Source organism: Pseudarthrobacter sp. fls2-241-R2A-168 (genome assembly GCF_030209335.1).
Lineage (GTDB): Bacteria > Actinomycetota > Actinomycetes > Actinomycetales > Micrococcaceae > Arthrobacter.
This window is the reverse complement of sequence record NZ_JARVSG010000006.1, coordinates 1-55674: the sequence shown is the minus strand read 5'-3', so window position 1 is coordinate 55674 and position 55674 is coordinate 1. Positions and strand designations below refer to the sequence as shown.

Below are 55674 nucleotides of genomic sequence, written 5' to 3'. Positions count from 1 at the left end.
CTATTCCGCCCGGCCCGGCTCGCCGTCGTCGGACGCCCTGGCCTTGCTGGGCAGCCTCGGCGCCGCAGACACCGGAGACGGGGACGGGCAGTCTCATTTTCCGACGGCGGAGGCCCCGGCCGCCGTGGTGGAAACGGGCGAGTAAAAAGCCGCTGTACATTTGGCCAGCTCCGCACGCTGATTCTGGCCAGGAGCCCATTGGGAAGCTGTTGCCGCTTTCCTAGGCTGGAAGCACGAACTGCTTACCCAAGGATGGTCTCAACGATGAAACGCATCGCACTGCTCAAGGAACGCCAGGCCTCGCCCGCCGGCAATCCCTCTACCGCCACCGGCTCACACTGCCCCGTGTCCGGTCTCTGGAGCCCTGACCACGACCCCCACACGGTGCTGTCCTTCTTCGAAGGCCACGTGTTTCCGGCGTTCGACGGCGTTCCCACCGTGTGGCGCCGGCGTGCAGCGGGCATTGTCTCGGCTAACTAGTCCTGCTTAACCCCAACTGACCCGCAGTTAACGTCCCCATTTCGGGTTTTCGCGACGTTTACTGCGGGTCAGTTGTGTGGAAAATTACTGTTCTTCGAGCCGGAAGCCGAGCTTGATGGTCACCTGCCAGTCGGCGATCTTGCCCTCTTCGAGGTGCCCCCGGATTTCTTTCACTTCGAACCAGTCAAGGTTGCGCAGGGTCTGGGAGGCCTTGGCGATACCGTTGCGGACGGCGTCGTCCACTCCCTGATCCGACGTGCCGACAATTTCGGAAATGCTGTACGTGTGGTTGGACAAGTTCGCTCCTCGTGATTGCCTTGGGGCTCCCGGTTGCGGGCCGTTCTTGAAGACTAGTAGCAGTTCAAGAACGTTGGCCAGCCTTTATCCGGATGTTCCGTTGAGAACCGTCACGTTGGAGAAGGACACGTTACTGCCGGTGGTGCGCAGGACGTTGCCGCCCTGCGGGGTGTCTGACGTGACCGTCACGTCCTTGATGGTGGCGTGGTCAGCAGCCACGAGCAGGGTAACGCCCTCGCTGTTGGTCAGCACCACGTCGGCGGCATTTCCGGTGGCCCCCGTCAGAGTGATGTTGCGCCTGTCTCCCCAGATCACGGCGGGCTCACGGTAGGTACCAGGCCGGATCAGCACCGTAACCGGACCGGGATTGCGGGGCGGGATCGCCCCGACGGCCGCCCGGATGCTTGCGTAATCACCAGTGCCGTCCAGCGCCACCGTGATGACGCGCGCGGCCACAGGTTCGGTCCCGCCCAACGGGCCGCTGAAGCCGCGGACCAAGGCGGGCACCGCCGGTGTTGGCGTGAGCTCGTAGGAATACGCCGCCGATGGATCGAAGGCGGTCCCGCGCTCCTGGCCGGTATTGCCGGTACACGCTTCAAAAATGTTGTCCCGCGCCACCAGTTCACCGCCCGCCCCCTGGTGATGGAGCGGATTCCGCACATCCCGGAAGTAGTTGCCCTCCACCACCAGCAGGGCCGCGTTGCGGCCCAGCATCCCGTAACTGGAAATGTCCTCCAGGTAGTTGTTGTAGACATGGGACGCCGCGGTGTTGTCCAGGCTGGCGTTGCGCTGATGGGTGTTCCGGATCCAGTTGTGGTGCAGGGTGAGCCGGGTGACCACGTTGGAGGTCCACCCTTCGCCCAGTGCTTTGTTGTGGTCCGAGAAGACGTTCCAGGACAGGGTGACGTTGTCGCAGTCCTTCCGGATGTCCACCAGGCCGTCGCCCAGCCGGGTGAAGTGCATGTGGTCCACCCAGACGTGCGTGGAGGTGTCCATCTGGATCCCGTCCCGGTCGTTGTCAGGCCGTTTTCCCTCGAAGTCGCCCGGAATGTAGGAATCCCGCACAGTGAAGTTCCGGAACACCACGTTGGAGACGTTGACCAGCTTGAACCCGGCATTCACCACCGCAGTTCCGATGCCAGCCCCCAGGAAGGACTTGTTGGAGGTGACCGTCAGCTTTTCATACTGCGGGAAGACCAGTTCGCCGTGCAGGATCACCACAAGCAGGTCAGGGCTCTTGGCGAAGGTGCGGAGCTGTTCCGGGGTATATGCGTGGACCAGCGCCCCTCCCGTCCCGCCGGTAGCGCCTTCGCGGCCATGGGCGGCGACGCCGGCATAGCCCGTGGGTGCTCCGGCCCAGGCGTTACCGCCAAGAGCTTGGCCTACCGGAAGCCCGGCTTCGGCAAAGCCGTTGGGGCCGACGGCGGCATCCAGTCCCACGGGCCCCGCGGCCTTGGCAGCCGGGCCGAGCAGGCCGGACGCCACCACAGCGCCACCTGCCAGGCCGGCCGCGAGGAGGCTCCGCCGTCGGACGCTCATTCCTGATGCTTCAGCCATCTCAACCACGTCCTGCCGTGGTCCAGTCCCCGAGGAAGGTTTCCACGGTGAATTTTGCGGCTTCTTCCGGGCTGAGTTGCGGGTGGAATTCATTGACGTAAGCGCCCGGGCCGGTGTTGTTGAATTCGGCAAACCTGCCCTCGGTCCAGGCATGTCCGCTCATGTCGGCCCAGCCGCGGACCGCGATGTGGCTGCCCAGGACGGAGTCCCGGATGACGGCCATCGGGTGGGCGTCCGGATCGCTGCTGGCGAACCACGGGCGCCCGAGGCTGACGGTTCCCGGAGCGGCATCGGAGGTCAGGGTGCTGTTGACGATCAGGATGCCGTACGGGTTGGAGTTCTTGGTGCTCGGCGCAACGATGTAGCCGTTGTTGGTGTCGCTGCCGCGGTTCAGGGAATGAATGGTGCAGCCGTCCAGCACTGCAGTTCCCCGGCCGTAGATGAAGTCCACGTCGCCTTCGATGTAGCAGTTCTTGAGGTAGGTGCGGGCGGTGGCGTCGCGGCCGGTGGTGTCCGCCAGGTAGGTGTCCTGGTTGCCCAGGAAGCGGGTGCCGTCGAAGGATACCCGGTCGGCCACCGTGCGAACGGCGAGGGCCTGGCTTCCTCCGTTCGCGGCCTCGTCATAGGCGTTTTCCACGGTGAAGTTCCGGATGGTGGTTCCCTCGGCGAGGACGTTGAGCGTGGCACTGCCGCCCGCGCCCCAGGTGCCGCCGAAGAACTTGACGCCGTTGGCCGGCAGGTCGTAGCTGATGACGACGTCGGCCGGGTTGGCTGTTGCGCCCTGGATGGTGAGGTTGGGGCGGTCGGCCCAGATGTTCACTGATTCCCGGTAGGTGCCGGGTTTGACGGTGATGGTGCGCGGGAGCGTGCTGCCGCTGGGGATGGAGCCGATCGCGGCCTGCAGGCTGCCAAAGTCGCCGGTTCCATCCAGGGCAACGGTGATGTTGGTGGTGTTGTTTGGGGCATTGTTCTCCCGCGGGCCTGCACCGGCGGCAACGATCTCCGGAACGCGGGCTGCATCGTCCTTTTGGTAGGCGTAGTTCTGCGACGGGTCAAAGGCGGCCCCCACGTTGTCCTTCCTGCCGCGGGTGCCGTTGAAGACGTTGTCCCGGTTGACCACCTCGGTGGCAGGATCCTTGGCCACAACCGGGTCCTGGACAGTGCTGAAGCTGTTCCCTTCCAGGACCACCTTGGCGGCGTTGCGGCCCATCATGCCGTACTGGCCGATGTCCTGCAGGTAGTTGTTGTACACGTGTGCGGCCGCGGTGTTGTCGAGGCTGAAGTTCCGCTGGGTGGTGTTGCGGATCCAGTTGTGATGGATGGTCATGCGGGTTACGGCGTTGGAAGTCCAGCCCACACCCAGGGCCTTGTTGTTGTCCGCGAACACGTTCCAGGAGTAGGTGACCAGGTCCGAGTCCTTGCGGGTGTCGATCAGGCCGTCGCCCATGCGCTGGATCTTCATGTGGTCCACCCAGACGTGGTGCGTGGTGTCCAGCTGGATTCCGTCGCGGTCGTTCTGCGGGGTCTTGCCGTCCCAGTCGCCTGGAATGTAGGAATCGCGGATGGTGAAGTTCCGGAAAATGACGTTGGAGCTATTGATGAGTTTGAAGCCGGCGTTCACCACCTCCGCGCCCGCGCCGGTGCCGATGAAGCTCTTGTTGGCGGCCACCGGGATTTTGATGTAGTCCGTGGCCTTCAGGCTGCCGCTGATGAAGATGACCAGGGGTTCGGGTGCCGCGGCATACTCCTTGAGCTCCTGGATGGTGGACGCGGTGACAATCCGGCCCGCCTGCCCGCCGGTGGTTCCGGCCAGGCCGTAGCCCGGCAATGCCGCGAAGCCGTCCGGCGTCTGCTTCCACATTGCCTCGGCCGTGTTTTCAGCGGCCGGTGCGGGAGTTGCGGGCAAGGCGCCTGATTGTTGCAGGGTGTTGGGCGGGGCAGCGGTGGCGGCTGGAACTGCCGCCAGGCTTCCCAGGAGGGCGGCGGCGGTGGCCGCGCCGAGAAGGCGTCGCAAACTCATACAAAACTCCTTTGTTTTGTGCCCGGGCAGCCTCCAGCCCGGGCACGTGCAATCACGGATGGTTGATGTGCTGATGATGCGTGCGGAGATCGTCAGGACTGAGCTTCAGTCCCTTTGCCGGTTCGGATGGCGCTGCTGCAGGCCTGCAGTACTTCCGGCTGCCCTGCTTCAGGCCTGCATTACTTCAGGCCGGTGGTGGCGATGCCGTTGATGAGGTATTTCTGGCCGGCGATGAAGAATCCGATGATGGGGGCAATGGACACCACCGACATGGCGAACATTGGACCCCACATGCTCTGGCCCTCAGAGTCCATAAAGGCCCGCAGCGCCAAGGGAACGGTGTAGAGGTCCTGGTTCTGGATGTACAGCAGGGGACCAAAGAACTCGTTCCAGGTGGAGATGAACGTGAAGATGGCGGTGGTGGCCATCGCCGGAACGCAGAGCGGCAGGATGACCCGCAGGAAAGTCCGGAACGGACCGCAGCCGTCGATCTGGGCGGCGTCGTCGAGTTCCCTGGGCAGCGCCTTCATGAACTGGACCATCAGGAAAATAAAGAACGCGTTGGTGGCCATGAAGTTGGGAACGATCAGCGGCAGGTAGGTGTCCAGCCAGCCGAGCTGCGAAAAGATGATGTACTGCGGCACCAGCAGCACGTGGCCGGGGAGCATGAGGGTTCCCAACATCAGCGCGAAGAACAGCTTCCGGCCGGTGAACTCCATCCGGGCGAAGGCGTAGGCGGCCAGGGCACAGGAGAAGATGTTGCCCACGATCGAGAACACCACCACGATCAGTGAGTTGATCAGGTACACATGGAAGGGCTGGTCCAGGGCGGTCCAGCCTTGGGCGTAGTTGCTGAAGTCCCAGTTTTCGGGCCACAGCCCCAGTTGCCGGAAGATGTCGTTGCTGGGCTTGAAGGAGCTTGAGATCAGCCACAGCAGCGGGTAGAGCATCACCAGGCCAACCAGGCACAGGATGAGGTGCCGGGAGAATCGGGTGCCCGTGGTGCCGGTTAATGCATCTTCCGCGGGTGCTTCCTTTTTCTGCTTGTTTTTGAGGGGTAGTTCGAGGAGAGCCATAGCGGTGCCTTAATTGTCGTAGAAGACCCAGAACTTGGATGCGATGAAGTTGATGGCAGTGAAAACCGCGATGATCATCAGGAGCAGCCACGCCATGGCGGAGGCATAGCCCATCTCGAACTCCGTGAAGCCCTTTTGGTACAGGTACAGGTTGTAGAACAGGGTGGAATCTGCCGGCCCGCCAGTGCCGCCGCTCATCACATAGCCCTGGGTGAAGGTCTGGAAAGACCCGATCAGCTGCATGATGAGGTTGAAGAAGATGATGGGGCTGATCAGCGGCAGGGTGATGCTGCGGAACTGGCGCCACCGGGAGGCGCCGTCAATGGCCGCCGCCTCGTAGTACATGGTTGGCACCTGCCGGAGCCCTGCCAGGAAGATCACCATGGGCGAGCCGAAGGTCCATACATTCAGGACGATCAGGGTGCCCAGGGCGAATTCCGGGTCGGTGACCCAGGCCGGGCCCTGGATTCCCAGGAGGCCCAGGAAACCGTTGACGATGCCTTCGTTGCCGAAGATGTAGCGCCACAGCATCACGATCGCCACGCTCCCGCCCAGCAGGGACGGCAGGTAGTACACGGAGCGGTAGATCGCCAGGCCCTGGAGGCCGCGGTTAAGTACCAGCGCTATCAGCAGGGCCACCGCCAGCGAGATAGGAACTGATACGAACGTATAGATAAACGTGACTTTCAGGGACTGCAGGAGGCGCGGGTCCTCGAACATGGCCTGGAAGTTGGCCAGGCCCACGAAGTTCGGCTCGGTGAAGAGGTTGTAGTCCGTAAACGCCAGGTAGAGGGAGGCGAAGAACGGGATGATGGTGAACAGCATGCCGATGAACCACGGCAGCAGGAAGAGGTAGCCCGAACGCTGGTTCTTGCGCTTGAGGCGTGCCCGGCCGGGTTTCCCGCCGGGCGCGGCCAAAGTGGCGGCCGCGCCGGGGGCTTGCTTTGTCAGCACTGACATGGCGCCAGGCTCCTATCGTCGGATCTGCCGGTGTTGGGTATGGCGGCTTCGGATTGTGACAAGAGGACGGGGCGCCTACTTGTTGATCGCCGCATTGCTCTTCTCAAGGAAGGTCTTCGCTGCATCAGCCGGGGTGACACGGCCGAATTCCACCTCGGTGGCCAGTTGCTTGAGGGTGTCCGCCACAACGCTGGCACCCTTGGGATACACGTAGGCGGGGGCGAGGTCGTCCTTCTGGATCCCGGCCATCAGGTCAACGAACTTTTTGTCGTCTTCGCTGAGCTTGGAGGTGATGGACTCGGCTACCTCGGGGTTGACCGGAACGCCGCGCTGCGTCAGCGTATGGGCGGCGCCGTCGGCGTCATTGGTCAGGAAATCCAGGAGTTTGGCAGCCTCCTTGGGGTGCTTGGATTTGGCGGCGATGGACCACAGCATGGTGGGGTCGGCAGAGTAGCCGCGGCGCTCGCCGGAGGTCTCACCGGGGATACGCAGCAGCACCACGTCTCCTTCAACAGCGTCGTTGTAGCCCTTGTAGTTGTTGATGGGGATGATTTGTGAGGCCACCGTGCCCTTGGCCAGATAGGACTGGGCGGGGGAGCCGCCAATCTGTTCGAAGAATCCCGCCGGCGGGTAGCCCCCGGCCTTGCGCAGGTCGACGCTGTACTGGAACCAGTCGCGGATGGTCTCCTCGCTAACGCCCAGCTTGTTGTCCTTGGTGTAGAAATCCTCGCCGCGCTGCCTGGCAAGCATGATGGGCCCGGTCTCGGTGGACACGTCGTAACCCGCGCCATAGACCTTGCCGCCGGTCTTCTGCGTCACCTCGGTGGCGAACTTCGCATAGTCTTCCCAGCTCCAGGTCTTGTCATCCGGAATGGTGACGCCGGCCTGGTCTGTGATGGTCTTGTTCACCACCATGCCAATGGTGGTGACGCCGGTGGCAAGGCCATAGAGCTTGCCGTCCACTTCGCCACGGCTCATCACCGTGTCCGGGACGTTGCCGAGATCCAGTTCCTTCAGGCTCTTCAAGTCCGCCAGGGTGCCGCGCTGGGCGTACTCCAGCAGGCTGCGGTTGGCCATGGCGAGCACGTCCGGCGGGTTTCCACCGGCGAACCGGGTGGCCAGCTTGTCCGCGTAAGGGCCGCTGTCCTGGTATTCGGTTTTCACCTTGATGCCGGGGTTTTTCTCCTCGAAGATCCGCAGCGCCTCCTCGGTCACCTTGGCACGGTTAGCATCTCCCCAGAAGACGAAGTTGAGCTCCACATCGCCGCCGGCCGACGGGGTTGCACCTCCTCCGCAGCCGCTCAGGGCCAGTCCGGCGGCCGTGATGGCTGCGCCCAAAACCAGCCTGCGGGAGATGGGTGTGCCAACTGTCTTCATCATTGAATGACGCCTCTCTAAAGGGTTTCCACCAACCGCTGGATGGTGGTTTCGGTGCGGGATGTCCGGAAAGTTTCTGGAATGGCAAGCGTTCCAACGTGACCGCGGGTGCCAACCGTTCCAAGTGGTACCGCCCATAAAGCAAAACTCAGTAAACGATTTCTAGCAAGAGAACGCTGTGACTGTCAACACGTTTTTGGAAACTTGTATGAATGCCAAACTCAGAAAGTTTCTGAATTGCTTGCCGATCTATTTCTGATCTGCGTATGCTGATGCCTACATCCTGGAACTGCCCCTCACCGGAGGTCCGCTTGGCCATTCCCATCGATACCCCTGCAGCGGCACGTGGCGCTGCACCGCAGAAGCATCCTCTTGCCGCCCACAACACTTCACTGCTACAACCCGCGCGCTTTTCGCCTCGGCCTTATCTCCACCCGATGCGGTCAAAGGCGGGTGTGGTTGTCACCGGCGCCGAACCCGCGGACCACCCGCACCATCTCGGGCTGTCCATCGCCTTTTCCGACGTCAACGGAACCAACTTTTGGGGCGGTTCCACCTGCACGGCAACCAACGGCCCACTGCAGCTGCCCAACCACGGAAAGCAGGTGCCGCACGGTTGGCAGTCTCCATCGCAGGAAGGCGGCGAGGAACGCAGTGAGGAGGAATCAGGCCGGGTCTCGTGGCTCACGGAGGGCGGCCGGGATTTAGCCGTCGAACACCGCCGCATCCAGTATTTCAGCAATGCCGGACCCTCGAGCTGGGCCCTTTCATTGTCCTCGATGATTGTCCCGGCGGTGGGCGTACAGCGGCTGGAGGTGTCGTCGTCGGCCGTTAAAGGCAGGAAGGGCGCCGGGTATGGCGGCATTTTCTGGCGCTTTCCGGAGGCAGCCCGCGAGCCGCTGGTCCTGTCCGAGGCGGGCAGCGGCGCAGGCCCCGCCCACGGATCCGGCTCGCGCTGGCTGTCCATCGGTATGGTCATCGACGCCTCACCCGTAACGGTGATCCTCGCCCAGGATGCCAGCCACATCCTGCCGTGGTTCGTCCGGGCGGAGGGCTACCTTGGTGCCGGGCCGGCAGTGGCGTGGGTCAAGCCCGCCACCGTGGACCACCACAACCCGCTGAAGCTGGCGCTGCACGCCGTTATCCATGACGGACACGTCCACACGCCCGCCCACGCCCTGGAACTTCTGGACCAGCACCCCCTCATCAACCCCGGCTCTCCCGACAGGACACCATGACCACCCGGATCCCCGCCCCCGTCTACCGCAATCCCATCCTCAACGCTGACTGGCCGGACCCCGACGCCGTGCAGGTCAACGGCGTCTACTACCTCATTGCCTCCAGCTTCAACCGCGTGCCCGGGCTGCCGGTCCTGCGCTCCCGGAACCTGGTGGACTGGGAGCACATCGGCCACGCGTTGACCCAACTGCCGCAGGCCAGCCACTATTCATTGGTGCGGCACGGCAGCGGCGTGTGGGCTCCGGCGCTGCGCCACCACAACGGGCGCTTCTGGATTTTCTACCCGGACCCGGACCACGGCATCTTTGTCCTGAGCGCGGAAAAGGCGGAGGGCCCGTGGACCGAACCGCACCTGCTCTACGCCGGCCGCGGGCTCATTGATCCCTGCCCGCTCTGGGACGAAGACGGCCAGGCGTACCTTGTCCATGGCTGGGCGCGGAGCCGGATCGGAGTCAAGAACCGGCTCACGGTCCACCGCATGAGCCCGGATGCCAACAGGCTCCTGGATAACGGAACCCACGTGATCAACGGGGCTGACCTGCCTGGTTACACCACGGTGGAGGGGCCGAAGTTCTACAAGCGCGAGGGCTGGTACTGGATTTTTGCCCCCGCCGGCGGCGTGGCGACGGGCTGGCAGTCAGTGTTCCGCTCCCGGTCCCCGTTCGGGCCTTATGAGGAGCGGCGCGTCCTGGAACAGGGGGACACTGTGGTCAACGGGCCGCACCAGGGCGCGTGGGTCACCAGCCCCCGCGGCGAGGACTGGTTCCTGCATTTCCAGGACCGCGGGCCATACGGCCGTGTGGTGCACCTGCAGCCCATGGGGTGGACCGGGGACGGCTGGCCCTGGATGGGGGAGCAGGATCCCGACGGCGGACCGGGCACCCCGGTGCCCGCCCACACCTACCCTTTGGGTACTTTTGCCCAGGACGTGTCGCCGCCCGCCAGCGACGACTTCTCCTCACCGAAGCTGGGGCCGCAATGGCACTGGCAGGCGAACCCGCAAGAGGACTGGGCGCACCAGTGCGGGGGAGGGCACCTGGTTTTGAAGCCGAAGGCCAACGATCCGGTGAACCTGCGCGAGCTGCCCAACATACTGGGGCAAATCCTGCCGGGCACACCGTCCACCTTCACCACCTCCCTGGAGTTGCAGGATGTGCCGCTGGGGACCCGGGCGGGAGTGGTGGTGCTGGGCATGAAGTACGCCTGGCTCGGCATCATCCGGACAGCTGAGGGCTATGTCCTCGGCGATGGCACCGGGGGCGAGGGGCCGCACGAGCAGCGGCTGGGCCGAAGGATTGCGTTGCCGGGCCCCCGGATAGAGCTGCAGATCCGCACCGACGGAACGCCCCGCGCCACTTTCGCCTGGCGTTCCGGACCAGGGAAACCGTGGGAGGTCCAGGGCTGGGACTTCCACGTGGTCAAGGGCCAGTGGATAGGCGCCGAACTGGGCCTTTTCGCCACGTCTCCACTGGGTTCGGAGAAAGGCGGAAATGTTATCGTGGGACCCGTGCGCGTGGACGTTTCGCCCGCCCGCCGCACCACTGCACCGCAACTCGCCGCCGCAACCCCATGACCCCGAGGACTGCCCCCGTGACCGCCACCCCGCGTCCCAAGATCGCTGACGTCGCGGCCGCGGCAGGCGTATCGGTGCCCACCGTTTCCAAGGTGCTCAACGGCCGGACCCATGTTTCCGACGCCACCCGCGCGAGGGTGCAGCAGGCCCTGGAGGACTTGGACTACTCCAAACGCGCCGTTCCAACCACCCAGCCGGGCATCCTGCAACTTGTGGTCAACAACTTCGATTCCCCCTGGGTGCTGGAACTGATGGAAGGGGTGGAAGCGGCGGCTGATCGCCTGGGATATGCGGTGGCCTATGCCCGGGCCGAGCATGTAACGCCGGAGCGGTGGCGCAAGCTGCGGGAGCCGTCAGTGAACCGGCTCGACGGCGTGCTCCTGCTGGCTCCCCGGAAGGGCTCCCGTCTGGTGAGTATGGTGCGGACCCTGAAGATTCCCGCCGTCGCCATCGACCCTGAGGGCGCGGAAGGACTCGCCATCCCCAGCGTCAGCCCGGCGTCGTTCTCAGGCGCCCTGGCTGCAGTCGGCCACTTGCTGGGGCAGGGCCACCGCCGGATCGGCATCATTACCGGCCGCAAGCACAGTCCCGGACATGGCCGCGCGCGCTATGCCGCCTATGCTGCTGCGTTGCACGAGGCCGGGCTGCCAGTACTGCCCGAGCTGGTACAGGACGGAGATTTCAGCACAGAATCGGGGATGCGGCTCGGCGGGGAATTGCTGGACCTGGCTCAACCGCCCACCGCGATTTTCACCGGAAGTGACCTTCAGGCCCTTGGTGTGATGAACGCGGCGGCGCAGCGCTCGCTGCACGTTCCGCAGGACCTCAGCATTGTGGGTTTTGACGATATTTCCCAGGCCGCGTTGACGTCGCCGCCACTCACTACGGTGCGGCAGCCCTTGGCTCAGCTGGCTTCCATGGCGGTGGGGATGCTGACCGAACAGCAGGACCAGCCCGGTTCCGCCGCCCCGACTGCCCTGGAAGTGGCAACTGAACTGGTGATCCGCGGAACCACTGCCGCGCCCGCGGACTGACCCCGTCAGTTGACTCCGGCTCCTACTTCGCCTCGAGTACCAGGTTCTTGAGGTCGTCCAGGGTCTGCTGCATGTGCGCGTCCATCGCTTCACGGGATCGCGCCGCGTCCCGGGATTCGAGGGCTTCGGCGATGTTCTGGTGATGGCCGATGGCGTGTTCCTGGATCTGGGGCACTGCCGAGGTTTCGGTGCGCCGCTTCTCCAGCACCCTGTGCAGCGGCTCGAACAAAACGGCAACAAAAACATTCTCGGAGGCATGCAGGATCAGGTCGTGAAAGGCGAGGTCCGCTTCCACGAATGCGGCGACATCATTCACCTCATGGGCGGCGCGCATGGCGGCCACGTACCCGAAGAGTGCCTGGATATCACTGTCGCTGATTCGTCCGGCCGCCAGCTCGCACGCGCCGGTTTCCAGCATGCGGCGGAGTTCGATGAGCTGGATGGAGGCTTCGGCTTCGTTTTTGCCCTCTGAGGCTGCCCGCAGCACTGCTTCCAATGATGCCCACCGGTTGAGCGGGTTGACGAACGTGCCGCGGCCGCGTTCCACGCTGAGGATGTGCTGCGCCTGCAGGGTTTTCATGGCTTCGCGGACGGTCATGCGGCTGACTTCGTGCCGGGCGCTGAGTTCGTGCTCTCCGGGGACGAGTGAGCCCGGCGGGAATTCGCCCGCAATGATGCGGTCCAGGAGCTCATCGGCCACCTGGCCTACCAGCGACTTCCTTGCCATGCTGCTGCCCCCATTACTGCCTTTGCGGATATGTCAGACAAGTCTACTTGCGCGTCTTTATGTCCTGTGCCACACTAGCATTCAAATGCAAGATGTCAGACATCTTACAGTTCCATCAGGTTCCGAGGACCCATACACAACGGAGTGCACCGTGAAGCTTGAAGCAGACGTTCTGGCCGCTTACCCGCTCGAGGTCCGGATTTCCGCCGCGACCGTGGCCGATGCCGTGGCCGCCTCCAACGCGAAGACCCCGCGGGTGCTGGTAGTGCTCGACGACGACCCCACCGGAACCCAGTCCGTGGCAGATCTGCCCGTGCTCACCCGCTGGGACGTCGAGGACTTCATTTGGGCCTTTGGCCAGTCCAAGCCCGCCGTCTACGTCCTGACCAACACCCGCAGCCTGGATCCCGCAGAAGCCGCCGCCCGCAACGAGGAAGTGGTCCGCAACGCCCTCGCCGCCGCCGGGTCTCCCGCTGAACTCCGGCTCGGCTTCGTCAGCCGGAGCGATTCCACCCTCCGTGGCCACTACCCGCTGGAGCCGGACGTCATCGCCGCCACCGTGGCGGACGTCAGTGGAGAAAAGACCGACGGCGTGGTGCTGGTCCCAGCCTTCCCCGACGCCGGGCGGGTCACCATCGGCGGCGTGCACTACATGCGCGGCACCGGTGAAGCAGCCGGGACCCTCACCCCGGTGTCCGAGACCGAATTCGCGAAGGACGCTAGCTTCGGCTTCACCACCTCGGTGATGGCCGAGTACGTCCAGGAGAAGTCCCAGGGACGCTTCGCCGCGGACGCCGTGATCGTCCTGGACCTCAACACCATCCGTGCCGGGGCAGCCGCCCAGGATCCTGCCGCCGGTGCACAGATCAGCGCCAACGCCATCGCCGACGCCATCGAAGCCGCCACGGACTCCACCCCCATCGTGGCCGACATCGTCACCGAAAACGACCTCCGCGCCCTGTCCCTGGGCCTGGAAGAAGCCGAACGCCGGGGCAAGAAGCTCCTCTACCGCGTCGGCCCCCCGTTCGGCCGCGCCCGCATCGGCCAGGAAATCCGTACCGAACTCAGCGGCGCAGAAGCCTACGCCGGCAACACCCCGTCCGAAGCCGGCGGTCTCATCGTCGTCGGATCCCACGTGGGCGTCACCACCCGCCAGCTCAAAGCCCTGACCGAACAGCACAGCGCCGCCCGGATCGTAGAGATCGACGTCGAAAAACTCCTCGGCGATACCGCGGAGGAGCACCTGGACCAGACGGTGCACACCGTCGTCGAAGCCCTCCGCGGCGGCGACGTCATCGTCCACACCAGCCGCCTGCTCATCAAGACGGACGACCCCGCCGAAAGCCTGCGGATCGCACGCACCGTCTCCGCCGCCGTCGTCGCCGTGGTCAACCGGACGCTTAAAACCTTCCCGCCGCGCTTCGTCATCGCCAAGGGCGGCATCACCTCCTCCGACGTCGCCGCGCACGGCCTGGAAATCCGCCACGCGATCGTCCGCGGCCCCATGCTCCCCGGCATCGTCTCGCTCTGGGAACCGGTGGACGGCCCCGCCAAGGGCATCCCCTACGTCGTTTTCGCCGGCAACGTGGGCGATGACCAGTCCCTCGCCGAGGTCACCCGCAAGCTCAGCAACACCTTCTAATCCCCACCGGCTCCCAACCCTCCCGGGTGGCGGGCCGGCCCGCAACTAACCCCTAGTCCTGCAAGAATTCAATGGAGAACACCATGACCAGCAACTACACCGTCACCGTCCTGGGCCTCGGCGCCATGGGCCTGCCTATGGCCACCCGTCTCGCGTCCCAGCTGACCGTCCACGGCTTCGACATCGCCGAGCCCCGCCTCAAGCTCGCCGAAGAAGCCGGTATCGCCACATTCAGCACCGCCCGCGAAGCCGCAAAGGGCGCCGACGCCGTGCTCCTGGCCGTCCGCAACAGCGAGCAGCTCAACGACGTACTGTTCGGCGAAAACGGTGTGGCCTCCGTGCTCGAGCCCGGCGCCGTCGTGATCCTCGGCAGCACCGTAGGCACCGAAGCTATCCCGGCCACCGTCGCCAGGCTGGCGGAATATGGCGTAGAGCTGGTGGATGCACCCCTGTCCGGCGGCCCCAAGCGCGCCGGCGAAGGCGACCTGCTCATCGTCGTCGGTGCTTCCCCCGAAGCCCGGGAAAAGGCCGCCCCCGCGCTGGAACTCCTGGCTTCCACCCTGACCGTGGTGGGCGACAAGCCCGGCGACGGCCAGGCACTCAAGACCGTGAACCAGCTGCTCTGCGGCGTGCACATCGCCGCTGCGGCTGAAGCCATGGCCCTCGCCGACGCCCTGGGACTGGACCAGGCCAAGACGCTTGCCGCCCTCGAAGCCGGTGCTGCCGGCTCCTTTATGCTCTCCAACCGCGGCCCCCGCATCCTGGAGGCCTACAACGAAGAAGGCGCCGAGGTCCTCTCCCGCCTGGACATCTTCGTCAAGGACATGGGCATCGTGGGCAAAGCCACCCGCGCCGCCGGCCTGGCTGCCCCCGTTGCCGCAGCCGCGGAGCAGCTCTACCTCCTGGGCCAGGCCCAGGGCCTCGCCGCCGCCGATGACTCCGCGGTCATCAAGGTGGTCGCCCCCACCAAGCGCACCAACTAGCGCCGCCCTCCAGGGAAGTACGACGACGGCGGTCCCCCCTCCGCCGTCGCCGTACCTCCCGGCAGTTCCCCAGCAGTCCCCAGCGTTCCCCCTCAGAAAAAACCAGCGCCTGATCGCCCGTCTTCTGGACTGGCTCGTCAAAGGAGACACCCTTCATGAACCACCTCATGAGCCCGCTTATAGTGCGGGCGGCGGATGCCCCCGCCATCAAACCCGCAGTGGAGCTAGGCACCCCGCTGCTGCTCACCATCGCAGCCATCGGCATCGCCGTACTGCTGGTGATGATCATCCGCTTCAAAATCCAGGCTTTCGTTGCCCTGCTCACGGTCAGCATCATGGTTGCCGTCGCCGCGCAGATCCCGCTCAAGGACGTCTTCACCGTTGTGGCCAACGGCGTGGGCAGCACCATGGGCAAAGTGGCACTGCTGATCGCCCTTGGCGCCGTCCTGGGCCGCATGATCGAAGTATCCGGCGGCGTCCAGTCGCTCGCCGCACACTTCACCGAAAAGCTCGGCGCCAAACGCGTGGCCGTGGCACTCACCGCCGTCGGCTTCCTGGTGGCCATCCCCGTATTCTTCGAGGTGGGCGTCATCGTCCTGGTCCCCATCGTGTACGCCTTCGCCAAGATCGCCAAGGTCCACCCGGTCAAGTTCGGCCTGCCCATGGCGGGCATCATGCTGGCAATCCACGTGGCAGTTCCGCCGCACCCCGGCATCGTGGCAGGTGCCGGCGTCTTCGGCGCCGACATCGGACTCATCACCCTGATCTCCCTGGCCATCTGCGTTCCGCTCGGCTTCCTGTCCTACTGGGTTGCCAGCATCATGAACCGCAAGGATTACGAACTGCTCCCGTCCGTCAAGGCACAGGTTGAGGAATTCGGTTCCGACTCGCTGGTGAAGGTGGGCCACGACGGCCCCGGTGCCGCTGCCATCGCTCCGCCGCGTCCGGGCCTGATCATCTTCCTGATCGCTGCTCCCATCGTGCAGATCCTGATCGGCACGATGGGTACGCTCACCATTCCCAAGGACAACTCCTGGTACGGCCTGGCGGCCTTCGTCGGCAACCCGTTCTTCGCCCTCCTCGTCGCCGTCGCCCTGTCCTTCTTCCTGCTGGCGGTCCGCCGCAACTGGTCGCTGAAGGAGACCGGTGAAATCTTCGAAGGCGCGCTGCCTCCCATCGCCTCCATCCTGATGGTGGTTGCCGCCGGCGGCGTGTTCGGCGAAGTCCTGCGTACCTCCGGCATCGGGGCCGCCCTGTCCCAGACCCTGGACCACCTCGGCCTGCCCATCATCGCGCTGGGCTTCGTGATCTCCCTGGCCCTTCGCGCAGCACAGGGCTCGGCCACCGTTGCCATTGTCACCACCACGGGCCTGCTCACCTCCGCCGTCGCCGAAGGCGGATACACCCCGGCACAGATCGCGGTGATCGTTATCGCCATCGGGTTCGGTGCTCTGGGCCTCTCCCACGTGACCGACGCCGGATTCTGGACCGTAGTCCGCTACTACGGCCTCACCGTCTCGGACGGCCTGAAGACCTGGACCGTCCTCACCACCATCCTCGGACTGGCCGGCTTCGCCCTGACCTTCGTGGCCTGGATCCTGGTGGGAGGCCTGGGCGTCTGATGCGCACCCGACTGGACCACCTGGTCACCTCCGCCCTCCAGCATGGATCCGCGGTCCCGGCCTTCACCTGCTACGACTTCACCACCGCACTGGCCGTGGTGGCCGCGGCGGAGGAAGCCGGCCGGGGCGTCATCCTGCTGGTGGCCCCGAAAACGGCAGCCACGCCCAACGGACTGCGCCTTACCGGAGCCCTTCGCGGCCTCGCCGATGCTGCGGCCGTTCCGGTTGCGGTGCAGCTTGATCACGCCACTGACCTTAAAGTCATGGCCGACGCCGTTGCGGCGGGTGCGGATTCCGTCCTCGCCGACGGTTCGTCCTTTCCTTACGAGGAGAACATCGCGCTGGTCCGTGCAGCCCGGGAACTCCTGGGACCCGACGTGGTGCTGGAAGCAGAACTGGGCGGCCTGGCCGGCGACGAGGACCGCGCTTTCGGCGCTGACCAGTCCGGCGTGCCAGTGGCCGGGCTGACGGATTCGGCCCAGGTGGAGGACTTCGTGTCCAGGACCGGCGCGGAACTCCTGGCCGTCGCCGTCGGCAACGTCCACGGCAAGTACAAGGGGGAGCCGCAGCTGCGCTGGGATGTCCTGCAGGACATCGCCGTGCGGACCCATATCCCGCTGGTGCTCCACGGCGCCTCCGGCATTCCTTCTGAAGAGCTGGTGAAGGCGGCATCCATGAACGTAGGCAAGGTCAACTTCAACACGGAGCTCCGCACTGGTGTGCTGTCCACGTTGCAGGAACAGCTGCCGGCCCACCGGTCTGACGGTGAAAACCTCCAGGGGCTCCTGGGCCACTGGAACCACTCGGCGGCCAGCTTCGCCAGCACCGCGCTGGCCACGCTCTCACGCTGACGTTTTCCGTCAAGGGGAGGCTAGGATCAAGCAATGATCCTGGCCTCCCTCCTTTTTGCCTTCCTGGCCGCCGCTCTCCACGTCTACATCTTCATCATGGAGTCGGTGACGTGGACCAGGCCGGCCACCTGGAAGCGTTTCGGTGTGGGCTCGCAGGCCGACGCTGAAACCACCAGGCCGTTGGCCTACAACCAGGGCTTCTACAACCTGTTCCTGGCCATTGGAGCTTTCATTGGTATTGGCCTGGTGGGGGTGGGCAACGGGGGATCGGCCCAGTCCGTGGCCGGCTGGACCCTGGTTTTCTCCAGCTGCGGTTCCATGCTGCTGGCCGCCGCAGTGCTGGCCGGAACCGGCAGGAAGTACCTCCGGCCTGCAGCCACCCAGGGCACCCTGCCGCTGCTCGCCGTCGTGCTGGGCATTCTGGCCCTTGTTATGACCTGACTTTCCCAGCCCCGTCTTCAATCCGGAAGCGCCGCAGGGGGACAATGGAGCTGTCAGCAGCGAGGGCTTTTCGTGAGGCAGCATGGTGGGCGGCGTCAGGGAGCGTATGGCATCCCCGGGACCCGGCACGGCAACCGGCCGTGACCCCGTCATCGACCTTGTCCGGTTCTTTTGCCTCGCGCTGGTAGTGGTGGGCCATTGCATGATGGTCAGCCCGGTGTTGCACGCGGACGGCACCGTGACCACGGAAAACACCCTTGCGGAGCAGGACTGGTTCGTGCCCGTCATCTGGATTTTTATGGTCATGCCGCTCTTCTTCGTCACGGGCGGCGCCACCGGCCTGCAGTCGTGGCGGCGGCTCAAGGCCGCCGGCGGCACGGCAGCCCAGTTCGTCCGGCTCCGGCTGCTGCGCCTGGTGCGTCCCGCCATGGCACTGCTGGCCGTGATGTTCCTGGGCCTCGGCGCCGCCGGCCTGATGGGGGTCCACCCGCAGGTGGTGCAGCTGATGGTGGCGGGCGCGGCGATGCCGTTGTGGTTCCTGGCTGCCTACCTGGCGGCGCAGCTGAACATTCCGCTGCTGGCCGCCTGCCACGGTCGGGCGCCTTGGCTCACCATGGCCGCCCTCGCGGCGCTGGTGGTGGCAGTGGACTGCCTGCGGGGCGCCCTGCCTGCCCTGGCCTGCGCCAACCTGGTTTTCCTCTGGTGCGCCGTGCAGCAGCTTGGCTTCCTGGCGGCCGACGAGTGCTGGTCCAGGGTTTCGCGGTCCGGCCTCGTGGGCATTGCCTTGGCTGCGAATCTTGTCCTGGGAACCGTGACAGGCCTCGGGCTGTACCCGGGCAACATGCTGGTGAACCTCAATCCGCCCACCCTTTGCCTCCTCCTGCTGGGAGTGTCACAGGCTGCCATCCTGGAACTTTCCCGGCCGGCGCTGGCACCGCTGAGCGCCGTGCGGTGGGTGCACGGCCTGCTGTACCGGGCCGGAGTCCGGTCGCTGACCGTGTACCTCTGGCATCTTCCGCTGCTGGTGGGAATGTCCGGCCTGCTTCTCCTCACCCCGGTCCCCAAGCCCCCATCCGGCGCGGCTCCATGGTGGTGGGCCAGGCCCGTGGTGCTCCTGGCCCTGGTCCTCCTGCTGCTCCCGGTGGTGGCGGTCTTTGGCCGCCTGGAGGAACGTCCGACGGCGGTCAGCACTTCCCGCTGCCGCGCGCCTGCCGTGGCGGCCGCCGTCGTCGTAACTTTCCTTCCCGTCGCAGCCGCCGCGTTGGGCGGGTTGACGCTGGAACTGCTGGGAGCCGGTGCTCTGTGCTTTGCCATTGCCGTCCTGGTGCTGCGCGGAATTCCAGGCAGGGTGTCCGGTCCTGCGGCGTCCACCTCCCGGGATCCCCGCAGGAGGGGGCACCCGGGCATTGCCAGCGGGGTGAAGTAGTGCCAGTGTCGAACCATGACCGAGAACATGATGTCCACCGAGGATAGGTATACCCCCGACGTCACGCTGCGGCGCAATGACGCGCAACACCGCTACGAGCTGCTGGTGGGCGGCAAGCTTGCCGTGCAGTCCTTCTACCAGGACCTGCCCGGCCATATCGACTTCAGCCACACCGAAACCTCGCCGGACTTCGAAGGCCAGGGCCTGGGCAAGGTCCTCGCCCACTTCGCCCTGGATGACGTTGTGGCAGCAGGAAAGCGGATCATCCCGCACTGCCCGTTCATCGCCGCTTACCTTCGCAAGCACGAGGGCTATGAGCAATGCGTGGACTGGCCGGAACGGCCGGCCCGTACCGGCCTGGGAGCGTGAACCGGCGCCAGTAGCCGCTGCTCCTTCCCCTCCAGTCTGCGCCGATCCCGGCCTGCGCGTTATTCTGCCGCGGGGCAGGGTAATTCCTCCTGAGCGCGGTCTTGCAGAGGGCGCGCGCATAGTGAATGCGCACGCTTCTACAGTGCTGCGCACACCGGGAAGGAACCGGGGATGGACCACCTCGGAGAACTGTTCGATGTTGCCGTCATCGGCGGCGGGCCGGCCGGGCTGAGCGCCGGAGTTGCCCTCGCCAGGGCGCTGCGCTCAGTGGTGGTGATTGACGCCGGCGGGCAGCGGAACCTGCGGGCGGAGGGAGTGCACGGCTTCCTGACGCGCGAGGGAATGAGCCCCCGGCAGTTCCTTGCTGCCGGACGCGCAGAACTGGAGGGCTACGGCGGGACGGCCGTGACCGGGCTCGTCAGCTCCGCCGTCCGCGAGGACGGAAACTTTGTCCTTTCGCTCGACGACGGCTCCACCTGCACAGCCCGCCGGCTGCTGATCACGTCGGGCAGTGAGGATGAGCTTCCGGACCTGCCGGGTCTGCGCGAGCGCTGGGGCCGCGACGTTTTGTACTGCCCCTACTGCCACGGCTGGGAGATCCGGAACCAAGCGGTGGGGGTCCTGGCTTCGAGTTCCCATGCCGTGCTCCAGGCCCTGACCTTCCGGCAATGGAGCCGCGACGTGACACTCCTGCCCAACGGCGAACTGACCCTCAGCCCCGGTCAGAGGGAACAGTTGGACGCCCGGTCCGTGAAGGTGGCCGATGGCAGGGTGCGCGGGCTGGTGGTCCAGGACGACAAGCTCAGGGCGGTCACGCTCGACGACGGTTCGGCGGTACCGCTGGAGGTGCTGGTGGTTAATCCGGCAACAGTCAGCAAAACCAACATGCTCGAGGTCCTGGGGCTGGAACCCGACAGCCTTGAAGAGGGGCCGGGGACCCGCCTGCACACCGACGACTCCGGGCTGACATCCTGCCCGGGAGTGTGGGCCGCAGGCAATGTCACGGATGTGTCCGCGCAGGTGATGACGGCCGCGGCCGCTGGGCTGAAAGCTGCCGCCGCCATCAACGCGGACCTGGTGCTGCAGGATACCCGGCTGGCGGTGGAGGCTGCCCGGGCTCCCGCACGTTAGCGGGGCCGGGCAATTCTTTTCGAGTAGGTAAGGGGCGGCGAGGCGACCCGTGGTTGCCCGCGGCTCCCGCGGCGCGGCCAGCCGCCGTAGAGCCGGCCGCGAGGGCGGATAGCCTTCGGGCCGCCTTGGCCGGGGCTACAGTGGCGCCGGGGCGTCAGCTGGCCAGGGCGTGTGCCTCGGCCACGGGAACATCGATGGTGAAGCCGCAGGCGCAGCGGTAGGTTTCCACCGCGGGTGACGGGCCGGCCGGTGATACGCCGGCCGGGGACGGGGCGCCGACAGGAATGACCGTGGCGCCATCCACCCGCACCGGCTGGAAGAGGGGCGTCTCATCCGGATCCACACGCTTCATCGGCGTCCGGCAATGCATCCTTGAGTTCAACGTCTCCAGCAAACCCAGGTCCACAGGACGGATGGAGCCAACGGGAGCTCCTGCTTCTGCTGCCGTTCCCATTGGGGCCGCGAGGTGGTCTTGTGTTGCGGTGGTCATGATGTTCGTCCTTGGGCTTCTTACGGTCCTGCCGGCGTTGGCAGCCCGCCGCGGTTGCTTGCGGAGGTTCATTTACCCCATAAGCAAAGCATGCTTACTAATCCCGAAACAAATCCGTATGTTCCCCAGGTCACATATCCGGTTCCCTTGGACGAGCCCTAGTGCCCGGGGCATGCCTTCGCTGCCACTGGTGCGCGTGCCAGAACAGCAGGCCAATGATGGCGATGATGCCGCTCAATACCGCGTGCGGGGCAAAGGTGAAAATCACAAAGGACAAGGGCATCGCCCCACCTGAGGGCCCTATCGAGAAGTTGGCGTTGAGGAAAGCCAGGATTCCACCGCCCAGCAGTGCTATGGCAAGTACCCACAAGACGGCGATGAATGGGTTCACGGCGGCAAGAAGGCGTCCTTCAGGCTGATTCTCCGCCATGGCCGGATTAGCCCCGGCGCCCACCGGATTTCCGTCCTGGTCCACTTCCCGGAAGCCGATCGCACCGGCTGGCTGCTCCATGTTTCCCCCTGATGGATCCGCGGCCTGGCGGGCCGCCCGTACCCCCACCCTAGTCCTCAGTCATTCCCTTTTGGGTCGGCCGTGACGGGAGGCGACGGCGGGGCATTCTGCAGCAGGAGGGCCGGGCGCCTTGCCAGCCCGTTGGCCCGGTTCGGCGGGTAAGGCAACGGAAGAAGGACCGGCAGAAAGGCACCAGGTCCAGGGCTAGGCTGGCACCATGACCTCAGATATCACTTCGATTTCCGGAACTACAGCCCTGGTCACCGGTGCCAGTGCAGGCCTGGGTGCGGAGTTCGCACGGCAGCTGGCGGAACAGGGCCACAATCTGGTGCTGGTGGCGCGGGACCGGGCCCGCCTCGAGGAAACGGCGGCGGGCCTGGAACGGCGTTACGGAATCACGGCTGAGGTGCTGCCCGCGGACCTGACGGACGACGCAGACGTTGCCGCCGTCGTCGGACGCTTGTCCGAGCCCGAGCGGCCGGTGGGAATCCTGGTCAACAACGCCGGCATCGGGCTGCTGCACAACTTCGAGGACAACCCCGTCTCCGAGGAGAAACTGCACCTGAAGCTACATGTGGAAACGTCCATGGTGCTGGCGCATGCCGCCCTGAAGGGCATGCTGGACCGTGGCCAGGGACGGATCATCAACGTGGCCAGCATCGCCGCGTTCCTGCCGCGGGGCACGTATTCCGCGGCGAAGGCGTGGATGCTGAGCTTCAGCCGGTGGGCCAACCTCGCCTACGGTGCCCGGGGCGTGAAAGTCACGGCGGTCTGCCCCGGCTTTGTCCACACGGAATTCCATGAGCGCATGGGCATGGACAAGTCCGTGGTTCCATCGTGGACCTGGCTGCGTCCGGGGCGCGTGGTCCGGGAGGGGCTGGCGGACAATGCCAGGGGCAAAGCCGTTTCCATCCCCACCAAACGCTACAAACTGGTGGCTGCGCTGGCGCGGATAGCCCCGGCGAAGCTAGTGGCGGGCCCGCCGCGGAAGCCCAAGGAGGGCAGCAACGGTCCGTGAGCCTGCCCGGCGTACCGCTACCACCACCGCGATGCCCACCAGCGCGCCCACCAGGGTCTCCACACCGCGTTCCAGGATCAGGACCGCGGGGTCGATGGGCGCGGCAAGCTGGGTCATCAGCAGGATCACCGGCGTAAAGGAAACCATGGCCAGGCCGTAGTGGCGGGCCATAAACAGCTCGGTGGTGAACTGGAACAGGATCACCAGGACGGCCAGCAGCACGGCCTGCTGCCCCGGGAACAGGCCCGCAAGGGTCCACGGCCCGGGAATAAGGACGACGGCGGTCACGGCCAGTCCCACGAACGTTCCCACGATGCGGTGGATGCCCCGCCGGACGCTGCTGGGCAGGTCGGCGCCGGCGAGGGGAACGGCTGCTGCGGCCATCGCCCAGTGCGGATGGCCGCTGCCGCTGAGGACCCCCACGGTACCGGCCGCCCCAACGGCGAGCACGTACCGGGTGGCGTGCACCAGCACCTCGCGCCGGCCGGCGGGCTGCAGCGCGGCCGCCGCCCGGGCGGCACCCCGGTGCCAGGATCTGTGCCGGACCCAGCCGCCGAAACCCACCAGCAGGGAAAAAGCAGCAGCCCCTGCCGCAATGAGCAGGGCCAGGTACCAGGGAACCGGCACCGGGACCGAGGCACAGGCGCCCAGGGCCAGGATGCCAAAGAACGGGCCGTTTGGCTTGAGCCGCACCCTGTCGGCGAAGACGGATCCCACCCCGGCCAGGACAGCTTCCACGCCCACAAGCCACCAGGACTGCAGGTGGTTGACGGACAGCAAGAGGCCGGCAGTCACGCCGCCCAACAGGACCACCGCGGCCTGGCACTGGTGCAGGAAGCGGAGCTGGTGCGGCTCCGAGCGCCCGTACATCCCGGTCAAGGCGCCAAAGACGGCGTACATGATGAGGTCGGTCCGGCCCACGGCCAGGAGCAGGAGCGAGGGGACGGCGACGCTGATTGCCACGCGCAGGGCGGCGAGGTGATCCCGGTTTGCGGGTTCCAGCCGGTGGAGGGCGCGCACCTGCTCCATCAGAAGCCTCATGCCGCACCGTCCCTGCCTATACCCCGGATCCCCTTCAAGGTCCCTTTGGAAAGTATCACCGGACCCCGCCGGACGGCATGTCCTGGCGCCTCGCGGGGAAACAAAACGACATGGGCGGCGGCACGGCAAAGGCCCGCCCCGCGCGCTTTTATGGAAGCTGCGCGGGACGGGCCTTGGGAGCGTGGGCTGCTGGTCTGCCCGGTCCGGACTCTGCGGGCCCGGATGGCCAAACCTGGTTGGCTAAACCTGGTTGGCCAAACCTGGTTGGCTAAACCTGGGCCGCTAGACCTGGGCTGGAACCTTTTCGGCACTGGAATCGGTGATGTCCTGGGTCTCGAACGGGAGCTCGTCCAGGTCGATCAGCGGGTTCTCGTCCTGGGTGGCCACCAGTTCGCGGGCCTCAGCCTGGGTGTCCACGCTGGGCATGGAGCCGGGGAGGGGACGCTGGGCCGATTCCTTCAGGAAGTAGATGGCCACGGCGCCCACCAGCGAGGTGCCCATGAGGTAGTAGGCAGGCATCATGTCGTTGCCGGTGGCGCTGATCAGGGCTGCCACGATGAACGGGGTGGTGCCGCCGAAGATGGCCACCGAGAAGTTGTAGGCAATACCCATGGCGCCGTAGCGGCTGGACGTGGGGAACTGGGCCGGCAGGGCCGAGGCCAGGTTGGCCACGTAGAAGGTCACGGGGAACGCGATGAGTGCAAGGCCGGCCAGCGTGGACCAGATCTCACCGACACCGATCAGCATAAACGCCGGGGCGGCCAGGACAACCGTGCTCAGGGCACCGATCCACAGTACGGGCCGGCGGCCGATCCGGTCGGACAGCTTGCCGGTCAGCGGGATGCAGAGGCTCATCACCACCAGGACGGGGATAGTCAGCAGCGTGCCGTGCACCTCGTCGTAGCCCTTGGCCTCGGTGAGGTAGGTCGGCATGTAGGACGTCAGCGCATAGCCGGCGGTGTTGGCGGCGGCCACCAGGACCATCGCCACGATGATGGAGCGCCAGTAGGCCTTCACGATTCCTACCGGGCCCTTTGCCGTTGCCACGTCAGTTGCGGCGGCGTGCTTGGCGAGGTCTTCCTGCGCGTCCAAGGTGGCCTGGAATTGAGGGGATTCCTCGATCTTGCTCCGGAAGTAGATGGCGATCAGGCCCATCGGACCGGCCACCAGGAACGGGATGCGCCAGCCCCACTCCTCCATCACACCCTGGCCCAGGGTCAGCTGCAGCACAGAGACCAGCGCTGCGCCCAGGGCAAAGCCGAAGTAGCTGCCCATATCCAGGAAGCTGGCGAAGAAGCCGCGGCGCTTGTCCGGGGCGTATTCGCTGACGAAGGTGGTGGCGCCGGCGTATTCACCGCCGGTGGAGAAGCCCTGGACGATCTTCAGCAGGACCAGGAGGCCTGCGGCCCAGAGTCCGATCTGCGCGTAGCCGGGGAGGAGCCCAATGGCGAACGTGCTGGCTGCCATGATCATCAGCGTGGTGGCGAGGATCTTCTGCCGGCCAACCTTGTCGCCAAGCCAGCCGAAGATCACGCCGCCGAGCGGGCGGGCGATAAACGTTGCGGCAAAAGTTCCGAGCAGGAACAGCGTCTGGGTGGTGGGATCGGATTCCGGCAGGAAGACCGGCCCCATGGTGGTGATGAGGTAGCCGAAAACGCCTACGTCGTACCACTCCATGGTGTTGCCCACGATGGTTCCGCCCAGTGCCTTCTTAAGCATGGGCTGGTTCACCACGTTGACGTCAGACTCCTTGAGCCGGCGGCGCCCGAGTTTTATCGGCTTCCGTGGTGCTTTGGCAGCCGCGGGTGGGGTGCCGGGGGGTGTTGCTGGGTTGGTTCCGGAGGCGCTGTACGTGCCTGCGGAAGAGTCGGTGATGCTTCGGTCTGTGGGCATTTGGGCAACTCCTGTGGAGGTCATTTGCTTGCGACTTGTAGCTGCCCCGCTCCGGGCAGGCCTTCAATTTTACGCGAAACCCATGGCGCCCGCCGGTTTAATCCCGTAGGATCAACCCTTTTCGGCACTTTTCATGGCGACTTCACTGAGATCTTTTCCCTGCTTTTCCCGCGCCAGCACTGGGATCGGCACGGTTCAAGGCAATCGTTACCGAATTTTTTCCCGATAGTGCCCCGGAGGGCTGCTTTTAGCACGCTCCGGGAAGCGAATTGTGACGCCGCCCACGGCCTTGCGGAGGCCGCTTCATGGCGGGGGTTCACAGGTGCCCCGCGGTTCCCTAAGGTTGGTGCCATGGGAACACTTTCTTAAGGCAGGCGGACGCCTGCGGCCTGGCGGTTGCCGGCCACCCACAGTCGCACGGGCCTTGCCGGGCCCCACTTTGGTAACACTTCGTTTCATCGCGGAAAGGAAGAACAAATGGCTGACGAAATCACCCGAAAAAACCTTGCGCCTGAAGTCGCTGACCACCTGGCGGAGGCAATGAAAGCCCCCGACATGCCCAGCGCGGAGGCTCCGGCCGTCTCCATGGACTCGGGTGCAGCAGGCTCCTGGCCCGATGGCAACGGGAAGCGGCGGCACCCCAAGGAACGCGGGGCCGGTCACGGACGCATGGGGCAGGGGGCAGCCGTGACGGCGGTCCACCGCACCAGCCGGCCGCAAATGCCGCACTCGTCCTAGGAGCACGCGCGTTTAGGACACACGTCCATGACGGAAGACGGCTGGGCGACACCCGCATTTCGGGGGTCGCCCGGCCCTTTCGGTGTCCTGGAATGCGGATCGCCGCGCAGACCTACGCTTCCGGCACAACCTCAGATGGCTCCTTATCCAGCCGCCAGCCGCGCCATACGGGGTGCCTCAGCCGTCCGGTTCCGGTCCACTCGCTGTAGGTCACCTCACCCACCAAGCGGGGACTGACCCACCGGGCATCGGCAGCATCTTCACGGGGGACGTCCTGGAAGGGTGACGTTTTCCGGGCCAGCCGGTCTACGGTTTGCCGGAGCTCGGTGAGTTCACGCCAGCTGAAGCCGCTGCCCACCCTGCCCACATAGCGCAGGTTCTGCCCTTCCGGGATGCCCACCAGCAGCGATCCCACCGACCCCGCGCGGGCGCCTTTCCCGGGCCGCCAGCCGCCCACCACCACTTCCTGGGTCTGGTCGAGCTTGAGCTTGATCCACGTGCGGGTCCGCTGTCCGCTGACGTAGCGGCTGTCGGTGCGTTTGGCCATCACGCCTTCGAGGCCCAGTTCCTGCGCGCTCTCGAGGATGTGTTCCACCGGCTCATCGAGGACCATCGACAGGTCCACCGGGCAGTCCGAAGGACTGAAGAATTGCTCCAGCCGGGCGCGCCGCTTGGCGAGGGGCAGCATGCGAAGGTCCGTGCCGCCGTCGTACAGCAGGTCGAAAAGCATCAGCCGGACCGGGATGGCCCTGCGGGCTTTGGCGACGTCGGCGGGACGGGTGAGCTTCATGCGGCCTTGCAGCAGGCCGAAGTCAGGCCGGCCGGAAGGGCCGACGGCGATAATCTCGCCGTCGGCGACGAACGGCTGGGGCGGCCAGCAGCCCCTGTCCGTGAACTCGGGATAGGTCCTGGTGACGTCGTTCCCGTTGCGGCTGAAGATACGAATGGTTTGTTCGTCCGCCACGAGGATGGCGCGCACTCCGTCCCACTTGAGCTCGAACTGCCAGTTGCTGCCCTGTAGGTCGGCCGCTTTCCCGGACGTAGCCATCATCGGGCTGAAATCTTTAGGTGATGCTGCAGCGGCGGGGGCTTCTTCACCGGGCTGCCCCGATTCGCTGTCCGGCTCCACAACGGACTCTTCGGCAACTTCCCCTGCCACACCCTCCTGGCTGGCCGCAGTCTCCTCGTTATTCGGCTCTTCGTCCCCCTCCTCCGGCTCCTCCGGCACGGCGGCAGGCCGGTGCCGGGTGCTCGGCCGGTCTTTGTCCATGAGGTGGATCAGCCACTGGCCTTCGGCATCCTTGCCCTGGCCACGGCCGGTATGGATGAGCGCCACCTTCTTCGTCCCGCCCAGGCCCCCGCCCTCGGAACCGTGCAGGGTAACAATCACTTCCCGCCCATTGATCCACTTGTGCAGTTCATAGGTTCCGTGATCCCAAATGGTCATTTCGCCGGCACCGTATTCGCCCTTGGGGATGGTCCCGTGAAAGGTGAGGTAGTCCATCGGATGGTCCTCGGTCTGGACCGCCAGGTGGTTCTTCCCGCCGCTTTCAGGGACGCCTTTCGGCAGCGCCCAGGACACCAGGACGCCGTCGTGCTCCAGCCGGAGGTCGAAGTGGAGCCGGCTGGCATGGTGCTCCTGGATGACAAACGCGTCCCCGCTGCCGGCCATGCCGCTGAACGGTTCCGGCGTGGCCTTGGGATCACGCATGGAGCGGTACTTGCCCAGGCGCGGGTCGCCGTCGTGATGCTTGTCCGGTACGTCCATGCTTTGGTCCGAGGCGCGGAAATTCGAGGCGCGGACGACGGCGGCAAACGGGTCAGTGCCGTCCTGCACCCGGCGCAGCACGGCCTGGTAGTCCAGATGCTTCAGTCCCGGCGAACCGATCTCCTCCCACGTCCGGGGAGCGGCCACCATCGGAGTGGGCCGGCCGCGCAGCGAATACGGCACAATGGTGGTTTTGGCCGCGTTGTTCTGGCTCCAGTCCACCAGCACCTTGCCCTTGCGCAGTGTTTTTTTCATGTCACTGACGGCCAGGTCCGGATGGTCCGCTTCCAGGGCGCGGGCCAGTTCGCGGGCGAACGCGGAGATTTGGTCAGAGGTCTGGCTCCGGTCAAGAGCGGCGTAGAGGTGGATGCCCTTGCTGCCGCTGGTCACCGGGACCGGGTCCAGTCCCACATCCTCGAGGATGCCGCGTGCCAGCAATGCGACTTCCACGCACTCCTCGAGTCCGGCGCCCGTGCCGGGGTCGAGGTCCAGGACCAGCCGGTCCGGATTCAGCTGGTTGCCGTGCGAATCCACCTGCCATTGGGGGACGTGGATTTCCAGGGAGTTGATCTGCCCGAACCAGGTCAGCGTGGCGGGATCATTCACCATGGGGTAGTGGATGGTCCGGTCCTTGTGGGTGATGGCCGCACGGGGAAGCCAGCCGGGGGCGGAGTCTTCCAGGTTTTTCTGGAAGAAGACCTCACCGGGCTTTTCTTCCGTTCCAACGCCGTTGACCCACCTTTTCCGGGTGGCCGGCCGGTTGGCTGCGGCGGGGATCAGGACGTGTGCCACGGCGGCGTAGTAGGCAAGGATGTCCGCCTTGGTGGTGCCGGTCTCCGGATAGATGACCTTGCCCAGGTTGGTGAGGGTCATTTCCCTGCCGGCAACCCGGACACGCTCCTTAGCGGCGGCCACAGGTCTTCACCTCCGGCGCTCCTTGCTGTTGACTTAGGGAATGAGAGCCATCTGGAAAGGTGCCATCGCGTTTGGCCTGGTCAACGTACCCGTGAAGGTCTACAGCGCAACCGAAGATCATGACATCAGTCTGCACCAGGTCCACAACGCCGACGGCGGCCGGATCCGCTACCAGCGCAGGTGCGAGGTGTGCAGCCAGGTCATCGATTACTCGGACATCGAGAAGGCCTACGAGGAGGACGGCAAGACCGTGGTCCTCTCCAAGGACGAGCTCAAGGCCATTCCGGCCGAAAACAGCCACGAGATTGAAGTGGTCCAGTTCGTGCCCTCTGAGCAGCTTGAACCCATGATGTTCGAGAAGAGCTACTACCTGGAGCCGGACTCCAAGTCGCCCAAGGCCTACGTGCTGCTCAGGCGCGCGCTCGAGGACACGGACAGGGTGGCCATCGTCCAGTTCGCCCTGCGCGAGAAGACCAGGCTGGGGGCGCTCCGCATTAAGGACGACGTCCTGGTGCTGCAGTCCCTGCTCTGGCCGGACGAGGTGCGCGAAGCGAACTTCCCTTCGCTGGACGTGTCCATCAAGATCTCTCCGCAGGAGCGGGACATGTCCGCGGCCCTGGTGGAATCCATGGCCGCCGATTTCGACCCCGAGCACTTCACCGACGACTACCAGGTGCAGTTGCGCCAGCTCATCGAGGCCAAACTCGAGCAGGGCGATGCTCTGGACACCGACGAAACCTTTGGTGTGGAAGCCGGTGAAGGCGGCAAGGGTGAGGTCATTGACCTGATGGAGGCGCTGAAGCGGAGCCTGGACCGGAAGCGCGGGGGAGGGGCTGGAACTGCTGCCGGCGACTCCGACGACACAGCCGGCTCCACGGAATCCGAGGACGACGAAGAGGCTGCTGCCAAGCCGGCGCGCAAGCGGGCTGCGACCGGCAAAGCGACGGAAAGCAAGTCCGCTGAGACCAAGTCCACGGCCGGCAAGACCACCGCGAGCAAGAGTACCGCGAGCAAGAGCACCGCCAAGTCCACGGACAGCAACTCCGCTGCCAAGACCGGCGCCACCAAATCCACCGCTAAATCCACGGCGAGCAAAACTGCCGACAAGCCTGCCGCGAAAACCGCCGCCGGCAAGGCAACGAGCACCAGGGCGCGCAAGCCGGCGTGACAATATCGGTTCCGCCGGAAGCGCTGCCTGGGTGCGTGCCATAGCTATGAAACTACTGAGCGTTCCGGCTTTGCGATAGCGGGGGTCCCCGTTCGTTGCCCCTGGCGCAGTGCCCGTTTCGGCTGTCCCTTTACAGCGAAGGCGGGCGCGTCCACAATGAGTCGCATCACAGCCTCCGCTGTGCCGGCAGCGCGCTGTTACTCACTGGGAACCATTCACAGTAGGGAGGCACAGTCATGACTGAACAGGCTGATGTTCTGGAAGCGGACCGGGCGCTCAAGCAAAAGCACCGCGCCATGTGGGCCTCTGGGGACTACCCTGCGCTCGCGGGTGAGCTGCTCCCTGAGTTGGGTGCGATCCTCGTTGAAGCCTGCGGCATCACGTCGCGCCAGCGTGTCCTGGACGTGGCCGCCGGCGCCGGGAACGCCGCCATCCCCGCCGCGATGATGGGGGCGAAGGTAGTGGCGAGCGACCTCACCCCGGAGCTGTTCGACGCCGGCCGCCACCAGGCCGCCGACCGCGGCGTTGAACTGGAATGGAAAGAGGGGGACGCCGAGGCCCTGCCGTTCGGCGACGAAGAGTTCGATACCGTGATGTCCTGCCTTGGTGTGATGTTCGCGCCGCACCACCAGGCCGCAGCGGACCAGCTCCTGCGCGTCTGCAAGCCGGGCGGCACCATCGGGCTGCTCAGCTGGACGCCGGAAGGGTTCATCGGCAAGATGTTCGCCGCCTTGAAGCCGTTCGCCCCGCCGCCGCCACCGGGTGCGCAACCCGCGCCGCTGTGGGGGAGCGAGGATCATGTACGGGAACTGCTTGGCAGCGGGGTCACCGACGTCAAGGCCCGCAAACAGTCCCTGGCCGTCCGCAGTTTCCACCAGCCCGAGGATTTCGTGCGCTACTTCAAATCCCATTACGGGCCCACCATCGCCGTGTACAAGTTCATTGCGGAGGACAGCGCCAGGGTCAAGGAACTGGACGCTGCGCTGACCGAACTTGCTGAGTCCTTCGGCGATGCCCACGGTGATTCCCCGTTCCAGATGGAATGGGAGTACCTGCTGTTGACGGCAAAGAAGGCCAAGTCCAATGCCCGGTGACTACCTTGCGGCGTCGGCCGTCACCATCGAGGCCCCGCCCGGCCGGGTGTGGGACGTCATCACGGATCCGGCGGCCACGAAGGAGTTTATGTTCGGCGCCGATCTCGCCACGGACTGGAGTGTTGGCGGACCCATCACCTGGCAGGGCACCTGGGAAGGCAAGGAGTACCAGGACAAGGGAGTGGTCCTCGACGTGGAACCCGGCCGGCGGCTGGTGTATACGCACTTCAGTCCGCTCACCGGCCAGGAGGACAAGCCGGAAAACTACCACACGCTCACCTGGACGCTGCAGGACCAGGGTGGCCGGACGCTGCTGACGCTGTCCCAGGACAACAACCCCACAGCGGAGGCCGCAGAGCACTCGCAGGGCATGTGGGACAAGCTGGTGGCGGACGTCAAGAGGCTGTCCGAGCGCGGCTGACCCACCCCCGCCCAACTAAGTAGCGCCAAGTGTCGTTATGAACGCTCATAACGACACTTAGCGCTACCTACTTGGACCGCTTAACGCCGGCAGCCGCCGTCGGACACCTCCCGGGGAAGGGAAGTCCGACGGCGGCCGCGCGGCTTTGGTGCCTGTGGCAGCGGGGCTGCTACTCGGCGTCGTGATCCGTTTCGAGGATCTGGACCAGGTGGTCCAGGGCGGTCTCAGCGCCGTCGCCCTCGGCCCGGAGGACCACCACGTCGCCGTGGGAGGCGCCCAGGCTCATGAGGGACAGGATGCTGGCAGCGTCCATCGCCTCGTCGGCCGGCTCGCCTTCGCGGGCGATGGTGATGTCCAGGTCGTACTCGCCGGCTGCCTCGGCAAAGATGGCGGCGGGGCGGGCGTGCAGGCCCACGCGGCTGGCGACGGTTGCTGTGCGTTCTGGCATTTTTGCTCCTTTGTCTTCCGGCGGGATGGTTGGACGCCGGGTAGCGGTAGTGGGTGGGGCAGGGTCAGACGGTTGCTGGAACGGTCTCCACCGTAGCAGCGGTCTTCGGGGCTGCCCAGCGCTTGAGGGCCACTACGGCCAGCGCGCTGACGATGGTTCCGGCGATGATGGACAAGACGAACATCAGCAGGTTGCCGATCGCGAAGAACACGAAGATGCCGCCATGGGGTGCCTGCGAGGTGACGTTGAAGGCCATGCAGAGCGCGCCGGTGAGGGCGCCGCCCACCATGCTGGCAGGAATAACGCGCAGCGGATCTGCAGCAGCAAACGGGATGGCGCCTTCGGAGATGAAGGAGGCACCCAGCAGCCAGGCGGCCTTGCCGTTTTCACGCTCGGCCAGGCTGAAGAGCTTCTTGTCCAGGACGGTGGCCAGGGCCATCGCCAGCGGGGGCACCATGCCTGCGGCCATGACAGTCGCCATGATCTGCCACGGCGCCTGGTTGGTGGCGCTGCCTGCACTGAGACCGGCCACAGCGAAGGCGTAGGCCACCTTGTTGACGGGTCCGCCAAGGTCGAAGCACATCATGAGGCCGAGGATGATGCCCAGGACCACGGCGGAGGCGCCGGTCATGCCGGTGAGCCAACCGTTGAGCGCGTTGGTGAGGCCGGCGATGGGTCCGCCGAGTACCAGGAACATCAGGCCGGAGGCAACGATGGAGGCAAGCAGCGGGATAATCACCACGGGCATCAAGCCGCGCAGCCAGCGGGGCACCTGCCAGGTGCCGATGAGGTGCGCGATGTAGCCGGCCAGCAGGCCGCCCACAATACCGCCGAGGAACCCGGCGCCCATGAAACCGGACACGGCACCGGCAACGAAGCCGGGGGCGATGCCGGGGCGGTCAGCGATGGCGTAGGCGATGTAACCGGCCAGTGCGGGGACCAGGAACCCCATGGACAGGGCGCCGATCTTGAACAGGACCGCGCCAAGGTAAATGGCCAGGCCGCCCTCGGGCAGGTTCCCGAAGTTGTTGGCCAGGACTACCTTGTCCGCCACGCTGGTGATGTTGTATCCGCCCAGCAGGAAGCCCAGGGCGATCAGCAGCCCGCCGCCGGCGACGAACGGAATCATGTAGCTGACACCGGTGAGCAGCGCGCGCTTGAGCTTCTGGCCGATGTGCTCGCCCTTTTCCTCCGCATCGTGCTCGGCCTGCTCTTCAGCCCCGAAGTGCGGGACACGGCGGGCGTTGGGGTTGTCGGCGGCGGCGAGGGCCTCCTGGACCATCTTGGCCGGCTCGTCGATGCCACGCTTGACAGGTGCGTTGATAACGGGCATTCCGGCGAAGCGTTCCTTGCCGCGTACGTCCACGTCCACGGCGAAGATCACGGCGTCGGCGGCGGCGATGACGGCGGGGTCCAGCGGCTTGGCGCCGGAGGAACCCTGGGTCTCCACCTGCAGGTCAACGCCGGCTTCCTGTGCGGCCAGGACGAGGGAGTCGGCTGCCATGTAGGTGTGGGCGATGCCGGTGGGGCACGCGGTCACGGCAACGAGGCGCTTGGGCCCCCGGGCTGCCGAAGCCCCCGTGGTTGAGCTGGTCGAAACCGAGCCCGCCGAAGAAGAACCTGCCGAAGCACTGGCGGCAGCTCCGGCTGCAACACCGGCAGCAGCTGCAGGCGCGGCGGCGTGTGCCGCAGGCTTGTCAGCCAGCGCACCGTCCACCAGCTCAACGATCTCCTCGCGGGAGGTGGCGTTGCGCAGTGCTGCGGTGAAGTCCTTTTTGATCAGGGACCTGGCGAGCTTGGAGAGCAGCTTCAGGTGCGCCTGGTCCGCGCCGTCCGGGGCTGCGATAAAGAAGACCAGGTCCGCCGGGCCGTCCTTGGCGCCGAAGTCCACCTTGGGGTCCAGGCGTGCCATGGCCAGTGTGGGTTCGGTGACGGCCGCGGAGCGGCAGTGCGGGATGGCTATACCGCCGGGAATGCCCGTGGCGGTCTTCTGCTCGCGGGCGAAGGCATCGGCGAAGAGGCCTTCGACTTCTGATGCGCGTCCGGTGGCAGCTACTTTGCTTGCCAGGTGCCGGATCACCGTCTCGGGGGAATTGCCCAGGTTCTGGTCGAGCTCGACCAGTTCCGTGGTGATGAGCTGGGTCACTGTCAATCCTTTCGAAGGGCCGTGATGGTTACGGCATCCGGGGTGGTTTGGTGAACTGCCGGGACGGTGGAGCCCGGCAGGGAGGCGGCTGCGGCACCGTGGGCCACCGCCTGACGAAGGCAATCGGCCGGGGCGGCGCCCTGGCCTTGGGCGAGCAGGTAGCCTGCAAGGGCTGAATCGCCCGCGCCGACAGTACTGACCGCGGCGACCGGCGGGTGCGTGGCCAGCCACGCGCCGTCGGCCGTTACCAGGACAGCTCCCTTGGATCCGAGAGTTGCCAGCACAGCACCCACACCGGAACGTACGACGGCGGCGGCGGCTGCTGCGGCAGCAGCCGGGTCCGCTTCCAGTTCGTCAGCGGTGGCCGGTGAAGCGAAACCGGCTGCGGCAGCCAGTTCAGCCAGTTCTTCGGCGTTGGGTTTGAGGAGGTCCGGTTTTCCCGAACCAGTGCCTGCCCCCGCCAGGCCGTCGCCGGACGGACTATCGCTGGAGACGGCGGCGGCAAGAGGGGCGCCCGAGGAATCCACCGCGATCTGCGGGGCGGTTCCATCAGCGGCGGAACGCAACCGGCGCGCCACCGTGGCGTAGAAGTCGGCGGGGAATCCGGGAGGCAGCGAACCGGCCAGGACCACCCAGCTGGCGCCGCGGGCGCTCTCCACCAGCAGCTTGATCAGGGCTTCCTGCTGGTTTTCATCCAGCAAGGGGCCCGGTTCGTTGATCTTGGTGGTCACGCCGCCGGGTTCGGTGAGCGCAACGTTGGTTCGCAGGGGCTCACCGATGGGCAGGGAAACGAAAGGCACCCCGCTTTCGCGCAGGCCGGCCAGGACGGGATCGCTGTCCGCGCCGGGGAGGACCGCAAGGGATTCGAGGCCGGAGGCCACCAGGGCGCGGGAGACGTTGACGCCCTTGCCGCCGGACTCCTGGCTGACGGAGACGGCGCGCTGCACTTCGCCCCGTTCCAGCGGGCCGGGAAGGGCCACCGTCCGGTCCAGGCTCGGGTTGGCCGTGAAGGTGACGATCATGCGATCACCACGTCCACGCCGGCGTCCTCAAGGGCGGCTGCGAGTTCCGGGCCGGGTTCGCTGTCTGTAATCAAGGTGTCCAGATCTTTCAGGGAGGCGAACTGGACCAGGGTTTCCGTGTCCAGCTTGGAGGAGTCGGCCAACACCACGATGCGGCGGGCCGAATGGACGAAAGCTGCCTTGACGGCGGCTTCCTCGGGGTCGGGAGTGCTGAGGCCAAAGGATGCGTGGATGCCGTTGGTGCCGATGAAGGCGATATCCGGGCGGATCCTGCCGGCGGCTTCCACGGTTGACTGGCCGACGGCCACCTGCGTGATTCCGCGGACGCGTCCGCCCAGGATGTCGAGGGCGATTCCGGGAATGCTGGAAAGCCTGCTGGCAATTGGAAGGGCGTGCGTGACGGCCACCAGATCGGCCCTGGGCCCTGTTCCGTCGGAAGGTTCGACGGCGGTACGCCTGGCGAGGAGGTCTGCCAGTACTTCGGTGGTGGTTCCGCCGTCGATCAGGACGCTGCCGGGGGAGGTCCGGGGGATGAGGGCCAGGGCGGCTTCGGCGATGCGGATCTTCTGGTCCGGCCGCTGGATGGCCCGCTCGGTGACGCTTTCCTCCGTGGTGCTGAACCGGTTCGCGGCGACGGCGCCGCCGTGCACACGCCGGACGGTACCTGCGTTTTCGAGCGTGGCGAGATCGCGGCGGACGGTTTCGGTGGTGATGCGGAAGCGCTCGGCCAGGTGGGTCACGCTGACCCGGCCGGTGCCGGCTACAAGCTCGGCAATCTGTTGCTGGCGCTCCTCGGCGAACACGTACCCTCCGTTGCGTAAGGCTTGCTGTCAGTGATTGGCATCACATGATGTTGAATTACTTGACTTTATCTTTGCTTCTGTTGGTTTGTCAATGGAAACCAACATGAAACAAAGTCCGTGAGGTGCGGTTAGCCCCTGAAGGGCCTCGGCCCCTGTCTCCTTGAGGCGATGCGAACCGTTTTGGGGAAACAAAAAAGCCGGGCGGGACCAGTTCGCAGTGGTTCCGCCCGGCTTCCCGGGTTGTACGTGTTGGGGGCTGGTTAGAGCCCGCCGTCCCGGCTTTCGTTCCTGGTGATGCGCTCGCCGGTATTCGGGTCCACTACCGAGCGCGATTCGCTGACGCGGCGGCTGCGACCGGGGGAGGCCAGGATCAGCGAAGCGATGAGTCCGATCACACCCACCGCCATCAGGATGTAGCCGATGAGTACCTGATCCACAAAGGGGATGAGGCCGGGAGCAACCGCCCAGGCGAGAATGGCGCCGAGGGCGATGAGGAAGATGGAGGATCCGATTCTCATATGGTGCTCCTGTTGTGAGTGGGGGCACTTTCCTGGCCCCGCGGGAATTGCTAAGCATGCTGTCAAGCGTCACGCTACAGCTCCGTGGAGCGGTATTCAATGGTTCGAACGGGGCTTTCGGCACTGATGCGGTTGGTGCTGGTGTGATTCCCGTTGCCTTACCGGGCCCTTCTCCTGTCCTTGGCGCCCTTGTCTGACCGCCCGGTCCACTCTGGATGGATGGACGGCTGCACTATGCCGCTGAACAGCTTCGCTCGGCCGGTGCGGCACGGCTTCAGGCTGCTTGCCATTCCGCCTCGCTAGGCTGGTCCGATGGAAACAGTGGTGTGGTCAAAGCCGGAGGGCGAGCGGGCGGGCACTCCGTTGCTGGTGATGATGCACGGCTACGGCACCGACGAGTCCCGGATGGTCCGGCTGTTTGAGTATCTGCCGGCCGAATTCACGTGCGCAGCACTCCGGGCTCCCATGAACATTGGCGACCATTACGGCTGGTTCCTGCTGGACTACTTCCTGGCTAACGACTTCGCTGACGTGATCAAGGCAGCCAATGCCGTCCAAACCTGGATTAACAGCGTCAAGGGCGAGCACACCAGCGTCAGCCTGCTTGGTTATTCCCAGGGGATGGCCATGGCCAGCACCCTGCTGCGCCTTCATCCCAAGGACTACCCTGCCGTTGTGGGCCTGTCCGGCTTTGTTCTCGAAAACGAACTCCTCTCGCTCACCGAGTCCTTTGATACCCCGCCGCCCTTCTTCTGGGGGCGGGATAAGGCGGACCTGGTGATCAACGATGACGCGGTGGCGTACACCGAGGAGTGGCTCCAGGCGAACACGCTTCTCACCGCCAGGACCTATCCGGGTATGGGCCACGCCATGTCTAAAACGGAAATGGTGGATGTCAGCGCTTTCCTCCGCCACTACGTGCTCCGCCCCGGCGGTTCCGCCGGCTCTTAGCACTTCCGGGACCCACATAGCGAGACTTGCGTCACAAAGAGGGCTGAAGAAAAAACAGTTGCCAGCCAAATTTGTAAGCGCTTACACTCGTCTTCGGCCGCGTGCGCGGCCGTGAACTGGGCAGACACGGAAGGTGGTGCGGTGCGGATGCTTTGCGGCAGCCCGTTCAGGCGCATCATTGGTGGCTACTGCGGCAGCGCCGGACATCCGGCCGGCTTGTCCGGCGGCCCGAAACAGGCCCATGATGGTAGGAACAGATGGATCAGCAGGGCGCCGGCAAGGCTCCCCGGCGGGATGACAACCGGGACAACCCGGACAGCAGTTGGGACACCACCGCTGCGTATGTAAGGCCGGCCGGCCCGCCGACTCTGCAGAGGATCCGGGCACCGAAGCCACCACACCCCAGAAGCAACCCCGCCTTCGAGGCTGCCCGCCGTCTGAAAGGACACCGCACCACGCATGAGTGAAAACACCGCCACAGACCATCCCGTCAACAGCCTCACCGCCTGGACGGGCGCCTCGGCCATCCTCTTTGACCTGGACGGCGTCCTGACCCCCACCGCAACGGTGCATGAACAGGCATGGCAGGAGTTGTTCGAAAGCTACCTCTCCTCCCGGCCGGAGGTCACGGGCTACAGCGAGAGCGACTACTTCGACCACATCGACGGCAAGCCGCGGTTTGACGGCGTCCGCGATTTCCTGGCTTCACGCGGGATAGTCCTTCCCGAAGGCCCTACAGATGACGACCCCGCCAACACCACTGTGCAGGGCCTGGGCAACCGCAAGAACCGGATTTTCAACGACATTGTCAGCACGGGCGTGGAACCGTTCGAAGGCTCCGTCCGCTTCCTGGAAGCCGTACTGGAGCGCGGACTGAAGGTCGCCGTCGTCTCCTCCTCACGTAACGCGCCCGCAGTCCTGGAAGCAGCGGGGCTCAGCCACCACTTCCCTGTAGTGGTGGACGGCGTGGTGGCGGCCGGGGAAGGCCTGCCGGGCAAACCCAGCCCCGCCACGTACCAGTACGCTGCCCAACTGCTGGGCCTGCCCAGCGAGGAATGCGTCGTGGTGGAGGACGCCGTCTCCGGTGTCCAGGCCGGAGAGGCCGGTTCGTTCCACTCGGTCATCGGTGTGGACCGCGGCGCCGGACGGCAAACCCTGCTGGACGCCGGAGCAACCGTGGTGGTCAACGACCTCGACGAACTCCTCTGACCCCCGGGCCCAGCCGGTTCCCCCATCCCGGCACGCGGACCCAACGAACTACTTAAGCACGCAGTAAAGCAGCACCCAAGCTGCCGCGCCCGCCCCAGGCCAACGACAGCTGCCCCAGCACCCGCCTAAGGACCCCAACACCATGGCTATCATCTCCGCAGACCGCGAGCGGTTCCCCAACACCCCCTGGCAACTCGTCGAAACACGCCACGAGCCGGGCGTCGAAGGCACCCTGGAAACCCTCTTTGCTCTCGGCAACGGGCACCTTGGAATCCGCGGCGCCCACTGGGCGGCGGCAGACTCCGACCTGCCGGGCAGCTTCATTAACGGCTTGCACGAGATCTGGGACATCAAGCACGCCGAAAACGCCTTCGGCTTTGCCCGGACCGGCCAACGCATCCTGTACATCCCGGACGCCAACAACTTCACTGTGGTCATCGACGGCGAATCCCTCACCCTGGCCGAATCCGAGGTCCTGGACTACCGCCGTTCCGTTGACTTCGCTACCGGAGTCTACGAATGCCGCATCACCTGGCAGTGCCGCTCCGAGGCCGCCGTCACCACCACGGAACGCCGCGCCGTCGGCTTCGCAACCCGCGGCGCCCTCGGCATTTCACTCGAGGTGGCCACCGACCGCGAGATCTCCGTGGACGTCACGTCCTCGGTGATCAACCGCCAGGACCAGCCCGTGGAGGACCACTCGGTCCATGACCCCCGCCGGGCGGGCCGCCACGCCGGACGCGTGCTGCTGCCGCTGCGCCTCGATGGTGGCGACGGCTCGCTCCGCCTCGCCTGGGAAGCAGCGGAATCCAAGCAGCGGGTGGGCGTCGCGGTGGACCACTGGACCTCGGCGGGCCACCAGCCGTTCGATACCCTCGTGGACCAGGACGACAGCAGCGTCCGCTATGTGCTGGCAGTGGGCCCGGATGAGCCGTTCCGCCTGGAAAAGACCGTCAGCTACGCCGCGGGCGCCGGAATCCAGGACCCCTCCATTGATGCTGCAGCCGTCGCAGAAGCTGGCCTGAAGCCGGTTGCTGACATCTTCGCCGAAAGCGAGGCGCACTACCGCGAGCACTGGTCCACCTCGGACATCGTGGTGTCCGGCGGTACGCCTGAACTCCAGCAGGCCATCCGCTGGAACCTGTTCCAGCTGGCCCAGGCAACGGCCCGCGCGGACGTGGCCGGGATCCCCGCGAAAGGCGTGACGGGCTCCGGTTACGAGGGCCACTATTTCTGGGACCAGGAGGTGTACCTCCTGCCGTACCTGACCTACACCAACCCCGTGGGCGCCCGCCGGGTCCTGGAGTTCCGCCACGCCATGCTCCCTGAAGCCAAGATCCGGGCCAAGGAACTGAGCGTGGAAGGCGCGTTGTTCCCGTGGCGCACCATCAACGGGCTTGAGGCCAGTGCGTATTACGCCGCCGGCACGGCCCAGTTCCACATCGCCGCCGCCATCGCCTTCGCCACCAACCGGTTCGTCTGGGCCACGGGGGACGTAGCGTTCCGTGACAGCATCGGTGCCGACCTGTTGATCGAGACGGCCCGGATGTGGATTTCACTGGGCTTCTTCGGCAAAGACGGCATGTTCCACATCCACGGCGTCACGGGTCCTGACGAGTACACGGCAGTGGTCAATGACAACCTCTACACCAATGTCATGGCCCGCTTTAACCTGCGCGCCGCCGCTGCCCTGCGGCACGCCGGCATCAGCCAGGAAGAGCGGCAGCTGTGGGAGGCAGCAGCGAACCGGATGCAGCTGCCGTTTGATGAGCGCATGCAGGTGTATTCGCAGGACAACGACTTCATGACCCTGGAGTCCTGGGACTGGACCACGCCCCGGTCCAAGTACCCACTGCTCCTGCACTTCCACCCGCTGGTCATCTACCGCCACCAGGTCCTGAAACAGGCCGACACCGTCCTGGCCATGTTCCTGCAGTGGCAGGATTTCACCGCCGAGGAAAAGCACCGGGCCTTCGACTTCTACGATCCGCTGACCACCGGAGACTCAACGCTCTCCGCCTGCGTGCAGGGCATCATGGCCGCCGAAGTGGGATACTCGCGCGAAGCGCTGGAACACTTCACCAACGCGGTGTTCATCGATCTGGATGATACGCATGGCAACACCATCGACGGCGTGCACATCGCTTCCACCGGCGGGGTGTGGAGCTCGCTGGTCTGCGGCTTTGCCGGCCTGCGGGACCAGGGCCCTGTTCCGTTCTTCGATCCGCGGCTGCCTGCCGAGTGGGAGGGGCTCACTTTCCACCTCAAGATCCGCGGCCGGCTGCTCCGGGTCCAGCTCGACGCCGGCGCGCTCACCCTGGCCATCGAGGAAGGCGATCCGCTCGACGTGGACGTCCGCGGCCAGTTGGTGACTGTGGGCGCTGAACCGGTCCGGGTGGGACTCGCGCCGGTTCCAGTGCCGGAGTCCACGGTGTTCCCGAGCGGACATCCGACGGCGAGCATCCCGGTAGTGCACGCCAACAGCTAAGGCGCGCCTTCCGGAAGTTCAGCCGCGCACCTGGCCTTCGCCCGCCGTCGTCCTTTCCACCTCAGGTGACCGGTCCAGCGGGTGGGCCAGTTCGTCGTCGGGCACGCCCCCTGCCACCACGAAGATCAGCCAGATGGGCAGGACTTCGGCGGCGGGTCCGGCCAGGGCCATGGACACCGGCATCAGGGCGAGCGAGACGAAGAAGTCCAGGCTGGATACCCGGCCCAGAAGGTGGGGCGGAACGCGCCGCTGGAGCAGCGTGCCCCAGATCACCATGCCCACGCTGCCGGTGGCGCCGAAGATGAACAGGGCGGCCGCGATGGCCCAGAAGGTGTCCATGACTCCGACGGCGGCCAGGGGCAGGCTGCCCGCGCCCCAGCTCACCATCATCACCGTGAGGTAGCGCCTGGGCAGCCGCAGGGAGGCCGTGAGCAGCGAGCCGAGGGCGGCGCCCACACCCATGAGGGCGAGCAGGAATCCGAACATGCTGGAGTCGCCACCGAGCTGGTCGCGGACCACAAACGGCAGCAGCACCTCGATGGGGCCGATCAGGAAGAGGACCGAAATGCACGCCCAGATCAGGGTCCACAGCAGCCACGGGGTCCGCAGCGTGTAGCTGACCCCTTCGCGCAGGTCCTGGAAAAAGGACGACTTGCGGCTTGGGCTGCCACCGTCCTCTGTGCCGTTGGCCGGCGCAGCCAGTTCGTGCCGGCCCAGGAAGTTCAGGATGATGAAGGCCGAAAGGTGGCACAGCGCCACAGCCGTCACGGCGTGCGACGGCGACAGGGCAGCCACCACAACACCTGCAACGGCCGGCCCGGCGGCCTGCTGGAGGACCGGCCGCATGGATCCCTCCATCCCGTTCGCGGCCAGCAGGTCCTCTGCCGGAAGGATGCGCGGCAGGATCGCGGAGTAGGCGGGGAAGAAGAAGGCAGCCCCGACGCCGAGCACAAAAGCGCCCGCGGCAACGTGCCAGAGCTGCAGCCAGCCGGCAAGGGCCAGTCCGCTGATGGCGGCGATAACGGCCAGGTTGGCACCCTCGACTGCAATGATCAGGCGGCGCTGCGGAATCCGGTCGGCCGCGATGCCGCCGGCCAGGACAAAGGCCACCAGGCCCACGCTGCCGGCCGCGGCCACCAGGGACAGCTCCAACGGTCCGCCGCCGAGATGGATCACCTGGTAAACCATCGCAACGGCCCACATGCCGGAGCCGAAAATGGAGATGGCCAGTGCCGAAATCAGTACCCGGTACTCGCGGTGGACAAAGGGCCGCAAAGCTTTGGGAGCGGGCATAGGGTAAGTCTAGGCTTCGGCCGGACAGGCGGCATGCGGTTGATACCGTGAAAACCGACTGGGGCCAGCCGCCATGCGTGGCCTAATGTTAAGCAAGCTTAGTATCAGGAGGGCCGCAACCAACGCGGCCGGCGAGACCAACAGAGGTGACCATGGCCAGGCGCAGCAACCCCGCAGTACGAATCGCAACCGAAACCGCCCACAATGCAGTGTTCGACGCCGACGGCAAGCCCAAGCCCGGAGTCCACAACGCGCTCCTGAAGGCAGTGGAGATCCAGCGCCCGCTGGTCCTGGCCTACATCCGCCGGCTGCAGAAAAAGCACCCGCGCGCCACCGCCGCCCAGCTGGCAGACATCCTGGAGCGGGACTACCTGCGTGCCGTCACCGGAGGCGGCGCAATCGTGGGGGCCACCGCCGTCGTTCCCGGCGTTGGCACAGTGGCGTCCCTGGGATTGTCCGCTGCGGCGACAGTAGGGTTCCTCGAAGCAACCGCGCTGTACGCCACGTCCCTCGCGGAGCTGCACGGTATCCGCCTCACCAACCCGGAAAAGGCCAGCACCATGGTGATGGCCATCATGCTGGGCGAGGAGGGGACGGCCCTGCTCGGAACGCTCGGTGGACAGGCGGCCGGCAACGGCACGAACGCCACCAGGGCCTGGGGCAATGTCCTGTCCAAATCCATGTCGGTGCCCGGCTTCGGTTCGGTCCGCAACCGCATCCAGAAAGCCTTCCTCAAGAACCTCCTCAAACGCCAGGGAACGGCCCTGTTCGGCCGGGCGCTGCCGTTCGGCATCGGCGCCGTGGTGGGGGGAGCCGGTAACCTCATGATGGGGCGGGCAGTGGTGGGGAACGCGAAGGAAGCGTTTGGTCCCATGCCGGATACGATTCCCGGCGAGCTGAACGCTGCCGCACCGGACCACCTGACGCTGGAAGGCAACAACCTTGGATCTCAACGCTGACCTCGGCGAATCATTCGGTTCCTGGACCATGGGGGACGACGCTGCGATGTTCCAGCTGGTCACCAGCGCCAACGTTGCCTGCGGATTCCACGCCGGCGACCCCGTTACCATGCTGGACAGCTGCCGCGCCGCCTATGAGCTTGATGTAACTGTCGGTGCGCACGTGGGCTACCGCGACCTCGCCGGTTTCGGCCGCCGCTCGCTGGACACGTCCTTCGATGAACTGTTCGGCGACGTCCTGTACCAGCTGGGCGCGCTCGACGGCGTGGCGCACGCAGTGGGCGCCTCGGTGGACTACGTGAAGCCGCACGGGGCGCTGTACAACAGGCTGGTGCACGACTCCGAACAGGCCTCTGCGGTAGTGGCCGCCGTGAACTCCTACGATCCCGGCCTGCCCATCCTTGGCCTGCCAGGGTCTGAGCTGTTGAAGCAGGCCAAGGAAGCGGGACATCCGGTCTTCATCGAAGCCTTCGTGGACCGCGCCTACCAGGGCGACGGCACCTTGGTGCCGCGCTCCCAGGAAGGCGCCGTCCTGCACGACGTCGATGCGATCGTCGAGCGGGCGGTGCGCCTGGCGACTAAAGGCGAAGTGGTGGCGCTGGACGGGACAGTGGTCCAGGTGCGGCCGGACTCCCTGTGCATCCATGGCGACACCCCGGGTGCGGTGGGGATGGCTGCGGCCGTCCGGGCCGGGCTGGAGGCTGCCGGCGTTGAACTGGAAGCGTTCGCCTAGCTCGGGCCTTTTGGAGCAACGCGGGGTCACTCCTGGCCCATGTACGGCCGTTTAGTGGGCGCTTTGTGACCCCGCGTTGCTGTGAACAGTAGCTGGGCTCACCCGAAAATCAGGTGCGCCACCGTAAAGATCGCCAGGCCGGCCAGGGAGCCCACTACGGTGCCGTTGATCCGGATGAACTGCAGGTCCTTGCCCACTTGAAGTTCGATCTTCTGCGAGGTTTCCTCAGCATCCCACCGGGCCACGGTATCGGTGATCACCCCGGCAATGTCCGAGCGGTAGGTCCGCACCAGATAGCCCGCGGCGTCGCCAATCCAGGCGTTGACCTTGCCGGCGAGTTCGGGGTCGTTGACCAGCCTGGAGCCGAAGTCGCGTACGGCCGCCTTGAACTTGACGGTCAGCTCGCTGTCCGGATCCTCCACTGCGCCGAGCAGGGCGTTCTTCACCGTGCCCCAGGTGCGGGAGGCAAGCTCGCGCACTTCCGGATCGCCGAGGACCTGTGCCTTGATGTCCTCCGCGCGGGCGATCATCACCGGATCGTGCTGCAGGTCCTGGGCAAGATCGTTCAGGTACTTGTCGATGGACTGCCGGACCTGGTGGCTCGGATCGGACTGCACGGCCCGGACGAACTTCAGGAACTCGATGTAGACCTTGTCGCCCACCAGCCCGTCCACGAACTGCGGAACCCAGGTGGGCGAACGCTCCGAGACGAGCCGGCTGACCGTTTCATGGTTTTCGCTGACCCAGTCGGCCGCCCGGTCCACCAGCAGGTCCACCAGCTTGTGGTGGTGCCCGTCGTGGAAAATCCGCTCCGCCAGCTTGCCCACGGGGGGTCCCCACGGCGGAGTGAGCAGGTGCTTGCGCACCATTCCTTCGATGACCGCCTGGACGTCGTCGTCGTTCAGGACCTTGAACAAGCCCCGGATAACGGCCGCGCCCTCCTTGGCCACGCGGTTGGCACCGGCCGGGGTGGCGAGCCACTCGCCGGCCCGGCGGGCGATGTTCACGCTTGCCAGCTTGTCCTGGACCACCTGCTCGGACAGGAAGTTCGTCTCTACGAACTCGCCCAGCGAGGCGCCGATCTGGTCCTTGCGGCGCGGAATGATCGCCGTGTGCGGGATCTTGATGCCCATGGGGTACTTGAACAGCGCAGTGACGGCGAACCAGTCGGCCAGCGCACCCACCATGCCGCCCTCCGCGGCCGCCCGCACGTATTGGAGCCATGGGTACTCCCGTTGGAGGGCGAAGGCGAACACAAAAACCACGGCCATGGCGATGAGCAGTCCCAGCGCCACAAGCTTCATTTTCCGCAGCGCTGCCGCTTTTTCGGCGTCACCGGCCGTGAGTTGCTGGCGGACGACGGCGGGACGCGCCTTTTCGCCGGATGGTCCGGCGGGTGCCGGCCTGGTGGGTGCTTCGCGGGTAGTTGGCTCAGAGTTCACCTGCATGTGCCAAGCCTATCGCCGCAGTCCTGGCCGGGTCGGCTACCGTGGCTGCATGACTACTGAAGAGTCACTGCCGCAGCGGCCGCTGGTCTTTGCCCACCGCGGCTCGAGCGCCGCCTTCGCCGAGCACACCCGCGCCGCCTATCTGCAGGCGTTGGCGGACGGGGCGGACGGCGTGGAGTGCGATGTCCACCTCACCCGCGACCAGCACGTCGTCCTCCTGCACGACGCCAACCTTGACCGTACTTCAGACGGAACCGGGCCGGTGGCGGAACGCACGCTGCGCGAACTGCGCCGCCTGGACTTTTCGTCCTGGAAGGGCGTGCGCATTCCGGAAATGTACGGGGCGCGGTCGGAGCAGTTCCTGACGCTTCCGGAACTGCTGGAGATCCTCGGCGCTGCCGGCCGGCCCGTGCGGCTCGCCATTGAACTGAAGCATCCCAGCCCCTACCAGCTCAAGCTGGAGGACCGGGTGCTTGAGGTCCTGCGGGCCTCGGGCTGGGGTGCGGCGGACTCTTCCATCGGCAATGTCTCGGTGACCTTCATGAGCTTCAGCCCCGAATCCGTCCGCCGGCTGCTCCGTTCAGTTCCGGCGCAGTACGTCTGCCAGCTGGTGGATGACGTGGACGTGCGCGAACTCCGCGAGGAACTGGGCCTGGGGCTGATTACCGGGGGAGCTATAGCCAACGTGATGAAAGCTGCCCAGCTGGAAGGCGAACGGATCCTGGACGCCGGCGAAGCCGGATTGGCCGGTCCCGGCGTCGAGTACGTCCGCCGGCATCCGGGCACCATCCTGCGGTGGCAGGAGCGGGGCCGGCGCCTCCGGGTGTGGACCGTGGACACGGACCAGGACGTGGCGTTGTGCCAGGGCCTTGGCATCCACGAGATCACCACCAACGTTCCCGCCCGCGTGTTGGGGCAGTTGCACATGCCCTCGCCGCAAGGAAGGTAGGAGGGCACGGTGCAGCCTGGCAGTGACCTTCCCCCACTGTTCCGATCCCTGGACCCGGTGTTCGCGGACGCCGGGCTAGTGTTGGGCGAGGAGGCCTCCTGGTCCGGCCCGCGCCGGTGGTGGGGCGGCGCGCTGGACGTGGAAGGCCTGGCCCTGGCGTCCGTAGGAGCTGCCGCTGCAGCATTGAACCTCTTGGCAGGAACTCCGGGCCGGTTCGGCACTACGGCTGCCCTGACCGCGGCTGCGTTCGATTCGTACGGCTATCTGCGGATTGACGGGCGGCCCATCCAGGGCTTTGCCCCGCTGTCCGGCTTCCGGCGCACCCGCGACGGCTGGATCCGGCTCCATGCCAATTACCCGCACCATGAACAGCGGCTGATGCAGGCGCTGGATGCCAGCACGGCAGACGGGGTGGCGGCGGCACTTGCCGGCATGACCTCGCTCGAAGCAGAAGCGGCGATTCAAGCCAGGGGAGGAATTGCCGCTGCCGTCCGAAGCCGCCAGGAGTGGCTCAATTCCCGGATGGGCAGCGCGGCCGGCAGCAGTCCCTGGATCGAAGTGAATCTTGCTTCCGGAGAACCTTTGACAGCCCGGAATCGCCGCCTGTCCGGCGACGACGCAGGCAGCCCCTTGGCTGGCGTGCGCGTCCTGGACCTGACCCGGGTTATTGCCGGGCCGGTTGCCACGCGCCTGCTGGGAGCGCTCGGCGCCGACGTCCTGCGGATTGATCCGCCAGGCCTTCCTGAAATCATGGACCAGTTCGTGGACACGGGGTTTGGCAAGCGGAGCGCGGAGGCGGACCTTGCAGCCCCCGGGAACCGGCACCAGTTGCAGGAGTTGCTGGCTTCTGCCGACGTGGTCATCAGTGGATACCGGCGGGGCTCCCTGGAGCGCTTTGGGCTGGAACCGGACGTTCTGCTGGCGGCCCGGCCCGAGTTGGCGGTGGTCACGCTGGACGCGTGGGGCAGCACCGGCCCGTGGAGCGGGCTGCGCGGCTTCGACAGCATTGTCCAGGCGGCCACCGGAATCGCCTCCCTTTACGGGACGGAACATCACGACGACGGCTGGCGGCCTGGTGCGCTCCCTGTCCAGGCCCTGGACCACGCCACTGGCTACGGCGTGGCGGCGGCTGCCATCGCCCTGCTCGCCCGGCGCCAGGAGTTGGGGCTGGGCGGATCGGCCCGGTTGTCCCTTGTCCGCACCGCCGAGGAGCTGTTCAGCCTCCGGTCCCCGCCACCGGATCTTCCACTACGGCAGTTGCCCGCACCCGGATTGCGCAGCATGGCCAGCAGCTTCGGGGACCTGCGCTACGTCGGCCCGCCCCTCGTGGTGGACGGGCAACCGCTCGACTATCCCGGCCCGCCGGCGCCCTATGGAAGTTCTGCGCTCGCCTGGGCATAACGGGTCCAGTAGACCGGGCTGGTTTTCGGGCCCTGCCGCGCTTGTGATTGAGTGGAGGCATGCCTTTTCCCCGGTCCGGCCGGGCCCTCCAAAGCCTTTCCGCTGCAGCCATGAGCGCCCTCCTTCTGGCCAGCGCCAGGAAGCACTTCCGCGACCCCCTGTTCTTCCGCCAAGTGGTTCCCGACTACCTCTGCCTGGAGGGCAGGGACGACGGCAGCGAGCCGGACCGCCGTCGGCCGTTTGCGGTGATGACCAGGGAGGAGTGGATTGCGCTGAGCGGCCTGCTGGAGCTGGCGGCCGCCGCCGGCATCCTCGTTCCGCCGGCGCGCAAGGCCACCGCAACTGCCCTCGCCGCCATGTTCACCGTCTTCCTGGCCGGGCACGTCGACGCCCTGCGCCGCGCCTACACCCCGGTTGGCACTACTGGCCAGCGCACAGTGCATACGCTGCGGCTCCCGCTTCAAGCGCCTCTCATCCTGTGGGCCTGGAGCCTCCGGAAGCCTGCATCGGCGCCTGTCGGGCGTGAGCCGGGAGCCTGGGCGTGACGCTCTTGTCATCCCCTGCCGTTCGGGTGGGACTGTCCATCAGTGTTGCCACGGGCTTGTACGGAGTGTCCTTCGGCGCCTTGTCGGTCACATCGGGGCTGGACTTCTGGCAAACCATGGCGCTGAGCCTGCTGCTCTTCAGCGGCGGCTCGCAATTCGCCTTCATCGGTGTTGTGGGTGGGGGCGGATCGGGCATCGCAGCCATGAGCGCCGCCACGCTGCTGGGGATGCGCAATGGAATTTACGGCATGCAGCTCAACGCACTGCTGCACCCCACCGGCTGGCGGAAATACGTCGCGGCGCAGGTGACCATCGACGAATCCACCGCCACGAGCACAGGCCAGACCGATCCCGCAGAGCAGCGCCGGGGTTTCTGGGCAGCCGGCATCGGCATCTATGTGCTCTGGAACCTGTTCACAGCGGTGGGGGCACTCGCCGGCAGCGGGTTGGGCGACCCGAAGCAGTGGGGACTCGACGGGGCGGCGGTGGCTGCTTTCCTGGCTCTGCTCTGGCCCCGGTTGAAGGGCCGCGAACCGATCGCTATCGCAGTGGCCTGCGCTGTTGCCACGGTGGCGGCAGTGCCGTTCGTTCCGGCGGGGGTGCCGATCCTCGTCGCGGCCGTCGTGGCAGCCGTGATCGGCTGGTACAGCCATGGCCGGAGCGACGAGGGCCTGGAACCGGATGTCGAGCCCTACCGCGAGCATCACCACCGGGGCGCCGAACACCGCGGCGGTGAGGGCCGGCAGCACGGCAAGGGTGTTTCCGGGGCAGACGCATGAGTCTGTGGATCTGGCTGCTCATCGCTTGTGCCCTGGCCTACGCGTGGAAGCTCATGGGTTACTTTGTCCCGGCCAGGCTCCTCAAGGACCCCCGGATGTCCAGGGTGGCGGGAACCATGACCATCGGTCTGCTGGCGTCACTCACTGTTGTGAACACCGTGGCTTCCGGACAGTCACTGGCGGCGGACGCACGCCTGGGCGCGCTCGCGGCTGCGGCGATCGCACTAGCGCTGCGGGCGCCCTTCCTGCTGGTGGTGGTGTTGGGCGCCGGAACTGCGGCCGTGTTGAGGATGCTGGGCTGGAACTGAGCAACGTCCCGGCGGCGTGACGCCAATCACTGCCGCGGGGCTCGGCGGGTTGTAGTATGAAAACGGCTATGCAGTTGGCCACGAACGGTTCGTATGAACGGCGACGATGGACAATCAACTGCACGCGACCGGGGACAAAGCCGGACGCCCCCTCTTCCACAAGAATTCACGACGCCAGGCTGGGCTCCCGGCCAAACGCTTCTTCAGGCGATTCGCCGGCTTGTCCGATGTCCCCGACGAAGACTTGGAAGCCCTGTCAGAGAGCTTGGCAAGTGGGATGGATTGTCATCCGGCGTCCCAGGTCCTGGCGCTGCAGGCCATGGTGGGCGAGGAACTCCGGGCGAGGGCAGCAGTGAACGGCGGCTAGATTGGCGGAACAGGCGGTGGGCCGGCAGGCGGTCATCCCGGACAAAGCCCCCGAATAAAGCCCGGCCGGACAAACGCCGTGGGCAGCAGCCAGTCATGCCACTCCGTGCGCGGCGCTTTCGCTTGCAGCAGCGCTTTCCCTTGCACGTGAACCGGCCGACGTGGACCGTCGCAAGCTTTCTTCGACTGCCATCTCATACCAGGCCTGCGCGCCGAACTCGGGTTCGGGAGTGTCAAGGTTTTGGAAAAGGGCATCCAACAGATTCGCGAGTTCCTCACCCGACAAGGTGGGCAGAACTTCCTCTGGACCCCGCAGATCGTTGATGTAGTGCAGAAGCCTGGAGGTGTTCATCACGATGCGGCCGTGGGCTGGAAGTGCAGGAACTGGGGCATGGAGGGCTCCATCCGGAAAGTTCAGAGAGGCTGGCTGCGTAACCCACTTGAAGTGTATTGCACCTGCTGAACGCCCACAATGGGGAGGCCCCCGGGCCGGTCCCCCGCGTCCGGGGCCATTTCCGGGCTGCCTTGCAGAAGGCAGCGTCCCGTTTTGGGCCTGTCAGGGAAGAGTCGTCAGGGGCGCAGCCGGCACCGGCACATGGACAGGAAGCGGGCGGCTGGGCCGCACTGTCCTGATGGCATCCTCCACCAGGGCCAGGGGCCTGCGCCACGCATCTGATCCCGGCTCCATGGTGTCCACCACCCCAATGAGCATGGCCAGCAGCCGGAACATGTCCGTCATGGAGATGTCCTCGCGCAGGCTTCCCTGGCCCTGCCCGCGGACCAGCAGGACGCTGATCGATTCCATCAATGAGCCCGTGATGCCGGTGAGCAGTTCCCGGCGGCCGGCAACCGCCCCGAGAAGGTTGGCGTCGTCGCTGGCGGCGGCCATCAGGGCCTCCATGACCCGCAGCAGCCCCGCAGCGGCATCGATATCGGCCAGGGCGCCGTCCACCACCGGATCAACGGTGAGCCGGAGCTGCCGGTTAAGCGCTGCAAGGACCAGTTCCTCTTTGTCCGAGAAGTTCCGGAACAAGGTAGCTGGACCCACGCCCGCCGTCGCTGCAATGGTCTGCAGCGGAACTTCCGGGCCGAATTCGCGGAAGCATTGGCGCGCCGCCGTAATGATCTTGTCCACATTCCGCGCTGCGTCGGCGCGGAGTGGCTTGCGGGCGACTGCGAGGCTCATGCCAAAAGGTTAGCAATGGTGGTCCTGCCGATCACCGTTACCGGGGGGTAGGGGGTTTTGTGACGGCCGCAGCGGCGTGCTCCGCCTGCGCCCTGCCTCCTCACCATGGCACACTGGCCCTATGCTGCTTGCCTTTTCTGTTGCCCCCTCCGGTACCCCCGCTGAAGGCTCCCGGCCCGCGGACGCCTCCGTTCACGACGCCGTCGCCGCCGCTGTGAAAATCGTCAGGGAGTCAGGTCTCCCCAATACAACGGATTCAATGTTCACCACCATCGAGGGTGAATGGGACGAAGTCTTTGATGTCGTAAAGCGTGCAACGGAGGCCGTGGGCCACTACGGCAGCCGCGTTTCCCTGGTCATCAAGGCGGACATCAGGCCGGGATACTCCGGCGAGTTGACGGCCAAGGTGGACCGGCTCGAAGCAGCATTGGCTGACGGCCCCTCCTGAGGCGGCGGACCCCTAAGCGCCGGGTGCCGGCCCGGCCAGCCGGGTTCGGGAAGCGCAGTCTGGACCCGCGCCGGAGCCCGTGCCAGACTGTGCCCATGTTTGAGCACAAGCCGCGCCCGGAGTGGACCGCCACCGAAAAGTTCCTGTCCGAGGTGGTGGTACATCCCGATCCCGCCCTGCTCCGGGCAGTGCAATCCGCAGCTGATGCCGGTATGCCGCCCATCGAGGTGGCGCCCAACGCAGGCAAGCTGCTCAAGCTTTTAGTCCAGCTGTCCGGCGCCCGGCGGGTCCTGGAGATTGGCACGCTGGCGGGCTTCAGTACGATTTGGATGGGGCAGGGCCTGCCCGACGACGGGACGCTGGTAACGTGCGAATTCCTCCCCAAGCACGCGGAAGTCGCGTGGGCGAATATTGACTTCGCCGGACTGGGACAGAAGGTGGAGATCCGGCTGGGACCGGCCCTGGATACGCTCGCGGCCTTGGCGGAGGAGGACCGCGAACCCTTCGACTTCATCTTTATCGACGCCGACAAGGAGAACAACAGCCGCTACCTGGACTGGGCGGTACGGCTGGGCCGTCCCGGCACCACTGTGGTCCTGGACAACACCATTTGGGAAGGTGCCGTTCTGGACCCGGACATGGATCCTGTTAACGCGCCGGGAATCGTTGACGCACTGAAGCTGCTGGGCGAGCATCCCCGGCTTGATGCCACCGTCATTCAAACGGTGGGCTCCAAAGGCTGGGACGGATTCGCACTGGCCCGGATCAAGTAGCGCTGGCCTGCGCCCCGGCCTGCATCAAACTGGTAAGTATGCTTATAGTAATTGTCCGGTTGATCCCAGCCGGATACGCAGCCGCAGCGGAGGTAAATGATGAAAGCGTCGCCCACCCTTGCCAGTAACCTCCAGATGGTGCTCACTGACCTCATTGAGTTGCACCTGCAGGGAAAACAGGCCCACTGGAACCTGGTGGGCACCAATTTCAGGGACCTGCACCTGCAGCTGGACGAGATCATTGCCGCAGCCAGGCTCTTCGCCGACCAGGCAGCGGAGAGGATGCGCGCACTGCATGCCCTGCCTGACGGCCGCAGCAGCACCGTCTCCTCCGGCAGCCGCCTGGAGGAGTTTCCACAAGGGCTGGTCAGCACCAAGGACACCGTCAAACTTGTGACCGCCCGGCTTGAACGGACCGTGCAGACCATGAGGGACGTCCACGACGAGGTGGATGAGGAAGATCCCACCAGCGCTGACCTGCTCCATGCCGTCATCGAGCGCCTGGAGCAGCTGGCCTGGATGGTCAATGCCGAAACCATGGCGGCCACGGCACCCGTCACCGAACCTGCCTAGCCGCATTCCCGGGAAGCTGGCCGGGAACCCGGAGCCGGAGGAACGAAAAAGGGCTGCTGCGGAATTGACCAGTTCAAATCGCAGCAGCCCTTTTTCGCGGTTATGGTTTCCCGGACCTAATCCTTCTTGAAAGCATCCTTGATTTTTTCGCCGGCCTGCTTCAGGTCGGCCTTGGACTGGTCCATCTTGCCTTCGGCGCGGAGGCTTTCGTCGTCCGTGGCCGCGCCTGCACCCTCTTTGGCTTTGCCGCCCATCTTTTCCGCGGCATTGTCAATCTTGTCATCCAAACCCATGGTGATTCTCCCTTCGGCTGGTGGCCGGCAGACGGTAATTCACCGGCCATGATCTCCATGCTAACCAGCCAAGAGCAGCTTCAACAGGCCTTGGACAAGAACTCAGACCAAGTCCGGGGCGCTGGCCATGATGTAGTCTGCGGCGGCGGGGCCTGTCATGGACAGGTTGTTGCTGTCCGGGTTAATTCCGTGGACCTGCAGTGCCTCCCACAGGGCCTCCGGTGCCTGAAGCTGCTCTTTCTGGAGCAGGCACCAACTGGTGTAGAGCCCATAGAGTTCATCCCGGCGAAGGCCCAGTCCGGGCTCCCTGTCCGCGACAACTGCTTCAGCAATAAATTGTTCAAAATGGGTGGCAGGCATGTTCGCTCATTCGGGGTCGACCGTGTTGCCGCCGTATCTGCTTCAGCGGCCCTGCATGGCTCCAGTGAGTCCGCGCAGAGTAAACATGAAACTATTGCAGGGCGGTTCACTTTGTCCAGTCGCGCCGTCGCGTGCGGGGATCGAGGGGGCCGACGGCGACTGGGGGGACTGGCCTCGGTCTCAGAAGAGGCCATCTCACCGCCGGCCCCGCCTTGTCCCGGACCACCTTGCTGACCCGGGAAACCTGAACAGGACCTTCACAACAATTTTCTCCTATCTTGAAGGTCCTGCCTAGCCCCCGGAGGCGGCGCCGGCTGCGCCTGCCTTTTCCGCCGCCCCGGGGCCTCCCTCCTACTCGTTGCCGGTACCCCGCTCACGGAGCTTGTCCCGCACCCTGTCGCGGTGGCGCTCCGCGGACTGGCTGGAACGCTCGCTCCGGTCCCCTTCCCCGCCGGAGTCCCCATTCCCCCCGTTCTCGGCACTGTACTTTTCGCGGAGTTCGCGGCCGTGCTGGATATCCTCTTCCTCCTGCTTCTGCAGCTTCTCGCTCTTCTTGGTGTCACGCGGCGGCAGCTGGATGGTCTCTTCTGCCTCGATGCCCGCCTGGAGCTGGCGGCCACGCTCTGTCTCCGCGTCGAACTCGGCACCAAAAAGCAGGGACATGTTCAGGATCCAGAGCCACAGCAGCATCACGATCACGCCGCCCAGGGCACCGTAGGTCTTGTTGTAGTTTCCGAAGTTGCCCACGTAGAACCCAAAGCCCAAGGATGCGAGCAGGAAGACGAACAGTGCAATGCCTGAACCCATGCTCATCCACTTGAACTTGGGCTGCTTGACGTTGGGGGTCGCGTAGTAAAGCACGGCAATGATCACGATAATGAGCGCCACCATCACAGGCCACTTGGCAATATTCCAGATTGTCAGGAACACGCCGCTGAGCCCAATGAGGCCGCCCACTGCCTCGGCGACCGGCCCGCTCAGGACCAGCATGCCGGCGAGGATGGCGACGACGACAACGGCAAAGAGCGTAACCACCAGCATGGTGCCGCGGAGCTTAATAAACGGACGGCCCTCGTCCACTTCGTATACCCGGTTCATGGCCCGGCCGAAAGCCCCGACGTAGCCGGAGGCCGACCACAGGGCGGTGGCAAGGCCGAGCACGAGCGTGAGCCCGGCAGCGGGTGCGTTGGCGAGATCCGAGACAACGCCCCCGACGGTATTGGCCGTCTCGGCGGGGACAAATCCCCGCACTATTTGGAGCAGGGCATCCGTCGTTTTCTGCGCGTCCCCGAAGATTCCGACCAATGAAACCAGTGCCAGAATGGCCGGGAACAACGATAGGACTGCGTAGTAGGTCAGGGCTGCCGCGAGGTCCGGGCACTGGTCTTTGCTGAACTCCCGCAGGGTCTTCTTGGCGATGTACTTCCAGTTCGGCTTGTCCAGGTCCCTGGGGCTGTCCGGCTTCCGTGAGTCGTTCGGATCCGGAGCCTGGCCTGCTTTGGCTGTGCTGGTCTCGGATGAATCCTGAGTGGCCATGGGGTTGTCCTCTCGCTAAGGGCGCAAAACTGAGAGGCCGGCTCCGCGGTATGGCGGGGCCGGCCTGTCAGGTGATGCTCATGCCTTGGGTACCGCGTTGGTGCTTAGGTGTTTTGGACGTTGGTTTTGGCGTCGGTGGCGCGGTCTTTGACGTCGGTGACGGCGCCCTGGCCTTCGGCTTTGACGTTCTGGACGCCCTCAGTTGCGGTGGCTTTGACGTTCTCCATCGCTTCCTGGGCTGGTTCCTTGAGGTCCTGGACCATGTCCTTGGCGGCGT

General features: G+C 65.7%; 55 protein-coding genes and 1 pseudogene (1 of these 56 only partly in view). 31 read left to right on the top strand and 25 right to left on the bottom strand.

What is annotated here, in order from left to right; genetic code table 11:
- Both QRN11_RS05150 and QRN11_RS05145 read left to right on the top strand, forming a co-directional pair.
- On the top strand, positions 1-145 hold the end of the coding sequence (locus QRN11_RS05150) for a helix-turn-helix domain-containing protein (protein ID WP_285250147.1). Its footprint begins 770 nt before the window's first position; the window shows 145 of its 915 coding nt (coding positions 771-915); the start codon falls outside the window, past its left edge; its stop codon occupies positions 143-145.
- A 119-nt stretch (positions 146-264) separates the two neighbouring features.
- Positions 265-480, top strand: coding sequence for a hypothetical protein (locus QRN11_RS05145; protein ID WP_285250146.1), 216 nt, complete (start codon positions 265-267; stop codon positions 478-480).
- Between the two features lie 84 nt (positions 481-564).
- Here the strand turns inward: QRN11_RS05145 and QRN11_RS05140 are convergent, their stop codons facing one another.
- The 6 genes from QRN11_RS05140 to QRN11_RS05115 all read right to left on the bottom strand — a co-directional run bounded on the left by QRN11_RS05140 (position 565) and on the right by QRN11_RS05115 (position 7770).
- Positions 565-777 carry a dodecin gene (locus tag QRN11_RS05140; RefSeq protein WP_091423633.1) on the bottom strand — a complete coding sequence of 71 codons (213 nt, stop codon included), beginning with the start codon at positions 775-777 and terminating at the stop codon, positions 565-567.
- Positions 778-861: 84 nt separating this feature from the next.
- Positions 862-2334 (bottom strand): pectate lyase family protein, encoded by a 1473-nt coding sequence (locus QRN11_RS05135; protein WP_285250145.1) that lies wholly within the window; start codon positions 2332-2334, stop codon positions 862-864.
- A gap of 1 nt (position 2335) precedes the next feature.
- Complete coding sequence (locus tag QRN11_RS05130) at positions 2336-4354, bottom strand: pectinesterase family protein (RefSeq protein ID WP_285250144.1); 2019 nt, start codon at positions 4352-4354, stop codon at positions 2336-2338.
- Positions 4355-4533: 179 nt separating this feature from the next.
- A complete protein-coding gene (locus QRN11_RS05125; protein WP_285250143.1) occupies positions 4534-5430 on the bottom strand; it encodes a carbohydrate ABC transporter permease in 897 nt (298 codons plus the stop codon).
- A gap of 9 nt (positions 5431-5439) precedes the next feature.
- Complete coding sequence (locus QRN11_RS05120) at positions 5440-6390, bottom strand: carbohydrate ABC transporter permease (RefSeq protein ID WP_091423626.1); 951 nt, start codon at positions 6388-6390, stop codon at positions 5440-5442.
- A 75-nt stretch (positions 6391-6465) separates the two neighbouring features.
- The gene (locus QRN11_RS05115; RefSeq protein WP_285250142.1) at positions 6466-7770 is read right to left on the bottom strand and encodes an ABC transporter substrate-binding protein; all 1305 of its coding nucleotides are present in this window, start codon (positions 7768-7770) and stop codon (positions 6466-6468) included.
- A 263-nt stretch (positions 7771-8033) separates the two neighbouring features.
- On the opposite strand from QRN11_RS05115, the gene QRN11_RS05110 reads away from it, so the two are divergent.
- The 3 genes from QRN11_RS05110 to QRN11_RS05100 are packed head-to-tail and all read left to right on the top strand — an operon-like array spanning position 8034 to position 11613.
- The gene (locus tag QRN11_RS05110; RefSeq protein ID WP_350223969.1) at positions 8034-9005 is read left to right on the top strand and encodes a DUF6807 family protein; all 972 of its coding nucleotides are present in this window, start codon (positions 8034-8036) and stop codon (positions 9003-9005) included.
- The gene (locus tag QRN11_RS05105; protein WP_285250141.1) at positions 9002-10579 is read left to right on the top strand and encodes a glycoside hydrolase family 43 protein; all 1578 of its coding nucleotides are present in this window, start codon (positions 9002-9004) and stop codon (positions 10577-10579) included. The genes QRN11_RS05110 and QRN11_RS05105 overlap by 4 nt, the downstream gene beginning before the upstream one ends.
- A 17-nt stretch (positions 10580-10596) precedes the next feature.
- On the top strand, positions 10597-11613 hold the full coding sequence (locus QRN11_RS05100; protein WP_285250140.1) for a LacI family DNA-binding transcriptional regulator: 1017 nt from the start codon (positions 10597-10599) through the stop codon (positions 11611-11613).
- A 22-nt stretch (positions 11614-11635) separates the two neighbouring features.
- Here QRN11_RS05100 and QRN11_RS05095 read toward each other — a convergent pair whose 3' ends face one another.
- Positions 11636-12340: a FadR/GntR family transcriptional regulator gene (locus QRN11_RS05095; RefSeq protein ID WP_285250139.1), complete on the bottom strand. Its 705-nt coding sequence runs from the start codon at positions 12338-12340 to the stop codon at positions 11636-11638.
- Positions 12341-12491: 151 nt separating this feature from the next.
- Here QRN11_RS05095 and QRN11_RS05090 point away from each other — a divergent pair, with 151 nt between their 5' ends.
- From QRN11_RS05090 to QRN11_RS05055, 8 genes are all read left to right on the top strand, one after another.
- Positions 12492-13982, top strand: coding sequence for a four-carbon acid sugar kinase family protein (locus QRN11_RS05090; protein WP_285250138.1), 1491 nt, complete (start codon positions 12492-12494; stop codon positions 13980-13982).
- 83 nt (positions 13983-14065) lie between these two features.
- The gene (locus tag QRN11_RS05085) at positions 14066-14965 is read left to right on the top strand and encodes an NAD(P)-dependent oxidoreductase (protein WP_285250137.1); all 900 of its coding nucleotides are present in this window, start codon (positions 14066-14068) and stop codon (positions 14963-14965) included.
- A gap of 155 nt (positions 14966-15120) precedes the next feature.
- Positions 15121-16587: a GntP family transporter gene (locus QRN11_RS05080; protein ID WP_285250136.1), complete on the top strand. Its 1467-nt coding sequence runs from the start codon at positions 15121-15123 to the stop codon at positions 16585-16587.
- The gene (locus QRN11_RS05075) at positions 16587-17438 is read left to right on the top strand and encodes a class II fructose-bisphosphate aldolase (RefSeq protein ID WP_285250135.1); all 852 of its coding nucleotides are present in this window, start codon (positions 16587-16589) and stop codon (positions 17436-17438) included. Before QRN11_RS05080 ends, QRN11_RS05075 begins: the two co-directional genes overlap by 1 nt.
- Positions 17439-17471: 33 nt before the next feature.
- On the top strand, positions 17472-17879 hold the full coding sequence (locus tag QRN11_RS05070; protein WP_285250134.1) for a DUF1304 domain-containing protein: 408 nt from the start codon (positions 17472-17474) through the stop codon (positions 17877-17879).
- A gap of 106 nt (positions 17880-17985) precedes the next feature.
- Positions 17986-19305: an acyltransferase family protein gene (locus tag QRN11_RS05065; protein WP_285250133.1), complete on the top strand. Its 1320-nt coding sequence runs from the start codon at positions 17986-17988 to the stop codon at positions 19303-19305.
- Positions 19306-19320: 15 nt separating this feature from the next.
- On the top strand, positions 19321-19674 hold the full coding sequence (locus QRN11_RS05060) for a GNAT family N-acetyltransferase (RefSeq protein WP_091423600.1): 354 nt from the start codon (positions 19321-19323) through the stop codon (positions 19672-19674).
- 171 nt (positions 19675-19845) lie between these two features.
- The gene (locus tag QRN11_RS05055) at positions 19846-20805 is read left to right on the top strand and encodes an NAD(P)/FAD-dependent oxidoreductase (RefSeq protein WP_285250132.1); all 960 of its coding nucleotides are present in this window, start codon (positions 19846-19848) and stop codon (positions 20803-20805) included.
- 154 nt (positions 20806-20959) lie between these two features.
- Here the strand turns inward: QRN11_RS05055 and QRN11_RS05050 are convergent, their stop codons facing one another.
- Both QRN11_RS05050 and QRN11_RS05045 read right to left on the bottom strand, forming a co-directional pair.
- Entirely contained in the window at positions 20960-21295 is a 336-nt protein-coding gene (locus QRN11_RS05050; RefSeq protein WP_285250131.1) for a hypothetical protein, read from the bottom strand.
- A 130-nt stretch (positions 21296-21425) separates the two neighbouring features.
- Positions 21426-21806 (bottom strand): hypothetical protein, encoded by a 381-nt coding sequence (locus QRN11_RS05045; RefSeq protein ID WP_285250130.1) that lies wholly within the window; start codon positions 21804-21806, stop codon positions 21426-21428.
- Between the two features lie 217 nt (positions 21807-22023).
- On the opposite strand from QRN11_RS05045, the gene QRN11_RS05040 reads away from it, so the two are divergent.
- Complete coding sequence (locus QRN11_RS05040; protein WP_285250129.1) at positions 22024-22824, top strand: SDR family NAD(P)-dependent oxidoreductase; 801 nt, start codon at positions 22024-22026, stop codon at positions 22822-22824.
- Here QRN11_RS05040 and QRN11_RS05035 read toward each other — a convergent pair.
- Together QRN11_RS05035 and QRN11_RS05030 are read right to left on the bottom strand one after the other, a co-directional pair.
- On the bottom strand, positions 22774-23865 hold the full coding sequence (locus tag QRN11_RS05035) for an FUSC family protein (protein ID WP_285250128.1): 1092 nt from the start codon (positions 23863-23865) through the stop codon (positions 22774-22776). The genes QRN11_RS05040 and QRN11_RS05035 overlap by 51 nt on opposite strands.
- Positions 23866-24147: 282 nt before the next feature.
- Positions 24148-25758 carry an MFS transporter gene (locus QRN11_RS05030; protein ID WP_285250127.1) on the bottom strand — a complete coding sequence of 537 codons (1611 nt, stop codon included), beginning with the start codon at positions 25756-25758 and terminating at the stop codon, positions 24148-24150.
- A 477-nt stretch (positions 25759-26235) separates the two neighbouring features.
- Here QRN11_RS05030 and QRN11_RS05025 point away from each other — a divergent pair, with 477 nt between their 5' ends.
- Entirely contained in the window at positions 26236-26496 is a 261-nt protein-coding gene (locus QRN11_RS05025) for a hypothetical protein (protein WP_142059083.1), read from the top strand.
- 112 nt (positions 26497-26608) lie between these two features.
- On the opposite strand, the gene QRN11_RS05020 is transcribed toward QRN11_RS05025, so the two are convergent.
- Positions 26609-29137, bottom strand: coding sequence for an ATP-dependent DNA ligase (locus tag QRN11_RS05020; protein ID WP_502935012.1), 2529 nt, complete (start codon positions 29135-29137; stop codon positions 26609-26611).
- Between the two features lie 82 nt (positions 29138-29219).
- Between QRN11_RS05020 and ku the strand changes: the two genes are divergently transcribed.
- The 3 genes from ku to QRN11_RS05005 all read left to right on the top strand — a co-directional run bounded on the left by ku (position 29220) and on the right by QRN11_RS05005 (position 31862).
- Positions 29220-30347 carry a non-homologous end joining protein Ku gene (ku, locus tag QRN11_RS05015; RefSeq protein WP_285250125.1) on the top strand — a complete coding sequence of 376 codons (1128 nt, stop codon included), beginning with the start codon at positions 29220-29222 and terminating at the stop codon, positions 30345-30347.
- Positions 30348-30583: 236 nt separating this feature from the next.
- Positions 30584-31441 (top strand): class I SAM-dependent methyltransferase, encoded by an 858-nt coding sequence (locus QRN11_RS05010; RefSeq protein ID WP_285250124.1) that lies wholly within the window; start codon positions 30584-30586, stop codon positions 31439-31441.
- Complete coding sequence (locus QRN11_RS05005; RefSeq protein ID WP_091423582.1) at positions 31431-31862, top strand: SRPBCC family protein; 432 nt, start codon at positions 31431-31433, stop codon at positions 31860-31862. Before QRN11_RS05010 ends, QRN11_RS05005 begins: the two co-directional genes overlap by 11 nt.
- Before the next feature lie 169 nt (positions 31863-32031).
- Here the strand turns inward: QRN11_RS05005 and QRN11_RS05000 are convergent, their stop codons facing one another.
- The 5 genes from QRN11_RS05000 to QRN11_RS04980 form a co-directional block, all read right to left on the bottom strand.
- Positions 32032-32310, bottom strand: a complete 279-nt coding sequence (locus QRN11_RS05000) for an HPr family phosphocarrier protein (RefSeq protein ID WP_091423580.1) — start codon at positions 32308-32310, stop codon at positions 32032-32034.
- 64 nt (positions 32311-32374) lie between these two features.
- On the bottom strand, positions 32375-34456 hold the full coding sequence (locus QRN11_RS04995) for a PTS fructose transporter subunit IIABC (RefSeq protein WP_142059090.1): 2082 nt from the start codon (positions 34454-34456) through the stop codon (positions 32375-32377).
- Between the two features lie 2 nt (positions 34457-34458).
- Complete coding sequence (locus QRN11_RS04990) at positions 34459-35478, bottom strand: 1-phosphofructokinase family hexose kinase (RefSeq protein ID WP_285250123.1); 1020 nt, start codon at positions 35476-35478, stop codon at positions 34459-34461.
- The gene (locus tag QRN11_RS04985) at positions 35475-36281 is read right to left on the bottom strand and encodes a DeoR/GlpR family DNA-binding transcription regulator (RefSeq protein WP_285250122.1); all 807 of its coding nucleotides are present in this window, start codon (positions 36279-36281) and stop codon (positions 35475-35477) included. The genes QRN11_RS04990 and QRN11_RS04985 overlap by 4 nt, the downstream gene beginning before the upstream one ends.
- Positions 36282-36541: 260 nt before the next feature.
- Positions 36542-36799 carry a DUF6458 family protein gene (locus tag QRN11_RS04980; RefSeq protein ID WP_050056600.1) on the bottom strand — a complete coding sequence of 86 codons (258 nt, stop codon included), beginning with the start codon at positions 36797-36799 and terminating at the stop codon, positions 36542-36544.
- 312 nt (positions 36800-37111) lie between these two features.
- Between QRN11_RS04980 and QRN11_RS04975 the strand changes: the two genes are divergently transcribed.
- The 3 genes from QRN11_RS04975 to QRN11_RS04965 all read left to right on the top strand — a co-directional run bounded on the left by QRN11_RS04975 (position 37112) and on the right by QRN11_RS04965 (position 41447).
- Positions 37112-37750, top strand: a complete 639-nt coding sequence (locus tag QRN11_RS04975; RefSeq protein ID WP_285250121.1) for an alpha/beta hydrolase — start codon at positions 37112-37114, stop codon at positions 37748-37750.
- Positions 37751-38209: 459 nt separating this feature from the next.
- A complete protein-coding gene (locus QRN11_RS04970; RefSeq protein ID WP_285250120.1) occupies positions 38210-38959 on the top strand; it encodes an HAD family hydrolase in 750 nt (249 codons plus the stop codon).
- Between the two features lie 142 nt (positions 38960-39101).
- The gene (locus QRN11_RS04965; protein ID WP_285250119.1) at positions 39102-41447 is read left to right on the top strand and encodes a glycoside hydrolase family 65 protein; all 2346 of its coding nucleotides are present in this window, start codon (positions 39102-39104) and stop codon (positions 41445-41447) included.
- Positions 41448-41465: 18 nt separating this feature from the next.
- On the opposite strand, the gene QRN11_RS04960 is transcribed toward QRN11_RS04965, so the two are convergent.
- A complete protein-coding gene (locus QRN11_RS04960) occupies positions 41466-42740 on the bottom strand; it encodes an MFS transporter (RefSeq protein ID WP_285250118.1) in 1275 nt (424 codons plus the stop codon).
- Positions 42741-42892: 152 nt separating this feature from the next.
- On the opposite strand from QRN11_RS04960, the gene QRN11_RS04955 reads away from it, so the two are divergent.
- Together QRN11_RS04955 and QRN11_RS04950 are read left to right on the top strand one after the other, a co-directional pair.
- Positions 42893-43699 carry a hypothetical protein gene (locus QRN11_RS04955; protein WP_142059104.1) on the top strand — a complete coding sequence of 269 codons (807 nt, stop codon included), beginning with the start codon at positions 42893-42895 and terminating at the stop codon, positions 43697-43699.
- A complete protein-coding gene (locus QRN11_RS04950) occupies positions 43683-44432 on the top strand; it encodes a LamB/YcsF family protein (RefSeq protein ID WP_285250117.1) in 750 nt (249 codons plus the stop codon). Before QRN11_RS04955 ends, QRN11_RS04950 begins: the two co-directional genes overlap by 17 nt.
- Before the next feature lie 98 nt (positions 44433-44530).
- Here the strand turns inward: QRN11_RS04950 and QRN11_RS04945 are convergent, their stop codons facing one another.
- A complete protein-coding gene (locus QRN11_RS04945; protein WP_285250116.1) occupies positions 44531-45880 on the bottom strand; it encodes a DUF445 domain-containing protein in 1350 nt (449 codons plus the stop codon).
- A gap of 49 nt (positions 45881-45929) precedes the next feature.
- Between QRN11_RS04945 and QRN11_RS04940 the strand changes: the two genes are divergently transcribed.
- Genes QRN11_RS04940 through QRN11_RS04920 form a run of 5 tightly spaced genes read left to right on the top strand, consistent with a single transcriptional unit; the run spans position 45930 to position 49862 of the window.
- Positions 45930-46829 (top strand): glycerophosphodiester phosphodiesterase, encoded by a 900-nt coding sequence (locus QRN11_RS04940; protein ID WP_285250115.1) that lies wholly within the window; start codon positions 45930-45932, stop codon positions 46827-46829.
- Between the two features lie 9 nt (positions 46830-46838).
- Positions 46839-48230 carry a CoA transferase gene (locus QRN11_RS04935; protein WP_350223968.1) on the top strand — a complete coding sequence of 464 codons (1392 nt, stop codon included), beginning with the start codon at positions 46839-46841 and terminating at the stop codon, positions 48228-48230.
- 59 nt (positions 48231-48289) lie between these two features.
- Complete coding sequence (locus QRN11_RS04930; RefSeq protein WP_285250114.1) at positions 48290-48775, top strand: DoxX family protein; 486 nt, start codon at positions 48290-48292, stop codon at positions 48773-48775.
- A complete protein-coding gene (locus QRN11_RS04925) occupies positions 48772-49554 on the top strand; it encodes an AzlC family ABC transporter permease (protein ID WP_285250113.1) in 783 nt (260 codons plus the stop codon). The genes QRN11_RS04930 and QRN11_RS04925 overlap by 4 nt, the downstream gene beginning before the upstream one ends.
- On the top strand, positions 49551-49862 hold the full coding sequence (locus tag QRN11_RS04920; protein ID WP_285250112.1) for an AzlD domain-containing protein: 312 nt from the start codon (positions 49551-49553) through the stop codon (positions 49860-49862). The genes QRN11_RS04925 and QRN11_RS04920 overlap by 4 nt, the downstream gene beginning before the upstream one ends.
- A gap of 460 nt (positions 49863-50322) precedes the next feature.
- Here the strand turns inward: QRN11_RS04920 and QRN11_RS04915 are convergent, their stop codons facing one another.
- Complete coding sequence (locus QRN11_RS04915) at positions 50323-50580, bottom strand: hypothetical protein (RefSeq protein ID WP_285250154.1); 258 nt, start codon at positions 50578-50580, stop codon at positions 50323-50325.
- A 204-nt stretch (positions 50581-50784) separates the two neighbouring features.
- Positions 50785-51414 (bottom strand): TetR/AcrR family transcriptional regulator, encoded by a 630-nt coding sequence (locus QRN11_RS04910; RefSeq protein ID WP_285250111.1) that lies wholly within the window; start codon positions 51412-51414, stop codon positions 50785-50787.
- A 121-nt stretch (positions 51415-51535) separates the two neighbouring features.
- Between QRN11_RS04910 and QRN11_RS04905 the strand changes: the two genes are divergently transcribed.
- From QRN11_RS04905 to QRN11_RS04895, 3 genes are all read left to right on the top strand, one after another.
- Positions 51536-51862 carry a thiamine-binding protein gene (locus tag QRN11_RS04905; protein WP_091423542.1) on the top strand — a complete coding sequence of 109 codons (327 nt, stop codon included), beginning with the start codon at positions 51536-51538 and terminating at the stop codon, positions 51860-51862.
- 95 nt (positions 51863-51957) lie between these two features.
- Positions 51958-52635 (top strand): O-methyltransferase, encoded by a 678-nt coding sequence (locus tag QRN11_RS04900; protein WP_285250110.1) that lies wholly within the window; start codon positions 51958-51960, stop codon positions 52633-52635.
- 99 nt (positions 52636-52734) lie between these two features.
- On the top strand, positions 52735-53208 hold the full coding sequence (locus QRN11_RS04895; RefSeq protein ID WP_142059203.1) for a Dps family protein: 474 nt from the start codon (positions 52735-52737) through the stop codon (positions 53206-53208).
- Positions 53209-53324: 116 nt separating this feature from the next.
- Here the strand turns inward: QRN11_RS04895 and QRN11_RS04890 are convergent, their stop codons facing one another.
- The 4 genes and pseudogenes from QRN11_RS04890 to QRN11_RS22625 all read right to left on the bottom strand — a co-directional run.
- Positions 53325-53501: a CsbD family protein gene (locus tag QRN11_RS04890; RefSeq protein WP_091423538.1), complete on the bottom strand. Its 177-nt coding sequence runs from the start codon at positions 53499-53501 to the stop codon at positions 53325-53327.
- A 102-nt stretch (positions 53502-53603) separates the two neighbouring features.
- On the bottom strand, positions 53604-53861 hold the full coding sequence (locus QRN11_RS04885; protein WP_285250109.1) for a hypothetical protein: 258 nt from the start codon (positions 53859-53861) through the stop codon (positions 53604-53606).
- A 351-nt stretch (positions 53862-54212) separates the two neighbouring features.
- Entirely contained in the window at positions 54213-55397 is a 1185-nt protein-coding gene (locus tag QRN11_RS04880; RefSeq protein WP_285250108.1) for a YihY/virulence factor BrkB family protein, read from the bottom strand.
- Between the two features lie 104 nt (positions 55398-55501).
- A pseudogene (locus tag QRN11_RS22625) lies at positions 55502-55674 on the bottom strand (DUF3618 domain-containing protein); the annotation flags it as partial.

Bases quoted from the DNA above. Each gene is read 5' to 3' on its own strand.
- QRN11_RS05125 (WP_285250143.1), bottom strand. From the start codon at position 5,430: ATGGCTCTCCTCGAACTACCCCTCAAAAACAAGCAGAAAAAGGAAGCA.
- QRN11_RS05105 (WP_285250141.1), top strand. From the start codon at position 9,002: ATGACCACCCGGATCCCCGCCCCCGTCTACCGCAATCCCATCCTCAAC.
- QRN11_RS05095 (WP_285250139.1), bottom strand. From the start codon at position 12,340: ATGGCAAGGAAGTCGCTGGTAGGCCAGGTGGCCGATGAGCTCCTGGAC.
- QRN11_RS04890 (WP_091423538.1), bottom strand. From the start codon at position 53,501: ATGGGTTTGGATGACAAGATTGACAATGCCGCGGAAAAGATGGGCGGC.
- QRN11_RS05130 (WP_285250144.1), bottom strand. From the start codon at position 4,354: ATGAGTTTGCGACGCCTTCTCGGCGCGGCCACCGCCGCCGCCCTCCTG.
- QRN11_RS04930 (WP_285250114.1), top strand. From the start codon at position 48,290: ATGCCTTTTCCCCGGTCCGGCCGGGCCCTCCAAAGCCTTTCCGCTGCA.
- QRN11_RS05055 (WP_285250132.1), top strand. From the start codon at position 19,846: ATGGACCACCTCGGAGAACTGTTCGATGTTGCCGTCATCGGCGGCGGG.
- QRN11_RS05080 (WP_285250136.1), top strand. From the start codon at position 15,121: ATGAACCACCTCATGAGCCCGCTTATAGTGCGGGCGGCGGATGCCCCC.
- QRN11_RS05060 (WP_091423600.1), top strand. From the start codon at position 19,321: ATGACCGAGAACATGATGTCCACCGAGGATAGGTATACCCCCGACGTC.
- QRN11_RS04910 (WP_285250111.1), bottom strand. From the start codon at position 51,414: ATGAGCCTCGCAGTCGCCCGCAAGCCACTCCGCGCCGACGCAGCGCGG.
- QRN11_RS04885 (WP_285250109.1), bottom strand. From the start codon at position 53,861: ATGCCTGCCACCCATTTTGAACAATTTATTGCTGAAGCAGTTGTCGCG.
- QRN11_RS05000 (WP_091423580.1), bottom strand. From the start codon at position 32,310: ATGCCAGAACGCACAGCAACCGTCGCCAGCCGCGTGGGCCTGCACGCC.
- QRN11_RS05110 (WP_350223969.1), top strand. From the start codon at position 8,034: ATGCTGATGCCTACATCCTGGAACTGCCCCTCACCGGAGGTCCGCTTG.
- QRN11_RS05025 (WP_142059083.1), top strand. From the start codon at position 26,236: ATGGCTGACGAAATCACCCGAAAAAACCTTGCGCCTGAAGTCGCTGAC.
- QRN11_RS04945 (WP_285250116.1), bottom strand. From the start codon at position 45,880: ATGCAGGTGAACTCTGAGCCAACTACCCGCGAAGCACCCACCAGGCCG.
- QRN11_RS05075 (WP_285250135.1), top strand. From the start codon at position 16,587: ATGCGCACCCGACTGGACCACCTGGTCACCTCCGCCCTCCAGCATGGA.
- QRN11_RS05040 (WP_285250129.1), top strand. From the start codon at position 22,024: ATGACCTCAGATATCACTTCGATTTCCGGAACTACAGCCCTGGTCACC.
- QRN11_RS04965 (WP_285250119.1), top strand. From the start codon at position 39,102: ATGGCTATCATCTCCGCAGACCGCGAGCGGTTCCCCAACACCCCCTGG.
- QRN11_RS04920 (WP_285250112.1), top strand. From the start codon at position 49,551: ATGAGTCTGTGGATCTGGCTGCTCATCGCTTGTGCCCTGGCCTACGCG.
- QRN11_RS04980 (WP_050056600.1), bottom strand. From the start codon at position 36,799: ATGAGAATCGGATCCTCCATCTTCCTCATCGCCCTCGGCGCCATTCTC.
- QRN11_RS04905 (WP_091423542.1), top strand. From the start codon at position 51,536: ATGCTGCTTGCCTTTTCTGTTGCCCCCTCCGGTACCCCCGCTGAAGGC.
- QRN11_RS04990 (WP_285250123.1), bottom strand. From the start codon at position 35,478: ATGATCGTCACCTTCACGGCCAACCCGAGCCTGGACCGGACGGTGGCC.
- QRN11_RS04900 (WP_285250110.1), top strand. From the start codon at position 51,958: ATGTTTGAGCACAAGCCGCGCCCGGAGTGGACCGCCACCGAAAAGTTC.
- QRN11_RS04915 (WP_285250154.1), bottom strand. From the start codon at position 50,580: ATGAACACCTCCAGGCTTCTGCACTACATCAACGATCTGCGGGGTCCA.
- QRN11_RS04880 (WP_285250108.1), bottom strand. From the start codon at position 55,397: ATGGCCACTCAGGATTCATCCGAGACCAGCACAGCCAAAGCAGGCCAG.
- QRN11_RS05135 (WP_285250145.1), bottom strand. From the start codon at position 2,334: ATGGCTGAAGCATCAGGAATGAGCGTCCGACGGCGGAGCCTCCTCGCG.
- QRN11_RS05030 (WP_285250127.1), bottom strand. From the start codon at position 25,758: ATGCCCACAGACCGAAGCATCACCGACTCTTCCGCAGGCACGTACAGC.
- QRN11_RS05020 (WP_502935012.1), bottom strand. From the start codon at position 29,137: ATGACCCTCACCAACCTGGGCAAGGTCATCTATCCGGAGACCGGCACC.
- QRN11_RS05065 (WP_285250133.1), top strand. From the start codon at position 17,986: ATGGCATCCCCGGGACCCGGCACGGCAACCGGCCGTGACCCCGTCATC.
- QRN11_RS04955 (WP_142059104.1), top strand. From the start codon at position 42,893: ATGGCCAGGCGCAGCAACCCCGCAGTACGAATCGCAACCGAAACCGCC.
- QRN11_RS04895 (WP_142059203.1), top strand. From the start codon at position 52,735: ATGAAAGCGTCGCCCACCCTTGCCAGTAACCTCCAGATGGTGCTCACT.
- QRN11_RS05070 (WP_285250134.1), top strand. From the start codon at position 17,472: ATGATCCTGGCCTCCCTCCTTTTTGCCTTCCTGGCCGCCGCTCTCCAC.
- QRN11_RS05115 (WP_285250142.1), bottom strand. From the start codon at position 7,770: ATGATGAAGACAGTTGGCACACCCATCTCCCGCAGGCTGGTTTTGGGC.
- QRN11_RS05005 (WP_091423582.1), top strand. From the start codon at position 31,431: ATGCCCGGTGACTACCTTGCGGCGTCGGCCGTCACCATCGAGGCCCCG.
- QRN11_RS05085 (WP_285250137.1), top strand. From the start codon at position 14,066: ATGACCAGCAACTACACCGTCACCGTCCTGGGCCTCGGCGCCATGGGC.
- QRN11_RS05010 (WP_285250124.1), top strand. From the start codon at position 30,584: ATGACTGAACAGGCTGATGTTCTGGAAGCGGACCGGGCGCTCAAGCAA.
- QRN11_RS04940 (WP_285250115.1), top strand. From the start codon at position 45,930: ATGACTACTGAAGAGTCACTGCCGCAGCGGCCGCTGGTCTTTGCCCAC.
- QRN11_RS04970 (WP_285250120.1), top strand. From the start codon at position 38,210: ATGAGTGAAAACACCGCCACAGACCATCCCGTCAACAGCCTCACCGCC.
- QRN11_RS04975 (WP_285250121.1), top strand. From the start codon at position 37,112: ATGGAAACAGTGGTGTGGTCAAAGCCGGAGGGCGAGCGGGCGGGCACT.
- QRN11_RS05120 (WP_091423626.1), bottom strand. From the start codon at position 6,390: ATGTCAGTGCTGACAAAGCAAGCCCCCGGCGCGGCCGCCACTTTGGCC.
- QRN11_RS05045 (WP_285250130.1), bottom strand. From the start codon at position 21,806: ATGGAGCAGCCAGCCGGTGCGATCGGCTTCCGGGAAGTGGACCAGGAC.
- QRN11_RS05035 (WP_285250128.1), bottom strand. From the start codon at position 23,865: ATGAGGCTTCTGATGGAGCAGGTGCGCGCCCTCCACCGGCTGGAACCC.
- QRN11_RS05050 (WP_285250131.1), bottom strand. From the start codon at position 21,295: ATGACCACCGCAACACAAGACCACCTCGCGGCCCCAATGGGAACGGCA.
- QRN11_RS04960 (WP_285250118.1), bottom strand. From the start codon at position 42,740: ATGCCCGCTCCCAAAGCTTTGCGGCCCTTTGTCCACCGCGAGTACCGG.
- QRN11_RS05145 (WP_285250146.1), top strand. From the start codon at position 265: ATGAAACGCATCGCACTGCTCAAGGAACGCCAGGCCTCGCCCGCCGGC.
- ku (WP_285250125.1), top strand. From the start codon at position 29,220: ATGAGAGCCATCTGGAAAGGTGCCATCGCGTTTGGCCTGGTCAACGTA.